Genomic DNA, 44683 nt, shown 5'->3' with positions numbered 1-44683 from the left:
ATAGGCGGGGTTGGGCCAGGGGTCATGCCATTGGGCAAAGCTCTTCCCGGTGCTGGTTGGGGCGCTGTTGGTTGGGTTGCCATTGGACAGCAGGACCTCTTCTTCGCCCTCGATGCGCACGGTGAAGGTGCTCATGACATCGGGGCGGTCGGGATAGTAGGTGATCTTGCGAAAACCCTCGGCCTCACATTGGGTGCAATACATGCCGTTCGACATATAAAGCCCCTCAAGGGCGGTATTGCCGGCGGGATCAATCTCGACCTCGCATTCCCAGACAAAGGGCGTCTGAGGCACGGCGCAGCTCAACCCCTCGGGGCTCAGATCGGGCGTCACGTCAGCGCCGTCAATGCTGGCCGAGATCAGCTTGAGCTTTTCACCCTGCAAAAAGAACCGCGGGTCTGCGGTGCCGGGTTTTGGCGTAAAGCAGATCCGGCTCAGAACACGTGTGGCGCTGGGCGCAAGACGGAAGGTCAGCTCCACACTCTCCACCTCAAAACCAAAGGGGGTGTAGTCCTTCAGATAAAAGGTCTCGGGGGTCTCTTGTTGGGATGGTGTTGCCGCTGCCGTCATCGTGCTCTCCTCGTCTGTCCGCGACCTGTGAGACAGCCGGTATGGCCGCCTCGGTCCTGTGGTTGTCCTAGTGGTAGGCAATGGCTGTGCTGCGGGCAAGCGCATGTCGTGGAAAATGCGCGCTATGCACGCTGTGCACGGGCGGATGTGCGGATGTGCGGCGCTGTTTTGATTTGCCTGCCCTGTTTGCAAGCTGGTTTGCAGGTGGCCTTTTTGAAGACAGCAAGGATTAGCAAACTGGATTTGAAAGATCGTCGTCAAAATTGGTAAAGTATCTTTACCGCATATGTTGCCGATAGGAAACTTTTCCTGTATTCGGGAAATAAATCGGCAACCGGCAAGGAGAAGACCAATGGGTGGCATGCGCAATATCGACGGGATGCAGGTGGCATCTGAACTGGCGGACTTTATTGAAAACAAGGCTTTGCCGGGAACCGATGTGACTGCAGCGGATTTTTGGGCCGGGCTTTCTGGTCTGGTCAATGGCATGGGTGATGAGAACCGGGCGCTGTTGGCACGGCGCGCCGACATCCAGAGCCAGATTGATGCCTGGCACATTGCACAGCGCGGAGCACCACAGGATGCCGCCGCCTATCAGGCGTTTTTGCGCGACATTGGCTATCTTGTCCCCGAAGGCGATGATTTTGAGATCGACACCCAGAACGTCGATGCTGAGATCGCCGCAACGCCGGGGCCGCAACTGGTGGTGCCGATCACCAATGCGCGCTTTGCGCTCAACGCGGCCAATGCCCGCTGGGGCTCGTTGTATGATGCGCTTTATGGCACAGACGCCATGGGGGATCTGCCCTCTGGGGGCGGCTATGATGCGGCGCGTGGCGCGCGGGTCATTGCCTGGGGCCGGAATTTCCTGAACGAGACCTTCCCGCTGGCCAGTGGCTCCTGGGAAGACATCACCGGGCTCTCTGTCACCGATGGCGCATTGGTTCCCGCGCTGCAGAACGCGGATCAGCTTGCGGGCTTTGTGGGCAATGCCGAGGCCCCTGGCCGGGTGCTGTTGAAAAACAACGGGTTGCATGCGGTGATCGAGATCGACGCTGCCGGCAATATTGGCGCCTCAGACGCGGCCGGGATCAATGACATCACTCTTGAGTCCGCCCTCTCCACCATCATGGATTGCGAAGATTCGGTGGCCTGCGTTGATGCCGAGGACAAAGTTGTCGCCTATACCAACTGGCTGGGCCTGATGAAGCGCGATCTTGCTGAAGAGGTTACCAAGGGCGGCAAGAGCTTTACCCGAGTGCTGAACCCGGATCTGGACTACGTGACCCCGGCGGGCGCGGCTGCCAGTCTCAAGGGACGTTCGCTCTTGTTGATCCGCAACGTTGGGCACCTGATGACCAACCCGGCGGTGCTGGACAGCGCAGGCCGTGAGGCGGGCGAGGGATTTCTGGACGCGATGATCACCGTGATGATCGCCATGCATGATTTGAAATCTGAAGGCGGCAACTCGCTGAAAGGTTCGGTCTATGTGGTAAAGCCCAAGATGCACGGCCCCGAAGAGGTCCCCTTTGCCTGCCGTATCTTTGATCATGTCGAGGCCACGTTGGGCCTGCCTGCCAATACCGTCAAGATTGGCATCATGGATGAAGAGCGCCGCACCAGTGTGAATCTCAAGGAATGCATCCGGGCCGCCAAATCCCGCGTCGCCTTTATCAACACGGGCTTTCTGGACCGCACCGGCGACGAGATCCATACCTCGATGGAAGCCGGGCCAATGCTGCCCAAAGGTGAGATGAAGGGCACCGCCTGGATCGCCTCTTACGAGGACCGCAATGTCGATATCGGTCTGGCCTGTGGCCTGAAAGGCCGCGCGCAAATCGGTAAGGGCATGTGGGCGATGCCCGACCTTATGGGCGAGATGCTGGCGGCAAAGATTGGCCATCCCAAATCTGGCGCCACCTGCGCCTGGGTGCCCTCGCCAACTGCCGCGACGCTGCATGCCACCCATTATCACCAGTTCGATGTGCTGGCACAGCAGGATGCGCTGCGCGCGGCGGGGCCACGGGGTACGCTGGATGATCTGCTCAGCATTCCTGTGATGCAGGGGCAAAACCTGTCGGAGGATGCGATCAGCCACGAGATCGAGAACAATGCCCAGGGTATCCTTGGCTATGTTGTGCGCTGGGTGGATCAGGGCGTTGGCTGCTCGAAAGTGCCGGATCTGACCAACGTTGGTCTGATGGAAGACCGCGCCACCTGCCGGATTTCCTCGCAGGCGCTGGCCAACTGGCTGCACCATGGCGTTGTGGACGAGGACCGTGTGATGTCGGCGATGCAGAAAATGGCCGCAGTGGTGGATGGGCAAAACGCCTCTGATGCCAGCTATACCCCGATGGCGCCCGGATTTGACGGCATTGCCTTTCAGGCGGCCTGCGATTTGGTGTTCAAAGGGCGCATCCAGCCCTCTGGCTACACAGAGCCGGTGCTGCATGCCCGCCGTCTTGAGCTGAAGGCGGCAAGCTAAACCGCACGACAGATAAAGGGTCAGGCCAACTGCCTGGCCTTTTTTATGTGACACAGACAAACAGACAGAAGGATAAAATCATGACGATTCCCCTGACAACCGCCCGCACCATCATCCTCAAGGCTTTGGAAAAAGGTCGCGAACTGCAGTTGAAGCCGCTCTCGGTCGTGGTGCTGGATGCCGGTGGACATGTGCAGGCGTTTGAACGTGAAGACGGCGCGGCTCCGGGGCGCTTTGCAATTGCCCACGCCAAAGCCTACGGCTCCGTTATGCTGGGCATGGCGGGGACCGCGCAAATGGCCCGCGCTGACGCACAGGCCTATTTCATGACAGCTGTGAATGGTCTCTTTGGCGGCCAGGTGGTCCCGGTTCCCGGCGGCGTGCTGCTGCGCGACACTGATGGTACTGTGATTGGCGCGGTTGGCGTGACTGGCGACTCCTCTGACAATGATGCCATCGCGGCGATGGCGGGCATTGACGCGGCAGGGATCATTGGCGAAATCTGATCGCGCATAGATTTATTGCCAGAAATTGGCGGGCGCCTTTGCAAGGGTGCCCGCTTTTTTTTGCACGACCTTCTGCCTGTTTCTCCGGTGGATAAAGAGCACCCATCTGTCGCAGGCGCAGCCTCAGGTGGGGAGTGACGTGACAATCTGCATTTACGCAGCCTGTTCTGTGCGGCCTTCCGTCGCTGCAGTGGTTGCGGGCCGGGCTTTGAGGGCTTAGCCTTGTGTGGTTCTTTATCCAACCGGAGTCCCCATGGCGCGTCCCAAAGTCGGCATTATCGGCAATACCTATCTGCTCAACGATCAATACCCGGCCCATGCCGGTGGCACCATGAATTCTGAGGCCGTGGCCGAGGTGGCGGGCTGCATGCCGCTGCTGATCCCGTCTGATCCGCGCTTTTTGTCGGTCGATGAGCTGTTGGAAAGCTTTGATGGCTTTTTGCTCACTGGCGGACGTCCCAATGTGCACCCCAGCGAATATGGCGAGGCTGAGACCGCAGCCCATGGTGCCTTTGACCGGGCACGTGATGCGATTGTGCTGCCGCTGGTGCGGGCCTGCGTTCAGCGCGGCCAGCCCTTTTTTGGCATCTGTCGTGGCTTTCAGGAAGTCACCGTTGCCATGGGCGGCACGCTGTATCCCGAGATCCGCGATCTGCCGGGGCGGATGAACCACCGCATGCCTCCGGACGGAACGCTGGAAGAGAAATTTGCGCTGCGCCACCCGGTGAAGATGACACCCGGGGGGGTGTTTAGCAAAGTCTTTGGCGCCGATGAGGTGATGACCAACAGCCTGCACGGCCAGGGGCTTAAGACGCCTGGGGCAAACATCGTTATTGACGGCGTGGCGCCCGATGGCACCCCAGAGGCGATCTACGTCAAAGATGCGCCCGGATTTACCCTGTCGGTACAGTGGCACCCGGAATGGGATGCCGCCAATGACCCGGTCTCACGACCTTTGTTCACCGCCTTTGGGCAGGCGGTGCATGACTGGCAAGCCAGGGGCTAATTCCCGAGATGACTGGGAGGGGGAGGCGATAGCCACCCCCTCATTTGATTAAAGTGCCCCTCACCAACTGGAAACTGCGAGTGAGGGGAAGGTCAGCTACAAAAAGCTGAAGTGCTTGTTCAGCGGCAGCTCGCGGGCGCGGGTGCCGGTCAGATCGAACAGAGCATTGGCCAGCGCCGGAGCCGCAGGCGGCGTGCCCGGTTCACCAGCGCCGCCCATGTGTTTCTGGTTTTGCAGCACAGCGACCTCGACCCGCGGCATATTTGGCATCCGCATGGCGTCATAATCCGGGAAATTTTCCTGCTCAACAGCGCCCCCGTCAAAGGTGATCTCACCAAAACAGGCTGCCGAAAGCCCATAGGTGAGGCCGCTGAACAGCTGTGCTTCGATGTTTTGCGGATCAATCGCCAGACCCAGATCGGCTGCAATCCAGGCCCTGGTGATGGCGATGTCACCGTCCCGGTCCTCGACCTCGATCACCTGCGCCACGGGGGTGCCGAAACTATAGGCAAAGGCCACGCCACGACCAACGCCATCAGGCGTCTTGGCCTCCCAGCCGGACATCTCGCGCACCGCTTCCAGCACTTGTGCCGCAGGCTCCCATTCGGCACGGGCGAGTTCAAGCCGGAACTCCAGCGGATCACGCCCCGCCTTATGCGCCATCTCGTCGATGATACTGTCCGAGAAGAACCCGTTGAACGAGGCCGCCACCGAACGCCAAAACCCGACCGGGATCATTGGCTTGGCGATATAGCCTTCGACGCGGAAATTGGGGATCGCCAGCGGCTGGTTAAAGGCGGCATCGACGTGTCCCTTGTCTGGACCGGACATCGGCAGGCCCAGCATGCGCGCAGCGCCTTCCTGCGTGGTGGACTGGGCGGCGATCTTGCCATGCACCATCAGGGCCTTGCCATCCTTGACGGCGGCGCGGTAGCGGCCGATGGCACCGGGGCGGTAATAGTCGTGCCGCATGTCTTCTTCTCGCGACCAGGTCAGCTGCACCGGGGTGCCCTTTAGCTGCTTCGCGATCTGCACCGCACGGTTTGCGTAGTCCACCTCAATACGCCTGCCAAAACCTGCCCCCCAGAAAGGTGGTGTTTACGCTCACCGCCGCAGGGTCCAGCCCGGTGAGGTCGGCTGCGGATTTTTGCACCACGGTAGGGCCCTGATTTGGGGCCCAGATCTGCAGCGCATCGCCGGTGTACAGGGCGGTGGCATTCATCGGCTCCATGGTGGCATGGGCGAGATAGGGCAGGCGGTATTCGGCCTCAATGAGCTCAGCCCCCGCAGGCAGGCTGTCAACGTCGCCGTCGTCACGCAGGGTAGAGTTCGGCGCGGCGTCAAAGGCGGCGGCAATCTCAGCAAAGATGGCTTCTGTGGTTTCTGGATAGTCGGGAGCTTCCCACTCCACGTAGATTGCATCAACCGCCTGTTGTGCCAGCCAGGTATTGGTGCCAACCACGGCGACAGCATCGCCAAGATCAAGGACATGTTCGACACCGGCCATGGCCTTTGCAGCCTTGGCATCAAAGCTGCGCATACCGGCGCCAAAATGCGGGTTTTGTTTGATGGCAGCAAAGCGCATGCCCTCAATGCGGGTGTCGACGCCAAACCCGGCGGTGCCGGTGACCTTACCCACCATATCCACACGTGGCACGGCTTTGCCGATGTATTTCCACTGTGCCGCAGGTCGCAGCTCGGTCTCTTGTGGTGCGATTGCGGCGGCCTCAGCGGCTAGTTCGCTATAGGCCAGCTTTACGCCGCCAGGGGCCAGAACATGGCCATCTTTGGTTTCCAGCAATGCGCGTGAGACGCCCAGTCTCTGTGCTGCCGCCTCTTTCAGGGTTTCGCGCGGTGGCCCCGGCCATGCGCATGCGGGTAAATCCGTCTCGCATCGAGGATGATCCCCCGGTGACCTGCAGGTCGAGGAATTTTGAGAAATTCCCCACGATCTGCCCCAGAGAGTGCTGCAACTCGCTGGCGTTATAGCCGCGCCCTGGCAGCGCTTCGGACAGCATGGCGCTGTTGTAATAGGCCTTGGCGGCGGGGCCGTGAATGACATTGACCGCATTGGGGTCTACGTCCAGTTCCTCGGCGATCAAAGCGGCCCAGGAGGTGTGCACGCCCTGGCCCATCTCGGCCCGTGGCGCGATCAGGGTGACCCCGGACTGGTCGACAAAGACAAAGGGGTTCAGGATGGCCTTGCCCTTGGCTGGCTGCAGCGGATTGGGCGCGTCCTGGTGGTATTTGTAGGTGCCAAAGGCGACACCGCCCAGAATGGCAGCAGAGCCGACAAGGAAACTGCGGCGGGCGATTTTTTTCAAGCTGGCCATGGGGTCAGGCCTCCTGCATCATTTTGGCGGCAGAGTGGATGGCGGCGCGGATACGCGGATAGGTGCCACAGCGGCACAGGTTGCCCTGCATGGCCTCGTCGATATCCGCGTCGGTAGGGCTGGGGTTTTCGGCCAGCAGGCTGGCGGCCTGCATGATCTGGCCGGACTGGCAATAGCCGCATTGCGCCACCTGATGGTCGACCCAGGCGGTCTGGATCTTGGCCATATTGTCTGGCGTGCCAAGGCCTTCGATGGTGGTAATGTCTCCTTCGATATCGCCAAGCTGCATCTGGCAGGATCGCATGGCCTCGCCATCGACCTGCACTGTACAGGCACCACAGGCCGCGACACCACAGCCGAACTTGGTGCCGGTGAGGCCGATCTCATCGCGCAGCACCCACAAAAGCGGCACATCATCAGGGAGGTCCACCTCATGAGTCTTGCCATTGATACGCAGGGTTTTTGACATGGGACTGGCCTTTTTGCTGGGTCCGAAGGGGCTTTGACAAAATGCACGAAAACTGTCAGTCTGTCAATTGACATTATTTAGGTGAACTGTCAGAACCGGATCATGAAGATTTCTGCACCTGATCACAAAACACAGATCATCCTGGACGCGGCCTGGGCGAGCTTTTCTGCCTATGGGTTTCGCAAGGCATCTATGGACGACATAGCGCGCGGCGCGGGCATGTCACGTCCGGCGCTCTATCTGCACTTCAAAAACAAAGAGGCGATCTTTTGCGCGCTTGTTGAGATCTACTATGACACGGCGCGCAATGACATCGCCGCAGCACTGGCACAGGGGGCTACGCTGTTGGAAAAGCTGGATCGCGCCTTTGCGGTGCACGGCGGTGAGACGATGGAGGCGATGATGTCTTCGGCGCATGGCATGGAGCTGCTTGAAGCCAGTATGAGCGTCGCCGGGGATATGATCAAACGGGGCGAGGCGCAGTTGCAGGCGCTTTACGCGGCCTGGCTGGTGGCCGAGGCGGGGCAGGGGCGTGTCGTTCTGATCTGTGATGCCGACACCCTTGGAGGCTTGTTTTGTGCCTGTCTCAAAGGCGTGAAGCACACCTCAGAAACCTATGCGGAGTATCAGGCCGGAGTGGCAGCCTACGCAGCCCTGTGCGCCCGGGGCCTGTCGCGGCGTTGACGCTGGGCTGACGATTGGGCTCCCTGTGCGCATTGGCCCCCCGGTGCGCATTGGGCCCCGTTGCATTGGGGCTATGGGGTTTTATGGCGTAAACGGGGGGCTGGACGCAGCCCGCGCCGCGTGAAACGCGGCGCGGGGCCCAACGGGAAGAGTGCGTCGTAAGACGCGCGATGACGGGCGGGAGCCCCCCCTCACTTTGTTCAGCGTCTCACCGTCCCGTGTTGTGTGTCCCCGTGTTGTACGTTCCTGTATTGTGCGTCTTGCTCCCAGTTGCGTCTTGCTCAAAGTGTGGTGCGCAGGTGCCAAAGCTCGGGGAACAGTTCCACGTCCAGCATCCGTTTGAGGTAGTTCACCCCACCGGTGCCACCAGTGCCGCGTTTAAAGCCGATGATCCGTTCCACTGTGGTGACATGGTTGAGCGCCAGCGGCGAAAGTAGTCCTCAAAATCCACCAGCTTTTCCGCCAGCTCATAAAGCTCCCAATGGTCTTCAGGGGCGCGGTACACCGCGCTCCAGGCGGCCTCAACCGCGTCACTGACCTGATAGGCCTCCGACAGATCCCGATTGATCACCGCGTCCGGCAGGGCAAAACTCTGGTGCAGGGCGCGCAGCGCCACGTCATAGAGCGAGGGCTGCGCCAGTTCGGCGTCCAGCAGGGCCAGCAGATCGGGGCGGTGGGCATGTGGTTTCAGCATCGCTTTGTTGCGATTGCCCAGCATGAATTCGATCAACCGGTACTGGTGCGACTGAAAACCAGAGCTTTGGCCCAAAGCGTCGCAAAAGGCGGTATAATCCGAGGGCGTCATGGTGCGCAGCACATCCCAGGCAGAGTTGAGCTGCTCAAAGATCCGTGCCACCCGCGCCAGCATCTTGAACGCTTGCCGGGTCTCCCCCTGCAGCAATCTGTCCCGCGCCGCCTGCAACTCGTGAATGGCCAGCCGCATCCATAGCTCAGAGGTCTGGTGCTGGATGATAAATAACATTTCGTCATGGGTGTCGCTGTGGGGGTGCTGCGCGTGCAATATGCTCTCAAGCGACAGGTAGTCCCCATAGGACATATGGCCGTCAAAATCCATCTGGGCGCCGTCCTCGGCGGGATTGAACGGGCAGGTTTTTGCGGCGGTATCTGGGGCACTCATTGGATCGTTCCCTTTCCTAGAAATACTATAGCTCAGGGAAAGGCGACGATCCTCTTATTTAACGTGCCGCATTGGGCCAGACGACGCCACAGCGCCACCCAGCCAACCGGCCGACACAGCGGCAGGGTCTTTGGGCCGGGGCATTGCATCAGGTGACAGCCGCGCGGATTTTGTATTCCGGCTGGTCCCACAGCCGGTTGTTCATCACATCGGCAACAATTGCCACAGCACCGTCCACGTCCGCCGCGTCGATATAGAGCGGCGTAAAGCCAAAGCGCATGATATCGGGGGCGCGAAAATCGCCAATCACCCCACGGGCAATCAGCGCCTGCATCGCCGCATAGCCGTGCTTAAAGGCAAACGACACCTGACTGCCGCGCGTTGTTCCGTCGCGGGGCGAGGCCAGCGTCAGCTCGGGGCAGCTGGCCTCAATACCTGCAATGAAACGGTCGCAAAGCGCGATGGAGGTGGCGCGCAGCGCCTGCATATCAACCTGATCCCAGATATCCATCGAGGCCGCCAGAGCTGCCAGCTGGATCACCGGCGGGGTGCCAACGCGCATCCGTTCAATGCCGGTGCCTGGGCGATAGTCGAGATCAAAGGCAAAAGGAGCCTCATGACCCAGCCAGCCCGACAGTGCCGGGCGCGCCGCATCAACGTGGCGGGGCGCAACATAGATAAAGGCCGGACCACCAGGGCCAGAGTTGAGGTATTTATACGAGCAGCCCACGGCAAAAGCCGCCTTGCAGCCCGCCAGATCCACCGGCAAGGCACCTGCAGAATGGGCCAGATCCCAAACCGTCACCACGCCTTTGGCATGGGCCAGCCCGGTCAGGGCTTTCATATCGTGTTTGCGTCCGGTGCGGTAATCCACCTCGGTCAGCATTAAAACGGCAAGATCATCGGTGATATTGTCGGCGACATCCTCGGGGTTCACCACCCGCAGCTCATAGTCTGCGCCAAGCGATTTGAGCAGCCCCTGCACGATATAGAGATCCGACGGGAAGTTGCCATTATCTGACAGCACCACCCTGCGGGTTGGGTTCAGCTCCAGCGCTGAGGCAACTGCCTGATAGACCTTGATCGACAGGGTGTCGCCCATTACCACATGGCCAGCCTCAGCCCCGATCAGGCGAGCAATGCGATCGCCAATGGCGGTGGGTTGCTGCATCCAGCCAGCCTTGTTCCAGCCGGTGATCAGCATCTTGCCCCACTCATCGCTGATCATCGACGCGACACGGTCCTTGGCCGCCTTAGGCAGTGGGCCAAGCGAGTTGCCGTCAAGGTAGATCATGCCCTCGGGCAGCTCGAACATCGCCTTGGTGGCGGCAAAATCGGTCATTTGGACTCTCCCGAGTGGGGTTGGATACTTCAAGCTTAAAGCTTTTTGAATTCCGTATCCGATCTCAGCGGTGCTGTCCAGTGTCTGGCAGATTGCTTTTTCCCTGGGCCTGTTGCGTAGCCGGGTCAGGAATGCCCAGCTCGGCCCGTTTTCGTTTTGAGATCCCGGCGGTGACCAGTTGATAGGACAGGGTAATACAGTCCTGTAGCTCGGCATCTGTCAGGCCGGGCTCAGCAAAGTGCTGCAACCACTTCATGCCGCGCGAGGCCAGATAGGGAGCCGGACGAACACCGGGACGGTCTTGCAAGACTTCAAAGGCAATTTTTCCGGCCTTAAAGGTGAAAGCATCCTTGCCACCGGCCCAGCCGCAGACGGCAAAGAGTTTGCCGCCTGCTTTCCACACATCGGAATTCCCCCATTGCACCACATGTTCCGCTGCCGGAAAGGTCGCACAAAAGAGGTTGAATTCCGCTCGCTTCATCAGGTCTGACCGCCGGAAATCTCGATGGTCTGGCCGTTGATGGACTGCGAGCCGGGGCCGCAAAGCCACAGCGCGGCCGCCGAGACCTCTTCGGGTTCAATCAGGCGCTGGTGGCGGTTTGAATTGACCATGACCTTCAGCGCGTCTTCTTCGCTGATCCCGGCACGGCTGGCGATTGAAGTGATATTGCGGTCGACGATGGGCGTGTCAACGTAGCCGGGGCAGATCGCGTTGGCGGTGAACCCTGTGCCCATGTATTCTTCGCTAATGGCGCGGGTCAGACCGATCATGCCGTGTTTGCTGGCCGTATAGCAGGCGCCGCCTTTCAGGCCCCGCAGCCCGGCAATAGAGGCGATGGTGATGATCCGGCCCCAATCGGTGCCGCGCATGGATTTCAGGGATTCACGGATGGTCAGAAAGGCGCCGTCGAGATTGGTCGACATCATGTTGCGCCAGAACTCCATGCTGGTCTTGTGCAGGGCGTGGCCCTCGGCGACACCCGCATTGGCGACGCAGATCTGAATGGGGCCACGGGCCTCAACTGCGGCGGCGATCTTGGCGATGATATCATCCTCGTCGCGCACATCCATCGCCATCGGGAAAAGCCCCTTGGTGGCCACCTCTTCCAGAACCTCCTGACGCCGCCCGGTGATGGTCACCTGCGCGCCCTGTTCTGCCAGGGCCTTGGCGATTGCCAGGCCGATCCCTGTGCCTCCACCGGTGACAAGCGCGTGTTTTCCGCTCAAATCCATATCTCTACTCCTCCAGTTTTTTTCCAAAGTATCGGCGGGAGGGCAGGGCGCAAGCGCGCCGTTCCGTCACAGGCAGGGGCGCAAGCGGAATGAGGGATTTACAATCATATTCGCAAGTGTGAATAATTTGCGGACGCAGACTGCTGGATTCCACCTGGGAGATATAGAATGAAGATCTTGTCCATTGCCACGCTCGCGGGCCTAGGCCTGTCCGGTTTAAGCATTGCTACCTCTGTGGCGGCCAGTGAAGACATTGCAGACCAATACCCCCAATCAGAGCTCTACGCAAAGCCGGTCGAGGTTATCCCACATGTGTTTTCCGCAATTGGCGCCACAGCGCCTCCGACCTATGAAAATGCCGGCCATAACAACAACCTGTCTTTTATCGTGACCGATGCCGGGGTGGTGGTGGTGAATGGTGGTGCGTCAAATGCGCTGGCGGCGGCGCTGCATGCCGAGATCAGGGCAGTAACGGATCAGCCGGTGGTGCTGGTGATTAACGAGAACGGTCAGGGCCATGCGGTTTTGGGCAATGGCTATTGGCGCGATCTTGGCGTCGATGTGCTGGCCCATGCCGACGCCATTGCCGAGACACAAAAGAATGGCGATTTCATCCTGCAGCGGATGCAGAGCTACAACAAGGATCGCGCAGGCGACACCCGCATGGAGCATGCCAACCTGAGCTTTGACGCGCGCTATGATCTCACACTGGGGGGCGTCGCGATTGAGGTGCTGCATCTGGGCCCGGCGCATGATCCGGGCGATGTACAGGTCTGGATCCCCGAGTGGAAAATCATGATTGCCGGCGACATTGCCTTTCACGAGCGCATGCTGCCCATCTTTCCCCATACCTGCACCAGTTGCTGGATCGAAACCTGGGTCGACAAGCTGGAGCCGATGGCGCCGACCTACCTGATCCCCGGACATGGCCATCCGACCAATCTGGCGCAGGTGCGGCGCTACACCCTGGACTACCTCACCGATTTGCGGGCCAAGATAGGCGCGCATATCGACGAGGCCGGCGATCTGGCCGGGGCCTATTACGTCGACCAGACGCAGTGGCGGGGGCTTGATACCTTTGAAGAGCTGGCCACCAAGAACGCAGGCCGCGTCTTTGAAGAGATGGAGTGGGAATAACAGCCGATCAATGCTGCAATAGCGGGCGCGTTTTGTCGCAGAGGCGCAGGTTCATATTGCCTCTGGGGACGCCGTCGTGGTTTGGCTGCCCTAAAGAGGCATCCTGTTCTTTTCTGCCAGCAGGGGCTGGCGAAACTCTGGACCTTGCGCCCGGATGCGGGAAGGGTGCCGCCGACCGGCCGGAAACCTGCGGTTTTTGGCTTTGATGAAAGTAACTTTTGATGAAATGGATCGACACTCCTCCGGCCTGGCTGATGGTCTGTCTGGCTCTGGCCTGGTGTCAGGCGCGCTATCTGCCGATGGGGCTGGGGTTTGGCGCGGTCTGGGCCGACCTTCTGGGGGGGCTGTTGGTTGGCGGCGGGCTGGTGCTGATTGGCCTGGCGATCACTGAGATGCGCCGCCAGAAAACCACCATTCTGCCGCATGAGACGCCCAGCCATCTGGTGCAGTCGGGTATTTTCAAGCGCAGCCGCAATCCGATCTACCTGGCAGATGTGATGATCCTGACCGGTTTGATCCTCTATTTTGACGCGGTGCTGGCCCTGCCGTTGATCCCGGCGCTGACCTGGATTTTGGAAAAACGATTCATCACTGGCGAAGAAGACAGGATGCGGCGCAGTTTTCGGGCGGATTGGGCCCGCTATGAGCAAAAGACACGCCGGTGGCTGTGAGCGGGGCGATGCTTTGGTATCGGCTGTGCAGAGGGCCGGTTGCAGAATCCACGTCAGTTTTGTTGACTGGTGCAGAAATGCGGCAACGCGGCAGCTCTATGCGGCGACGCAGCGAAACCATTGCGCAAATATATTGCGCAAGATAGTCATAATGTTTGCGATCCGTACCCGGCAGATGCCGGGGCGGGCAGGACGAGGGGGACCGACAAGGTGAAAATTGGAACACCCAAAGAGGTGATCAACGGCGAAGCGCGTGTGGCTATGACGCCGGATTCTGCGCGTCAGCTGCAGAAACTGGGCTACGAGTGCGCCATCGAAAGCGGAGCAGGCCTCGCGGCCGGCTTTAGCGATGCGACCTATGAAGAGGCCGGTGTAGAGGTGATCAAGACCGCCGCTGCCCTGTGGAAGGCTTCGGATATTATCGCCAAGGTGCGTCAGCCGAATGAGGCTGAGCTGAAGCGGCTGAACTCGAAAAAGACGCTGATCTCCTTTTTCAACCCGGGCGGCAACGCCGAAGGGTTGGAGCTGGCCAAATCCAAAGGCGCCAGCGTTGTTGCCATGGAAATGGTGCCGCGGATCAGTCGGGCGCAAAAGATGGACGCGCTGTCCTCGATGGCTAATATCGCGGGTTACCGCGCGGACATTGAAGCGGGCAATAACTTTGGTCGTTTCTTACCGGTCAGATCACGGCGGCGGGGAAGGTTCCCCCGGCCAAGGTTCTGGTGGTGGGTGCCGGTGTTGCCGGTCTGGCCGCAATTGGCACCTCGACCTCGCTTGGCGCGATCACCCTGGCCTTTGACGTGCGGCCCGAAGTGGCTGAACAGGTTGAGAGCATGGGCGCCGAGTTTGTCTATCTCGACTTTGAAGAAGAGCAGGCCGATGGCGCCGCCTCTGGTGGCTATGCCTCGGTCTCCAGCCCGGAGTTCCGTGACGCGCAGCTGGCGAAGTTCCTGGAACTGGCCCCCGAAGTGGACATCGTGATCACCCCCGCGCTGATCCCCAACCGCGAAGCGCCAGAGCTCTGGACCGCTGAGATGGTTGCGGCGATGAAGCCCGGCTCTGTCATTGTTGACCTCGCGGCGGAAAAGGGCGGCAACTGCAAGCTCACCGTGATGGACGAGAAAATCGTCACCGATAATGGCGTGACCATCATCGGCTACACGGATTTCCCCAGCCGGATGGCGGCGCAAAGCTCGATGCTTTATGCCACCAACATCCGCCACATGATGACGGATCTGACGCCCGAAAAGGACGGTCAGGTCAATCACAACATGGAAGACGACGTCATTCGTGGCGCCACCGTCACCCATGGTGGTGAGATCACCTTCCCGCCACCGCCGCCCAAGGTTCAGGCGATTGCCGCCAAACCCAAAGAGGTGGTGCCAGAGCTGACGGCTGAAGAAAAACGCGCCGCAGAAGTGGCGGCGTTCAAGGCGCAGACCAAGAATCAGGTGACTCTGTTGGCCGTGGGTGGTGCGCTGCTGCTGGCGGTGGGTCTGGTGGCCCCTGCCAGCTTTATGCAGCACTTTATCGTGTTTGTGCTGTCGGTCTTTATTGGCTTCCAGGTGATCTGGGGCGTGGCACACAGTCTGCACACACCTTTGATGGCGGTCACCAATGCGATTTCCTCGATCATTATTCTGGGGGCTCTGATGCAGATCGGATCCGGCTCTTTCCTTGTGATCGTGCTGGCGGCGCTCTCGGTCTTTATGGCCGGTATCAACATCTTTGGTGGCTTCCTCGTCACCCGGCGCATGCTTGCCATGTTCCAGAAATCTTAAGGAGGACACAGAGATGGAATATGGTTTCACAACTGCCGCCTACGTTGTTTCGGCGGTTCTCTTCATCCTCAGCCTTTGTGGGCTTTCGGGACAGGAAAGCGCAAAACGCGCGGTTTGGTATGGCATTGCCGGCATGGCGCTGGCGGTTTTTGCCACCCTTGTCGGCCCCGGCTCGGGCCTGTGGTTGCTGTCGATCCTGCTGATCGCGGGGGGCGGTGTCATCGGCTATCAGTTGGCGACACGGGTGCAAATGACCCAGATGCCAGAGCTGGTCGCCGCGATGCACTCTCTGGTTGGTCTGGCGGCGGTCTTTGTGGGTCTTATCGCTCATATCGAGCTGGGCCGTGTCATGGCCATGGACGCAGAGCAGAAACAGGCGCTGGAAGGCTTTGCCAAGCTTTTGGCCAAGAAAGATGGCGTTGAGGTCTCGATCCTGCGGGTTGAGCTGTTCCTCGGTATCTTTATCGGTGCTGTCACCTTTACCGGCTCGGTCGTGGCCTATGGTAAGCTGGCGGGCAAACTGACCTCTTCGGCGACCAAATTGCCCGGTGGTCATATGCTGAACGCGGGCGCTGCCGCACTGTCGCTGATCACGCTGATCTGGTATTTCAACACCGGTGGTGTGCTGCCGCTTTTCCTGATGGTTCTGGCGGCGCTGTTCATCGGCTACCACCTGATCATGGGCATTGGCGGTGCCGATATGCCGGTGGTTGTCTCGATGCTCAACAGCTACTCTGGCTGGGCGGCTGCGGCGATTGGTTTCTCCCTTGGCAATGACCTGTTGATCGTTGTGGGCGCCCTTGTTGGCTCCTCTGGTGCGATCCTCAGCTACATCATGTGCAAGGCGATGAACCGGAGCGTTATCAGCGTTATCCTTGGCGGATTTGGCGGCACGACGGGGCCACAGATGGAGGTCGAAGGCGAGCAGATTGCAAGTGATGCCGATGGTGTTGCAACCGCGCTGGAAGAAGCCGACAGCGTCATCATCATTCCAGGCTACGGCATGGCGGTGGCTCACGCGCAGCAGAACGTGGCGGAACTGACCCGTCGTCTGCGTGCCAAAGGCAAGAATTGGCGCTTTGCCATCCACCCTGTTGCGGGTCGTCTGCCCGGTCACATGAACGTGCTGCTGGCCGAGGCCAAGGTGCCCTATGACATCGGTCTGGAAATGGACGAGATCAACGAGGACTTCCCGGATACGGATGTCGCGATCGTGATTGGCTCCAATGACATCGTCAATCCGGCAGCACAGGAAGATCCCAACTCGTCCATTGCCGGCATGCCGGTTCTGGAGTGCTGGAAGGCCAAGCAGGTATTTGTCTCCAAACGGGGGCAGGGCACCGGCTATTCGGGTATCGAGAACCCATTGTTCTTTAAAGAGAAGACCCGGATGTTCTATGGCGATGCCAAGGCTTCATTGGATCAGCTGCTGAAGATGATCCAGTAACGGCTCATCACATTTTTGCCGATCAGGCGCGCCGGGGAAACTCGGCGCGCCATTTTTGTACCCTGTATCCGGCACCCTGTACCCTGTGCCCTGCGGTCTGCTCAAACACTGTGCAGCCCATGCGAGGGTCGGCACTGGCGGGCAATGCGCGAAGAAAGCCTGTTGTATACCTCGGTATCCTTTTAAGTCATTGAAATAAATCAATTCTGTACAGGCGTCCTGAGGCTCGCTATGGTCTAGGCTACTTTGTTGGAGACCCTGCGCCATGCCCCCGATCCACGACCACCCCCTGCGCTATGAGCTGGCAAACGAGCTGCATGCGCGGCCCTTTCCGGCGATGCAAAGCCCCAGCACAGTCATCTATCTGGCTGTGAAGCAACCAAAGGAAGCGGTCCACCGGGAGCGCAGCCTGGATCTGGCGCATCTGAAGGCGCTGCTGGACCGCCATGGGGCGGCGCATCCACAGCCCGGTGCCACGCATCACTCAGCGAAGCTGGGGCGGCATACGCTGAAGTGGGAGCAGCACACAGAATTTGTCAGCTATACTTTCTATGGCGACGGCGCGAGCGCGCGCGCCTTTGATCCGGCGGATTTTGACATCTTTCCCTCTGACTGGCTGGAGGAGGCACCTGGGCAGCGGGTCACGTCGCTGATGCTGCGGATCCTGCCGCGGCCGCAGCAGAGCCAGAAAAAAGCCGCCCTGCAGGAGTGGTTTGTCCCCGAGAGCCTGGCCGTGGCCGAGGTGCTGGATGGCAGCGCTGTGGTTGCGGGGGATTTTCGCATTGATCCGGCAGGCCACATGCGGTTTGCGCTCTTTGCCAATGAGACCTCGGGCTCACAGCGCATCGGGCGCATTGTTCAGCGGCTCTGCGAGATTGAGACCTATCGCGCCATGTCGATGCTGGGCTTCTCGCGGGCCCGTGGCCTCAGTCCGGATATTGGCGCACTGGACACGCATCTGAGCGAAATGATGGCCCAGATGACCTCTGACACGGTTCCGGCAGAGCAAACCTTACGACAGCTGCTCTCGGTCTCGGCCGAGCTGGAGGCGATGGCGGCACGCTCTGCCTTTCGCTTTGGCGCAACGGGCGCCTATGAGGCGCTGGTCAATCAGCGCATCAGCCTGCTGCGTGAGGCGCGCTACGAAGGTTTTCAGATGTTTTCTGAATTCATGCTGCGGCGCTATGAGCCGGCCATGCGCACGGTAAAATCGACCGAGAAACGCATCGGCACATTGGCAGACCGGGCCCGGCGCGGCGGTGAGCTGCTCAGGGCACGGGTGGATGTGGACCGAAGCGCGCAGAACCAGGCGCTGTTGGCCAGTATGGACCGGCGCGCCGATCAGGCGCTGCGGTTGCAGCACACGGTTGAGGGGCTGTCAGTGGTGGCGATCAGCTACTACGCCGTTTCGCTGGCCGCCTACCTGATGTATCCCCTGTCTTCGATGCTGGACATGAGCAAGGGTATGCTCACAGCCCTGATCACTCTGCCGGTTGTGGCGCTTGTTTGGCTTGCGGTGCGGCGGCTGAGGAAGACGCTGCGCTAGCAGGGCGGTGCAGCAGCGGTGCGTCACAACCCCGCCAAGGGCAATGGCGGCCAGCGCAAGCGGTGCGGCCAGCCCGAGGGGGGAAATCCCGGCCCGTCCTGCCCCAAGGGTGCAGCCACCTGCCAGAACGCCACCAAATCCCATCAGGATTGCTCCCAGCGCATAGCGCCCGGTCTGACGTGGGCTCTCAAAGCTCTGCCACTGGAACTGGCCGCGCAGCAGCGCCGTGATCAGCGCGCCAATCAGAACGCCTGCGATCAGACCAGGGCCAAAGCCCGCAGGCACAGCACTGGCGGCAATCACGTAGAACAGACCTTCGGACATTGGCGCCGTAAACGACAGGCTCTCCATCGCGATGGGGTCGAATTCGTCAAACAGAACACAACCGGGTTTGACCCAGGCCAGCGGCACCAAAGCGCCCATCAGCGCGCCGCCCAGCAGTGCCAGTGTTGAGTTTTGCGCCCGCAGCGCAATCCACAGGGCAGGCAGGGCCACCAAAACGCTCCACACCGGCGCACCACCGGGCAGGGCTGCCAGCGTGGCGTAGTCTCCCAGCGCAACAGCCGTGCTGCCAAGCGCTGTGCGCAGCGGCGCCAGCACGCCTTTGAGCGTGGCATGGGCGGTGATGGCAAAGAGCATGACACAGACCAGAGCCCGCAGTTTGCCAGTGCCAGACAGCACGGTCAGCCGCGAGATGCAGCCGCGCGTCAGGATCATGCCAGCGCCAAACATCACGCCGCCCAGTACAATTGCCAAAAGCGGCAGCTCGGAGGCCAGCAGGCGGTGGCCGTCAAAGCTGATCCAGCCCTGCAGTACGGCCGTCTGCGTGCCCAGCACAGAGACAGCAAGGGCGAGCGCCCAGATGCCTGCAGCCTGACGGCGGTCCTCGCCTATCAGGGCGCGGCGAAAGCAGAACCGGGTGATCTGGGCCAGCACGCCAAAGCCCAGCCCCAGTGCGAGGGCAAAATAGAGGAAAACTGCGCGGGGGCCGATCTCTTCAAAGCCAAGTGTCTCGAACATCGCTCTCTCCTGTCTTTTGGAGCGGATTGGAATTATTTCCCGAAATGGGGCGAAATCTGTCTCTGAGCAAGCGAAAACTACCGGGATCTGGCGCGACTGCGCGGGGAAATGTTCTGGTCTGCAGTATCTGCGCAGAAACCTGTTCTGGTCACAGTGGCATGGGCGAAACCAAACCGGCCGCCCCAAAGGGACGGCCGAAAGTTGTGTTCTTATTTGAATATGTCTCAGTGATCCGGGCCATGCCTAGGGTGGCTGGGCCCTGGATCGCAGAACATCGCGGACCAGGGCCTAGCGTGCGCGAATCCGTGGATCCAGCGCATCGCGCAAGCCGTCGCCCAGGTAGTTCACGCTCAACACCGTCAGCGAGATCGCCATACCGGGCCAGAATACCCGTTCCGGGTGCTGCTGCAGATAGTCCGTGGCATCAAACAGCAGCCGTCCCCAGGTTGGGAAATCCGGCGGAAAGCCAAGGCCGAGGAACGACAATGAGCTTTCGGTGATGATCGCGGTGGCAATACCCAGCGTGGCAGAGACCATGATCGGCGACAGCACGTTGGGCAGAATATGCCGGGTGATCAGCTTGCTGTTGGAGGTGCCGATGGAGCGGGCCGCCATGACGAACTCACGTTCCTTAATTGCCAGAACATCGCCCCGCACAATGCGCGCTGTGGGCATCCACGAGGTGATGCCAATGGCGCAAACGATGAGGATAAAGATCCCCTGCTCTGGTCCAAAGGCCGCGTTGAGCGGCTCGCGGAACAGCAGCATCATCACCAGCAGCAGTGGCAGCAGCGGCAGGGCCAGGAACAGGTCGGTCAGTCGCATAAGCGGCCCGTCCAGCCGCCTGAAAAACCCGGCTACAACCCCAATAAAGGACCCAAGCACCAGCGCCAGCGCCATCGCCGTGAGGCCAACGGAGACCGAGGTCGAGCCACCCGCCATCATACGTGCCAGCATGTCGCGACCCAACTGATCGGTGCCAAAGGGATGCGCCCAGGAGGGGCTTTGGTTGCGCGCGCGGATGTCGATATGGGTGGCCTCGATGTCCCAGAACAGAGGTCCCAGATAAACCGAGGCGATGATCAGCATAAACAGAATGCCTCCCATCAATGCGCCACGGAGGGATTTGAACTGGTCCCAGACATCAAGGCACTGGCTGCGCGGCGGATTGCTGGGAATGGGATTGCTAAGATCAGTCATAGCGGATCCTCGGGTCTAGAATGCCGTAAAGAACATCGGCGATCAGGTTGAACAGCACGATGAGGATGGCAAAGATAAAGGTGAGCGTCTGTACCATGGGCAGATCATTCGCCTGGATGGCGCCAATCAGCAGCTGGCCAATACCATTTACCTTGAAGACCTGCTCGGTGATGATGGCGCCGCCAAAGATCGCAGGAATACCAAGCGCGATCACGGTGACCACAGGGATCATCGAGTTGCGCAGCACATGCACCATGACCACGACATATTCGCTGAGGCCCTTGGCACGGGCTGTGCGCACATAATCCTGGTTCAGGTTGTCCAGCATGGAGGCGCGCATAAAGCGGCTGAGCTGGGCGGTGATCTGCAGCGCCAGAACCATGACGGGCATGATCATCTGTCGCAACTGGTGCACGAAACTGTCCCAGCTGTCGACCACATGGGTGGTGTCATAGATCGACGGGAACCAGCCGAGCTGCACCGAGAAGATCACGATGACCAGCACGCCCGAGAAAAACGGCGGCACGGAAAGGCCGACCATGGAGACAAATGTGCCCAGCTGGTCAAACCAGCTGTACTGCCGGTAGGCCGAATAGATGCCGATAGGCAGGGCGATAAAGATGGCCACAACATAGGCGGTGCCCACAACCCAGAGCGTCTGCGGCATCCGCTGGATGACGATATCCATCGCGGGTGAGCGGGTCTGCCAGGAGATTACGCGCAGGTCACCCTGCGAGAAGGTTGTGCCAAAATAATGGTCAATCATCAACTGGGGTTCAATCCAGAAGAACTGCACCAGCCACTTCCAGAACCGGATGGGGGCAGGTTGGCCAAGGCCAAGAGCCTCGCGCATTTTTTCTTTGACTTCGGGGGGCACTGTGAGGGGAACCTGTGCCATCGGATCGCCCGGAGCGAGTTCGAGCAGCAGGAAAATCACGAGACTGATGAACAGCAATGTCGGAACCGACAGGACCAGTCGCCTGATTGTAAAGGTCAGCATGGAGCGTGCGCCTTTTGCAATGTGTTATTGTTGAGCTGGGCAGGCGGAAGAGCCGCTGGGGGATTCCGCTTGGCCAATGTGTCCGGCGATAGACCGGAACGCGGCGCGAATGGCAAGAGGCCCCGGTGATTTCACCGGGGCCTCATTTTGGCTAGGGCCGCTTATTTGATGCGGTGCCAGTCGGCAACGTTCCAAAGTTCGCTGTCCCAGACGTTCAGCACAACGCCACCCAGGGAGTTGGCGTGCGCCGACAGACGACCACGGTGAACCAGTGGGATCATGCCACCGTTATCAACGATGATGTCATTGAGACGCTTGGAGATTTCGGCACGTGCTGCGGCACCGGCTGTGGTTGTCAGCTCAGCATGCAGCTTGTCGAACTCTTCGTTGCAGAAGCGCGAGATGTTCTCACCCTGCCACTGCGATGCAGGGCTTGGCGCTTTGTCGCACAGACCGTTGGCCAGGTAGGACTGCGGGTCGGTGCCGTTGAAGGTGTTGGCATACATTTCAACGTCAGCATAGAACTTCTGGAAGGTGTCGGGGGATCCGGGATCACCACCAAAGAATACGGAACCGCTGAGGTTGCGCAGCTCTGATTCGATACCGATTTCGCTCCACCACTGTTTGATCAGAGCCTGGAAATCCTGACGCACGGCGTTGGTCGAGGTCTGGTACAGGATCTTCATCGGAACGCCAGCGGGGGTTTCGCGTACGCCGTCACCATTGGTGTCTTTGTAGCCCGCTTCGTCCAGCATCGCATTGGCGGCCGCGATGTCCTGCTTGTCGCAGGTAAAGGTGTCGGAGTTCACGGCAGCAGGGGCCGGGATCCAGTTACAGGTGACTTTACCCGCTTTGCCGTAGCCGATTTCGACCAGCAAAGGACGGTCGATCGCCAGCGACATGGCTTTGTAGACGGCAGGATCACCCAAGAAAGGATGCGGACGGATCACCGAACGCTCATCAGGGCCAAGCGCCGGATCAGGGTTGGTGTTGTTCAGCATGATGCGCTCAACCAGCGGACCAAAGCCTGCGACGGGTGTGCCTTTACCAGCCGATTCCATCTGCGCGATGACTTCGGGTGCCAGCTGCAGGTTCCAGGCGTAGTCAAACTCGCCGGTTTCCATCACGGCACGACCCGCTGCGGTTGCGTCGCCGCCGCCTTTGAACAGGACCTTGGCAAAGGCAGGCTTGGCCGGGTCACGGTAGTTTGGGTTCGCCGAAAGCGTGATCACGTCGTTTGGCTTGAACTCGTCCACAACAAAGGGACCGGTGCCGAGAGGGGCAAAGTTGGCCTCGGTGCACTCAGGCGCCTTGGCGCCCATGCAGTCAGCAAACTGTGTCGCCTGAATGATGGGGCTTTCGCCGCCAACAAAGGGACCATAGGGGAAGGGGGTCGGCTTGTCGAAAGTGACCTTGACGGTCAAATCGTCGATGGCTTCAACCGAGGTGACGCCTTCATATTTTGTGACCTGGGCACAGCCGCCTTCGGGGTCCATGCAATAGTCTGCGGTGAACTTCACATCATTTGCAGTGAAGGCCGACCCATCGGACCATTTCATGCCGGGCGCGATTTTCCAGGTGATCGTGGTCAGATCTTCGCTGACGCCACCGTTTTCAACTGTTGGAATCTCAGCGGCCAGGAAGGGCACCATTTCGCCAACCTGATTGTAGCGGGCCAGAGGCTCGATCACCAGCGAGGCCGCTTCAACGTCCTTGGTCCCGCCAGACAGGAAGGGGTTCATGATCGATGGCGCTTGCCAATAGATGATGTTGACCTGACCGTCAGCGCCGCGCTCGGCAAAGGCTGCCGGAGCGATGGCAGCCGAAGCGATGGCACCCATCAAAAGGGTTTTGAGTTTCATTACACTCTCCTAGTCGAACACATTACGTGTCTTTTTTTGCCGGACAGTCTTACGCCCGGCTTGTTGCCGCATCGCTGCGGATATGAAGTCGCTCTACCCAAGGTGTCTTGGAACTGGTTGAAAACTAGGCATTCTCAGAACGAAGCCGACTAATTTACAACCGCATGCCCCCAAGCAGATACTGGCTGTATCGAAACAGAGTTTGAGGAAAATGCAAGCCTTACCCCCGGGATTTTTTCCAGATAGATTTGACGGGACTTCCGGGATGGTCTTACATCCCGGTCGATATTCTATAGACGAGCGTTACATCAGAGACATGTAACGACGAATAAATAAGGGGATAACCGGGGTGCTGGATCAACCAATTGCACAAATTAAGGGCTTGCGAGTCGAGTTTCAGACCAAAGATGGCCCGGTTGTCGGCGTCGAGGATGTTTCTTTTGATATTCACCCCGGTGAAACCGTCTGTGTTGTTGGCGAATCTGGCTCTGGAAAATCGGTTTCTTCGCTGTCGCTGATGCGTTTGGTTGAATTCGGTGGTGGCGCTATCGCTGCGGGCGAGTTGGTGTTTGATCGCCGCGAGGGCGGCAGTCTGGATCTGGCCCAGGCGCCGGGCGATGTGATGAAAGAGATTCGCGGCAACGAGATCGGCATGATCTTTCAGGAGCCGATGACCGCTCTTAATCCGGTCTTTACGGTGGGGCGTCAGCTGACCGAAGGTCTGCGGGTCCACAAAGGGATGAACAAGGCCGAGGCCGAGGCCCGCGCGCTGGAGCTGCTGCGCCAGGTTCGCATGCCGGAACCCGAGCGCCGTCTGAAGCAATACCCACATGAGCTGTCTGGTGGCATGCGTCAGCGGGTGGTGATCGCCATGGCGATGGCTTGCGAGCCGCGCCTGCTGATCGCGGATGAGCCGACAACCGCGCTAGATGTGACCATTCAGGCCGAGATCCTGGCGCTGATGGACCGCTTGAAGCGCGAGACAGGCACGGCAGTGATGTTCATCACCCACGACATGGCTGTTGTGGCGCAGATGGCAGACCGGGTCGTCGTCATGTTCAGGGGCAACAAGGTCGAAGAGGGCACCGTCCAGGAGATCTTTGAAAACCCCCAACACGACTACACCAAGGCGCTGCTGGCAGCAGTGCCCAAGCTGGGCGAGATGCGGGGAAGGGACTTCCCTGAGCCGATGAAGCTGATGGGGGTCGACGACCAGAAGATTGAACCGATCAAGGGCAGTGACCAGGTGCTTCTCAATGTCGAAAACCTGACCACGCGCTTCCCGGTGAAGGGCGGCATTTTACGGCGCACGGTGGCCAATGTGCATGCGGTCGAAGACGTCTCCTTTAAGGTTTTCAAAGGTCAGACCCTGTCTCTGGTTGGCGAATCCGGCTGTGGCAAATCCACGGCCGGCCGCTCGATCCTGCGTCTGGTCGAGCCACAGTCTGGCAAGGTTGAATTTGAGGGCCGCGATGTGCTTGGCCTTAATCAGCGCGAGTTGCACAAGGCGCGGCTGGACATGCAGATGATCTTTCAGGATCCCTTTGCCTCGCTGAACCCACAGATGCAGCTGCTGGATCAGGTGGCAGAACCCCTGCGCAACTATGGTCTGGCCACAGGCTCTGAGCTGCAGGACCGCGTGGCCAATCTGTTTGATCGGGTGCAATTGCCGCGCAGCTTTATGCGCCGCTACCCGCATGAGATGTCCGGCGGGCAGCGCCAAAGGATCGCCATTGCGCGCGCCCTTGCCCTGAACCCGAAACTGATTGTCGCCGATGAGGCGGTCTCGGCGCTGGATGTGTCGGTGCAGGCGCAGGTGTTGAACCTGATGATGGAATTGCAGGCAGATCTCGGCCTGTCTTTCCTGTTCATCAGTCACGACATGGCGGTGGTCGAACGCGTCAGCCATCAGGTTGGCGTGATGTATCTGGGGCGGATTGTAGAACTGGGGCCGCGCGCCCGGGTGTTTGAAAACCCGCAGCATGCCTATACGCAGGCCTTGATGAAGGCGGTTCCAATTGCCGACCCCCATCGCCGCAAAAGCGAAAAGGATCTGAATTTCAAACCGATCCCATCGCCAATTCATGACCTGAACTATCACCCCGAGCCTTCGGAGTATCTTGAGGTGGAGCCAGGCCATTTTGTCCTGACCACTGACAGCGGATACTGAATTCCATGACGACAGTTTTGACGCCGCTTCAGATTATGGAGCATTTGGTGGGCTTTCCGACGGTCAGCCGCGAGACCAATTTGCCGCTGGTGGATTGGGTGCAGGACTACCTCAGCGCGCAGGGCATTGCCTCGCATCGCTGGGTTGACCCGGATCAGCCGCATAAGGCGGCCGTCTTTGCCCATGTGGGCCCCGATGTTGAGGGCGCGGTTGTGCTGTCGGGCCACACGGATGTGGTGCCGGTGGATGGCCAGCCCTGGGATAGTGATCCGTTCACCGTGGTTGAACGCGACGGTAAATATTTCGGCCGCGGCACCTGTGATATGAAAGGGTTTGACGCTCTGGCGATCTGGGCTCTGGTGGCGGCGCATCATCGGGGTGTGACGCGGCCTTTGCAGCTGGCGCTCAGCTTTGATGAAGAAATCGGCTGTACCGGTGCGCCGCCTATGATCGAGGCGATGCAGCAGCACCTGCCGAAAGGCTCGGCGGTGATTGTGGGTGAGCCCTCGATGATGCAGGCGGTCACCGGTCACAATGGCGGCTATGGCTTTGCCACGCATATCGTGGGCTTTGAGGTGCACAGCTCGCTGTTGCACACCGGCGTCAACGCCATCATGGAGGGCGCCAAGCTGATCGACTGGGCCAACCAGCGCAACGTCGAGAACCAGGCAAAAGAGCCGGGGGAGTTGCAGGCGCTGTTCAACCCGCCCTTTACCACCTGTCATGTTGGCACGATCGAGGGCGGCACCGCCCATAACATCACCGCCAAAGACTGTCGGTTCATGATGGGGTTTCGGGTGGTGCCCGGCGAAAGCGCGGCCCAGTGGGAGCAGGCCTATCTGGCCAGGGTGAAAGAGGTCGAGGCCGGTATGCAGGCCATTCACCCCGATGCCCGTATTGATGTCACACGCGCCTTTGACGTGCCTGCTCTTGCTCCGGAAGAGGCGGGCGATGCCGAAACTCTGGTGCGGAGCCTGACGGGGGACAATGGCACCCATGTTGTCACCTACGGCGCCGAAGCGGGGCAGTTTCAGGCGGCGGGCTATTCGGCTGTGATCTGTGGCCCCGGAGATATTGCACAGGCGCATCAACCCAATGAATATGTCACTGTGGCTCAGTTCAACGCCGGGCATGCGTTCATGGCGCAGCTGGTCGATCGCCTTGCGTAATAGTGTGCTGTTTGTCCTTTGTCGCGCCAGCGCTATGCTATCCCTGTGTTGCCTGTGTTCCGTAGCCCTGTGTTCCGTTGCCCTGTTGAAAGATCAGTATGTCAAAGAGTGAGAGTGACCTTCCCAAGGGGATCTATGAGGAAATCGATTTTGCGGTTTTGCTGCAGATTGCTGGCCGCATGATTGCGCAACACGTTGAGGCCATTGGCAAAGAGGTTGGGCTTTCGGCAGGTCACCTCAGCGTTTTGGGGATGGTGCATCGCAAACCGGGCCTGGTGCAAAATGTATATGGCTCGATATTGGCTATAAATGATGCAACTTTGGGGCGCTATGTCGACAAATTGGTCGATCATGGTCTGCTGCAGCGCACCCGCAGTGATGAAGACCGGCGTACGGTGCGTCTGACCCTGACCGATGCCGGTCTGGACTATATCCTGACGGCAAAATCCCGCCTCGCGGCGATCCGCCATGACATAAAACGCGGGCTGCAAGACACTGATATCTCTCAGTTAGAGAAAAACCTCATCACGTTTTTGTCGGCGGAGGGACCGGACCTGTAAGAGGCGTAGACAAAGCTTTTTAAGTTTTGTACCAATCATCTCAAATGATAGGAGTTGTGACCGTGCCGATCAAAAACCGATTTGCCGAAATGCAGCAAGAGATCACCGCCTGGCGGCGCCACCTGCATGAAAACCCCGAACTCATGTATGAGGTGCACAAGACGGCCGCCTTTGTCCAGGAGCAGCTCAAAGGCTTTGGCGTGACGGATGTGACGCCCGGAATTGGCAAAACCGGCGTGGTCGCGGTCATTGAGGGCAAAACCAACACTTCGGGGCGCGTCATTGGGCTGCGCGCCGATATGGATGCGCTGCCGATCCACGAAGCCTCTGGTGTGGACTATGCCTCGAAAACACCGGGTGTGATGCATGCCTGTGGTCATGATGGTCACACCGCAATCCTGTTGGGGGCTGCAAAATATCTCTCCGAGACCCGCAATTTTGACGGCAAAGTCGTGCTGATTTTTCAGCCCGCCGAAGAGGGCGGCGCGGGGGCGCTGGCCATGTGTCAGGACGGCTTGATGGAGCGCTGGGGCATTCAGGAAGTCTACGGCTTGCACAATATGCCGGGGCAGCCCTGTCGGCGAATTTGCAATCCGTCCCGGCGCTCTGTTGGCCTCATCGGATGAGTTCGAGATTGTGGTGACCGGCAAGGGCGGCCATGCGGCAGCCCCGCATGAAACCATCGACACCACTTTGGTGGCCTCGCAGATCGTGGTGTCGCTGCACTCTATTGTGTCGCGCAATGTGGATCCGATCAAACGCGTGGTGCTGACTGTGGGGACCTTTGCCACCGACAGTACAGCCTCGAATGTGATTGCCCACACGGCCAAACTGGAGGGGACGGTGCGCACGCTGGATACAGAATACCGCGCCTCTGCCGAAGACTGGGTGCGTCGGGTTGCCACCAGCACAGCAGAGGCCTTTGGCGCCAACGCCGAGGTGATCTGGACGCCGGGCTATCCGGTGACGATCAACACCGAGACCGAGACCGGCTACGCCATTGAGGCCGCCCGGGCGGTGGGAACTGCAGTGGATGAGAACACGCCGCCCATCATGCCCTCCGAGGATTTCTCCTATATGCTCGAAGAGCGCCCCGGCGCCTATATTTTCCTCGGCAATGGCGACACGCCCATGTGCCACCACCCGGCCTATGTCTTTGACGACGAGGCAATACCGCTGGGATGCAGCTGGTTTGCTGAGCTTGTTGAGCGACGCATGCCTGCTGCCTGAAGGAGACGCGCGATGCCAGTCAAGAACCGAATTGCAGATCTGCACGCAGAGGTGACGGCCTGGCGCCGCGACATCCACGAAAACCCGGAAATCCTCTATGACACGCACCGGACCAGCGCTTTGGTGGCTGAAAAGCTGCAAAGCTTTGGCTGCGATGAGGTGGTGACGGGCATTGGCCGCACTGGCGTTGTTGCGGTGATCCGGGGGCGCAGCGACACAAAGGGGCGCGCCATTGGATTGCGCGCCGATATGGACGCGCTGCCGATGCAGGAGCAGACCCGTCTGCCGCATGCCTCCAAAACTGACGGGGCCATGCATGCCTGTGGCCACGACGGTCACACAGCAATGCTGCTGGGGGCGGCAAAATACCTCAGTGAGACGCGCAATTTTGACGGCACGGCCGTGGTGATCTTTCAGCCGGCCGAAGAAGGCGGCAATGGCGCCGAGGCCATGTGCAAAGATGGCCTGATGGATCGTTTTGACATTGATGAAGTCTACGCCATTCACAACGCGCCGGGGGTGGATCTGGGGAAATTCACCATTCGCGCCGGGCCTGTCCTGGCTTCGGTCGATGAATTCACGCTGACCCTGCAGCGGCGTGGTGGCCATGCCGCCAAGCCGCAGGAAACCGTTGATACCACTGTGATGATGGCGCATGTGATCACCGCGTTGCAAACGGTGATGTCGCGCAATGTGGATCCTGTGTTACAGGGTGTGCTGTCCATCACCTCTGCCGAGACCTCCTCAAAGGCCTTTAATGTCATCCCGGACCGGGCTGAGGTGCGCGGCACCATCCGCACCCACTCGGCTGAAGTGCGCGCCTTGATCCCCGTGCGGCTGCAAGAGATTGTCGACGGTATCACCCAGACATTTGGTGGCTCAGCTGAGCTGTGCTTTCATCTGGGGGTGCCGGTCACGGTCAATGACGCCGCAGCCGCTGATTTTGCCCGCGCTGCCGCCGAGACGGTTTCTGGTGCGGGCGCATGTGGCGCCGGGCCGCTGGCGATGGGAGGCGAGGATTTCTCCTTTATGCTGCAAGAGCGCCCAGGTGCCATGATCCGCCTTGGTAATGGCCCCTCTGCGGGGCTGCACCACCCCGAATATGACTTTAACGATGAGGCCATCCCAACTGGTATCAGCTGGTTTGCCGAAATGATTGAACAACGTATGCCTGCCGCCTGAGACCTGAGACCTGAGGCCTTAAACCTGTCGCCTGAGATCTTGAGTCCTGAGACCTTGAGACCTGAGGCGACCACGACCACATTCAGGACAATCCCACAGGCGCGCTTTGACGTGTCAGGGGATGTCAAATACCAAGGAGAGCTTCCATGCCGGTCAAAAACCGCTTTGCCGAATTGCAAAAAGAAATCACTGCCTGGCGCCGTGATATCCACGAGAACCCGGAAATCCTGTTCGAGACCCATCGCACCAGCGCCCTGGTGGCCGAAAAGCTCAAGGAGTTTGGCTGCGATGAAATCACCACAGGCATCGGCCGCACCGGCGTTGTTGGGGTGATCAAGGGCAAGACGGACACAGCTGGCAAGGTGATCGGCCTGCGTGCCGATATGGACGCGCTGCCCATTCACGAGGCCACCGGGCTGGACTATGCCTCCAAAACCCCCAACGCCATGCATGCCTGCGGCCACGATGGCCACACGGCTATGCTGCTGGGCGCCGCCAAATACCTCTCCGAGACGCGCAATTTTGACGGCACCGTCGTGCTGATCTTCCAGCCCGCCGAAGAGGGCGGCGGTGGCGGTCGCGAAATGTGCGAAGATGGCATGATGGACCGCTGGGGTATCCAGGAAGTCTACGGCATGCACAACTGGCCTGGTGAGCCCACAGGTGCCTTTGCCATCCGTTCGGGTGCGTTCTTTGCCGCCACCGATCAATTCGACATTACCTTTGAGGGGCGCGGCGGTCATGCGGCAAAACCGCACGAGACCATCGACGCCACAGTGATGGCCGCCCAGGCGGTTCTGGCGTTGCAGACCATCGCTGCGCGCAACGCGGACCCGGTTGAGCAGATCGTGGTCTCGGTGACGTCGTTTGAGACCTCATCCAAAGCCTTCAATGTGATCCCGCAGCGGGTACAGATGAAAGGCACCGTGCGCACCATGTCGAATGACATCCGTGATTTGGCAGAAAAGCGCATCAAGGAGATTTGCGCGGGCGTTGCGGCCACCTTGGGGGGCACCGCTGAGGTCACCTATCATCGGGGCTATCCGGTGATGGCCAACCACGAGGAGCAGACCGAGTTCGCCGCCAAGGTGGCGACGGATATCGCGGGCGGCTGTGAAGAAGCACCGCTGGTGATGGGCGGCGAAGACTTTGCCTTTATGCTGGAAGAGCGCCCCGGCGCCTATATTCTGGTGGGCAATGGCGACAGCGCTTCGGTGCATCACCCGGAATACAATTTCAACGACGAAGCCATTCCTGCCGGGTGCAGCTGGTGGGCAGGGATCGTTGAGCAGCGTATGCCCGCAGCCTGATTAGGCTCAGGCTCGGTACACGCAACAAAAAGAAGGGGGCTTGGCGGATGCCAGGCCCTCTTTTCGTGCTGCGGCTTTTTGTTTTGAGGCAACGGATCGTTTCGAGGTAGCGGATCTATGGGGGCTTGCGTTATACGCCCCGTTACCCTTTGCGCCAAAGCTCTTGATAGACGGCTTCGATGCCCTGCGCTTCGCGCGCTGCGCTGAAACTGGCGATGGCCACGTCGCGGGCCTTATGGCACATGGCCTGATGCCGCGCGGGATCTTGCAGCAGCGCCAGTGCGGCGGCTGCGGCCTGCGAGGCGCCTCCTGCGGCACGGTCAGCCCGGTGTTGCCCTGTGTGGCAAAGGCCCGGTAGTAGCCCGCCTCGGAGCCAACAAAAGGCACAGCGCTGGCCATGCCCTCAAGCGGCACCATGCCATAGCCCTCATAGCGGGGCAGTTGCATCACCAGCGATAGCGCCCGCATCAGCCGGGGCAGCTCTGCTGCGGGGATTTCCCCCGGAAACAGGATGCGGTCGCCCAGGCCTGCAGCGCTGACGCGGTCGCGCAGGCCTTTAAGGAATACCTGATGCTCCGGCGCGGCGCGGCCCAGCACCAGCGCTTTTGCACCAGGCAGTTGCGGCAACAGCTGCAGCATGGCCTCGACAAAGAGATCGGTGCCTTTTTCCGGCCGGATCCGGCCAATGCTGGCAATCCCCAGGGTGCCACCATAGCCAAGAGCCTCCCAGGCGTTGGCGCGGTTTTCGGCCGGGCAAAAACTCGCGGTGTCGACGCCATGGGGCACAACGGCACGCACATGCGGCACATAGGCGGCGGCCTCTTCGGTGGTGGCCACAACCGCATCCATACGGGAGATCAGCCAGCGTGGCAGCGCCGAGTGGCGACGCTGCGCGGCCGAGGTAAAGACAACGCGAATGGGCAGCCGCAGCACGTCCCGTGTCCAGATCGCGGCCCGCATCTCGGTATTGCGGCGCACATGCCAGATGGCAAACGGGTAACTGTCGGGCCGGCTGCGTGAGAGTGTGCGCGCCATTTTCAGACTGATGGGATCAGGGCAGTGCGGCAGCGCACGGCCAACCAGCCTCACGTCGTGCAGACGTACCTGCTGGCGCAACACATTGGCAGCGGTGGCAGAAACCCCGGTGAAGTTCTTGTTGAAATTGGTGACAAAAAGCTCAGTCACAGGGTGCTCCCAGGCAAAGATCGGTGATCAGGCGGTTGACGACAGCGTCGAGCTGGCCGGATTGCTTTTCCACAAAGTCGCGCGCCGCAATCCGGGCGGATGCCAGCTGCTGCGCATCATCCAGCCAGAGCGCCACCGCCTTTGCCAGGGTCGCTGCATCCGTCACCTCAAAGGCACCGCCGGCTGCAATCATGGGCGGAAAGGTCTCGGTGAAATTGCTATAGCCGGGACCGGTCAGAACCGTGGCGTCGGCCTGGGCCACCACAAAGGGATTGTGACCGCCGATGGGCAACAGAGAGCCTCCGAGAAAAACGATAGGGGACAGCGCGTACCAGCTGCCCAGCTCGCCCAGCGTGTCGGCCAGATAGACCTGCGTGTCAGGCCGACAGGCGGCGCCGGTACTGCGCTGCGCAGAACTGAGGCCCGCCTTGGCGATCATTTCGCAGATCTCGGCGGCGCGTTCGGGGTGACGCGGGGCCAGCAACAGGCACAGATCGGGGTGTTTCTGCAAGAGCTGCTTATGGGCCGCCAGCACGACCTCTTCTTCGCCTGCATGGGTTGAGCTGGCGACCCATAGGGGGCGCCCGGAGAGCGCCGTTTGCATCTCGCGCACCAGAGCAGGGTCCTGGGGCAGGGCAGCCGCCCCGGCCTTGAGGTTGCCGCTGGGAAAAACCCGCTCGGCGGGCGCGCCAAGCGACAAAAGATCCTGCGCCACCTGTTCGTTCTGCGTCAGCAAAAGGTCGAACAACCCCAAGGATATAGCGGGCTGTCGGCAGTTTTTTGCGCCAGGATTTGACCGAGTGTTCTGACAGGCGGCCATTGACCAGCGCCAGGCGGGTGCCGGAGGCCTTGGCGGCTGCAAGGGTGATGGGCCAGAGTTCGCTCTCGACAAAGATGCCGGCATCCGGGCGCCAATGGGTCAGAAAACGGCCGACAGAACGGCTGGTGTCAAGCGGCGCAAACTGGTGCTGGCAGCCCTGCGGCAGCCGTTTCAACGCCATGCTGGCTGAGGTGGCGGTGCCAGAGGTGAGCAGAAACCGCGCCTCGGGCAGTAGGGGTTTCAATTTGTTGATCAGGGTGATTGCCGCGAGGCTTTCGCCGACAGAGGCGCCGTGAAACCAAATCAAAGGCGCATTGTCAGCCAGTACAGGACGGGGCAGGCTGGCATGCCCCAGTCTTTCCCGCTGACGGGATTTGCTGACGCCCTGCGCCGCCAGTTTGGCCGCGACCTTGCGATAGGCAAGCGGCGCGATCAGCCCGGTCAGGAGACGGTAGCAGTGAAACAACAGCGTCGGTGATGCCGTGCGCGCGCTCTGGGGCATCTCGTAGCGCTCAGCCGCCGGTGTGGCTCATGTGGCGGGTCATTGTGCCGCCAACTTTTTCCCGGGAATAGTCGAAATCGTGGCCTTTGGGTTTGTCGCCAATGGCTGCGCGGATCGCGTTCTCCAGAACGTCCGAGCCCTCCTGACTGGCGCGCAGGGGGCTGCGCAGATCAGCAGAGCCCTCTTGTCCCAGACAGGTGTAGATTTCGCCGGTACAGGTGACGCGCACCCGGTTGCAGCTTTCGCAGAAATTATGGCTGAGCGGCGTGATAAACCCGATCTTCTGGCCTGTTTCTTCCAGCCGCACATAGCGCGCCGGGCCACCGGAGCGTTCCGCCAGATCACTGACGCTATAGTGGTTTTCATATTCAGCCCGCACCTCTTTCAGCGACCAGAACTGACCGATGCGGTTTTCGTCGCCGATGTCTTCACCCATGGGCATGACCTCGATCCAGGCGAGATCAATATCGCGGGCGCCGCACCAGCGGGTGATAGCGGGCAGTTCCGCCTCGTTAAAGCCTTTGAGGGCAACAGCGTTTATCTTGACGCGCAGACCGGCCTTTTGCGCCGCATCTATGCCACGCAGCACCTGAGGCAGACGTCCCCAGCGGGTGACTTTGGCAAATTTTTCCTCGTCCAGTGTATCAAGCGAGACGTTGACCCGGCGCACGCCGGCCGCATACAGCGCCTCGGCGTATTTCTCCAGTTGCGATCCATTGGTGGTCAGCGTCAGCTCTTTCAGCGCGCCTGTCTCCAGATGCCGGGACATGCTTTGCAAGAAGGTCATGATATCGCGGCGCACCAGAGGTTCGCCGCCGGTAATGCGCAGCTTTTGCACCCCGAGATTGACAAAGCTGGTGCAAAGCCGGTCCAGCTCTTCCAGCGTCAACAGCTCTTTTTTGGGCAAAAAGGTCATGTTTTCCGACATGCAGTAGACACAGCGGAAGTCACAACGGTCGGTAACCGAAACGCGCAGATAGGTGATGGCGCGTGCGAAGGGATCAATCAGAGGTGCGTTCATATAGCCTTGCTAAGGCTCTGTTTGGCCTAGGGCAAGGAAAGACTGTGTTTTGGGGCCAGTTTCAGGGCCGGTTTCGGGGCCAGTCTCGGGGCCAGTTTCGCGGACTGTGTTTTGGTACTGGTCATGGACCTGTGCCAAAGCTAGTCTCACCTGATGAAACAGATGATATTTGCTCTTAGTCCCGTTGTGTTGCTCTGTGCATGCAATACGCTGCAGTGGAATTCAGATATTCTCGGTGGCGCACCAGCCGGTGTTGAACAAACATCCCAAGGGGATCCCGGCGCGCCGCTATCAGCCCTTACAACAGAAGAATTGCAGCCCAGTGCCGCGTTCGAAGGCAGTGCCGTAACAGAGCAGGCTGAAGGGGCCACAGCCCTAAATACTGCATCTGATACCGGATCTGATACTGGGACAGCCAGTGTTGCTGCGGTTTCAGCACCTGGGTTTCAGGGGCGGGCCAGCACCGTGGCCTCCCTCGGGGATCCTGCCCTGCCGGGGATGTGGATGGAGACATCTTTGGTCAGCACCGAGCAGGTCGCCCTGCTGCGCAGTTCCAACGGTAAAGAAGTCCGCGTGACGCTGAAGCCCGCAAGCGGCTCCAGCTCCAGCAGTGGACGGCTGTCGATCAGCGCCATGCGCGCCCTGGGCGCACCTTTGAGCGAACTGGTTGCGCTAGAGGTGCTGCCCGCAAGCTGACGCAGGCTGAGCCTGTGTTGCTTGCAGCTTACAGATCCTGCTGTGCCTCTGCAGGCGTGGATGCAGCCTCATCTGGTGTTTCAGCCTCAGGGGCTGCGGTGGCAACCAGGCCAGGATAGACCACGGGATCCTTGAGGTATTTGGCGGCTTCCTTGCGGGCAAAGGGCTTCATACCGACCCCATGCGCGACCAAAAAGGCGCGGCTGGCCTCGGCGTCATGTTTGCTGAGATCACGCACCCACCAGGCGATGGATTTCTGCAGGAACCAGTTGCGGTCGGGTACAAAGGAGGCGGCCCAGCCCAGAATACGGGCGCGCCGCGCCTGATCGTCAGCTTTCAGGTTGTTCAGCTTGGCCCAGGGCAGGCAGGCCACAAGGGCCGCGCGCCGGGTCCACATGTTTTCCGCTGTGGTCCAGGCCTCGACCTCGTCCAGCCGGGACGGATCTGCGACCAGACGTTTTTGCATCGCCATGCAGGCGTGATCCGCAATCGCCCAGCTGTCAAAGTCGGGCAGCCAGCTTTGCAACAGATCCCAAACCGGGCCGTCATCCTTGATCCGGGCCTGCGTCAGCAGTTTTGCCGCCGCGATCCGGGCTTCAAAAATGTCGCTTTTCCACAGCTCATCCGCCAGCGTGACACGCGCCTCAAGGTCCAGATCCTGACGCCAGGCCTTGGTGATGTCATTCAGGGCAGTGTTTGGAACGCCCAGAACAACGCGTTTTTGTTTGTGGTAGCTCACCATCTGGTCGGCGCGACCGGGCTCAATCGCGGCACTCAGCTCGGCCAGGGCATCATCAATAATCATAGGTCACTCCACCGTCACGGATTTGGCAAGATTGCGCGGCTGGTCCACATCGGTGCCCTTGGCAACCGCGGTGTGATAGGCCAGCATCTGGGCTGGCAGCGCATAAAGGATTGGCGTCAGGCTATCGTGCACCTGCGGCATCTATGGTTTCCCAGGTGCCTTCGCCGCCCTCCTTAAGGCCGGGCGCATCCGAGATCAACACAACCTTGCCCTTGCGCGCCATGACCTCCTGCATATTGGAGACGGATTTGTCAAAGAGCCGGTCTTTTGGTGCGAAAACCACCACTGGCATTTGTTTGTCAATCAGGGCGATGGGGCCGTGTTTCAGCTCACCCGAGGCATAGGCTTCAGCGTGGATATAGCTGATTTCTTTCAGCTTTAGCGCACCCTCAAGGGCGAGGGGGAACATCAGCCCACGCCCGAGAAACAACACATCGCGCGCTTCGCTGAGCTTTTGCGCCGTCTGGCGGATATTGTCGTTCTGCTCAAGAGCCGCTGCCAGCACATTAGGTAATCCGCGCAGGGCAGAGATATGTGCCTGCAGATCTTCGGCTGTGATCTCGCTGCGGTCGGTGGCGGCCTTGAGCGCCAGCATCAGCAGAACGCTCAACTGGCAGGTAAAGGCCTTGGTTGAGGCGACGCCAATTTCAACACCGGCATGGATCGGCAGCGCCAAATCGCTTTCGCGCGCGATCGAGCTTTCGGCGACATTCGCCACCGAGAGGATCTTGTCGGCCTTGCCTTCGCAGTAGCGCAGCGCTGCCAGCGTGTCGGCGGTTTCGCCGGATTGCGACACAAACAGCGCGGCCGTTTTGCCCGGAATGGGCGGCTCGCGGTAGCGGAACTCAGAGGCGACATCGACCTCGACGGGGATGCGGGCGATCTGCTCGAACCAGTATTTGGCAGTGAGGCAGGCGTAATAGGCGGTGCCGCAGGCGACCATGGTGAGACGGTCGATCTGTGAGAAATCAATGCCAGCGCCAGGCAGATGCACCGCGTCTTCACCCACGGGGAGATAGTGGCGGATGGCCTCGGCGATCACCGTTGGCTGCTCGGCAATCTCTTTGGCCATAAAGTGCTTGTGGCCGGCCTTGTCGACCTGCGTGACGTCAATCTGGATGGTCTTCATGGCGCGGTTGGCCAGCGCCCCCTGGGCGTCGCGGATCTCAAAGCTGGTCCGGCTCAGCACCACCCGGTCGCCCTCTTCCAGGTAGGTGATGCGATCCGTGAGCGGCGCCAGAGCGATGGCATCGCTGCCGACAAACATCTCACCATCCCCATGGCCAATCGCCAAGGGCGAACCACGGCGGGCGGCAATCATCAGGTCTTCTTCACCGTCAAACAGAAAGGCGAGGGCAAAAGCGCCCTGGAGCCGGTCCAGCGTCTGGTTGGCAGCAGCGACAGGCGACAGGCCCTGTTCCAGATAATGTTGCGTCAGCAAAGCGACAGTTTCGGTATCTGTCTCGGTCTGAAATTCGAGGCCTATGCCGGCCAGCTCAGCACGCAGCTCACGGTAATTTTCAATAATGCCATTGTGCACCACGGCCACGGATCCGGCCCGGTGTGGGTGGGCGTTGCTCACCGAGGGCACGCCATGGGTGGCCCAGCGGGTGTGGCCGATGCCGGATTTTCCGGGCAGCGGATCATGTACCAGCAGATCGCTGAGGTTCACCAGTTTGCCCAAAGCGCGCCGCCGCGCCAGCGTACCCTTGTTTACAGTGGCGATGCCTGCGCTGTCATAGCCGCGATATTCCAGCCGTTTGAGGGCCTCTACCAGAATGGGGGCGGCCTCATGATTGCCAAGGACTCCTACGATGCCACACATTATTCAGGCTCCTTTGTCAGGCGGGCCTTTTTGGCGCGCAGCATGTCCATCAGTTTGTAGGCGTAGCCGGATTTGTTTTCCTGCTGGGTGCGCGAGAGCGCCAATGCGCCGTCTTCGACATCCCTGGTCACCACCGTACCTGATCCCGTCATGGTCTCATTGCCCAGTGTCACCGGCGCCACCAGCAGGGTGTTGGAACCAATAAAGCTACGGGCGCCGATCTTTGTGTGGTGTTTCATCACCCCGTCGTAGTTACAGGTGATGGTGCCGGCGCCAATGTTGGTTTCTTTGCCCACCGTGGCGTCGCCGATATAGCTCAGATGGTTGACCTTGGCGCCCTCGGCGATCTCGGCGTTTTTGATCTCGACAAAATTGCCGATATGGGTGTTTTCAGCCAGTTCCGCACCGGGACGCAGGCGGGCATAGGGGCCGACCTTGGCACCGCGGCTGACGTGACAGCCCTCAAGATGCGAAAAGGGGCGGATCAGCGCGCCGCTTTCAACGGTGACGCCTGGGCCAAAGACCACATTGGGCTCGATCACCGTGTCGCGGCCAATCACCGTATCAAAGGCCAGATAAACCGTCTCGGGGGCCATCAGGGTGACGCCCAGCTCCAGCAGCTTTGCCCGGGCGCGGCTCTGGAAGACCGCATCAGCGCGTGCCAGATCGGCGCGGGATTTGACGCCAAGCGTTCGGCCTCATCGCAGGCCACCGCCGTGACCGCGCGCCCCTCGGCGCGGGCCAGTTCCACCAGATCGGTGAGGTAGTATTCACCCGAGGCATTGTCGTTGCCAATCTTGGCCCGCAGATCAAACATAAGATCCGCGTCACAGGCCATCAGGCCGGAATTGCAAAAGCTGAGCGCGCGTTCCGCCTCTGAGGCCTCTTTGTATTCGACGATACGTTCCAGACTGTCGCCCTGCATCACCAGACGGCCATAGCGGGCGGGATCAGCTGCATGAAAGCCCAGGACCACCAGATCGGCACTGGCGCGGGCGGCGACCATGCGCTCAAGCGTTTCGCTGCTGACAAAGGGCGTGTCGCCATACAGCACAACCACATCCCCGCGAAACCCCTGCAGGGCTGCGCGGGCCTGAACCACCGCATGGGGGGTGCCAAGCTGTTCTTCTTGCAGCACAACCTCGGCGCTTTCGTCGATGTCAGCCACCGCTGCGCGCACAGCCTCGGCCTCGTGGCCCGCCACGACAATCACCCGCGCAGGCCCTAGGGCGCGCCCGGCCATCAGAGCATGTTCCAGCATCGAGGCCTGGGCGATAGGGTGAAGAACCTTGGGAAGGTCCGAGTTCATCCGGGTGCCTTTGCCTGCGGCGAGGATAACGAGGGCTGTGCTCATAATTGCTTTTCTCTTTGTCTTTTATGCGCCCCCGTTCTATCCGCTAACAGGAAGGGTGCAAGCCAATCCGCCATCAAAGATGGTTGCGGCTTGCAATAAAGGGCAGCGAAAAGACGCCGAATGGGGGCAATATGCGCACAGTTATCTTTGATCTGGACGGAACACTGGCGGACACATCCGGCGATTTGCTGGCGGCGGCCAATGCCTGTTTTCGCCACATGGGCCTTGGCGATCTGCTGAACCAGCCCGAGGACGCGGCCACTGCCCTGCGCGGCGGCAAGATGATGCTGACGGCCGGGTTGAAACGGGCCGGACAATATGAGGCGCATAAGGTCGATGATTACTACCCGATGCTGCTGGAGGCCTACCAAGGTGCCATTCACCACCACAGCTACCTTTATCCCGGTGCCATGGAGGCGGTCGAGGCGCTAAAAACTGCGGGCTACGGTGTTGGCATCTGCACCAACAAGCCCGAGGCCCTGGCAGAGCAGCTGATGCAGTCCTTTGGGGTGCGTGATGCCTTTGCCTCGCTGATAGGGGCTGACACATTGCCAGTGCGCAAGCCTGATCCCGCGCCCCTGTTTGAGGCGGCCCGGCGCGCCGGGGGCGACCCTGCAAAGACCACTTTGATTGGCGACAGCGATACCGATCGCAACACCTCAGCCAATGCCGGGGTGCCCTCGGTGCTGGTGACCTTTGGTCCTGCAGGCGATGATGTGGCGGCGCTGAAGCCCGAGGCCCTGCTGCACCGCTATGAGGATCTGCCAGATCTGGTGGCGCGCCTGATTGGGTGATCCCAAAGCAGAGTTTTGGGTTTTCCCACGCCGATTGTTCCCCCTTGACCCTGTGCAAAACGCGGCTCACAAAAGCCTATGAGCGAGAAATTTACCGGTAGCTTCACCCAGCAAGAAGCCCTTCCTGACGCGGCCATCGAGGCCGCCTTGCAAGTTTTGCGCCATGGCCGCTTGCACCGTTACAACGTCACCGAGGGAGAGCTGGGGGAGACGGCGCTGCTGGAGCAGGAATTTGCCGCCCAGGTTGGGGCGAAATACTGCCTGGCGGTGGCCTCGGGCGGCTATGCCCTGGCCACAGCGCTGCGGGCGGTTGGTGTGAAACACGGCGACAAGGTGCTGACCAATGCCTTTACCCTGGCGCCAGTGCCGGGGGCGATTGCCTCGGTTGGGGCATCGCCGGTCTTTGTCGGTGTGACCGAGGATCTGACAATTGATCTGGAGGATCTGGCAGCCAAGGCAGATCAGGCTGATTTTCTGATGCTCAGCCATATGCGCGGCCATCTCTGTGACATGGACCGTCTGATGCAGATCTGCGACGCGGCCGGGATAGTCGTGATCGAGGACTGCGCCCATACCATGGGGGCGGCCTGGAACGGTGTGGCCTCGGGGCGGCAGGGGGCCGTGGGCTGTTACTCCTGCCAAACCTACAAACATGTGAATTCCGGCGAAGGCGGGCTGTTTGTCACCGATGACGCCGAGGTGGCTGCGCGCGCCATCATGCTCTCTGGCTCCTATATGCTGTATGAACGCCATCTGGCGGCTCCGGCCCCTGAGGTGTTCGAGACGGTGAAATACGAGACCCCGAATATTTCTGGCCGCATGGACAATCTGCGCGCCGCGATTCTGCGGCCGCAACTGCGCGACCTCAAATCCCAGGTGGCGCGCTGGAATGAGCGCTACCAGGTGATTGAGGCCGGGCTGCGAGACCTGCCTGGTCTTACCCTGGTGGAGCGCCCTGAGGCCGAAAGCTATGTTGGCTCTTCCATCCAGTTTCTGCTGCTCGACTGGTCGGCGCAGACCTGCAGGCGGTGATTGCCCGCTGTGGTGCGCGCGGGGTTGAGCTGAAATGGTTTGGCACGCCAGAGCCCGTGGCCTTTACCTCACGCTATGACAGCTGGCGCTACGCCGCGCCTCAAAGCCTGCCCAAAAGTGATCGCATTCTGGCGGGGATTGTCGATATGCGGGTGCCGCTGACCTTTAGTGTTGCGGATTGCGCCCAGATCGCCCGCATCATCCGCGCCGAGGTGGCGGCGGTGTATCAGGCTCCCTAGCAGATGCGCGCAGATTTATACTGATATTCAGAGGCTTCCTGACCGGAGGCCTCTTTTTGTTTGCCGCCCTTTCCTGTGCGAGGGGGCTGAGAGTACGTGTCGATGTCAGGGCGTTTTTGCCGGGCCACGCGGGAATGCTGCCGCAAGATTTTGCGCGGGGGATTGACCCGAATCGGCGTTGCGCCGTATGAAATGAACAAGTGTTCAGATAATTTTGCAGATAACTCGGAAAAAAGGAGCGCGCAATGTTCAACGCAAGCATGCAATTCGATCTTGGTGATGAAGTGAATGCGCTTCGCGACATGGTGCACCGCTGGGCGCAGGACCGCGTCAGGCCGATGGCGCAGGAAATCGACCAAAAGAACGCGTTTCCGCCAGAGCTGTGGAAGGAAATGGGCGATCTTGGCATGCTCGGGATAACCGTCTCCGAAGAGTTCGGCGGCGCGGGCATGTCCTATCTGGCCCATACGGTTGCAGTCGAGGAAGTGGCGCGGGCCAGTGCCTCGGTCTCGCTGTCTTATGGCGCGCATTCCAACCTCTGCGTCAATCAGATCAAACTGAACGGCAATGATGAGCAAAAAGCCAAATACCTGCCGGGTCTGGTCTCAGGCGACCATGTCGGCGCGCTTGCAATGTCAGAAGCCGGGGCGGGCTCGGACGTGGTTTCGATGTCCTTGCGGGCTGAAAAGCGCAACGATCACTACCGGCTGAACGGCAACAAATACTGGATCACCAATGGCCCCGATGCCGACACGCTGGTGGTCTATGCCAAAACGGATCCCGATGCCGGCTCCAAAGGCATCACCGCCTTTATCATTGAAAAGTCTTTCAAGGGCTTCTCAACATCGCCGCATTTCGACAAGCTGGGCATGCGCGGCTCTAACACTGCTGAGCTGATCTTTGACGACTGCGAAGTGCCGTTTGAAAACGTGCTGGGCGAAGAAGGTAAGGGCGTCCGGGTTCTGATGTCAGGGCTGGACTATGAACGTGTGGTGCTTGCGGGCATCGGCACAGGGATCATGGCCGCCTGCATGGATGAGATGATGCCCTATCTGAAAGAGCGCAAACAGTTTGGCCAGCCCATTGGCAACTTCCAGCTGATGCAGGGAAAGATCGCCGATATGTATACCGCGATGAACTCGGCGCGGGCCTATATCTACGAGGTGGCAAAGGCCTGCGACAAAGGCACTGTCACCCGTCAGGATGCGGCAGCCTGCTGTCTCTATGCCTCAGAGCAGGCCATGGTGCAGGCACATCAGGCCGTGCAGGCGCTGGGCGGGGCCGGCTACTTGTCCGACAATCCGGTAGGCCGGATCTTCCGCGATGCCAAACTGATGGAAATTGGTGCCGGCACCTCTGAAATCCGCCGCATGCTGATCGGTCGTGAGCTGATGGGCACCATGTAAGCACCAAAAAGGCCCCCTGTTCACAGCTGAACAAGGGGCTTTGATTAGCACGGCAAGCCCGGGGGGCTTGCCATAAGATATCAGATCAAAGGATTAGAAACTGTGGACGTAGCTGACGCCAATGGTGACCGGGTCGATTTCGGCTTTGCCGATCGAGGCGCCGTTCAGGTAGGCGTCGGATTCGATATCCATGTAGCGCACATTCAGACGCAGCGCGCCATTGTCAGAGACCTGCCAGTCGGCACCGGCCTGAATGGCAAAGCCCCAGCTATCATCAAGCCTGAGGGTGCCCAGACCAGAGGCTTCCTCAAAGAAGGTGGTATAGTTGATACCAGCGCCCAAGAACGGCTTGATTTTGCCCTTGGTGGGGAAGTGATAGTTCACCGAAAGGGTGGGGGGCAGCTGCTTGGCAGTCCCGGCAAAAGCGCCGCCGATGTTGATGTCATGCTCAAAGGGCGTGGCGGCCAGCAGCTCAATCCCGATGTTGTCGCGGATGAAATACTCGACGGTCAAAGAGATCTGGGTGTCGTCAGAGATGGTGGCGGGGGCGCCCGCCAACGTGCCGTTGTCGGACTTGGGGGTGACGGTGATGGTACCGGCACCAAGGGTCCAGTCGCCCTGCGACTGTGCGAGGGCTGGAGCGGCGAGCGTGACACAGCCGGTGAACGTGACACAGGCGGTGAGCAAGGCCAAAGCGGAAACGGTGCGTTTCATGCGGGGTATCCCTTTTCTTGTATTTGCCCCGACAGTCTGCGCTCAACTCCGATTCATTTCTCTGATTTGGATCAATACAGCCGCTGCTTTCGCATTGGAAATGCAGGAAAAAATGGCATGGCAGCTATGCGTTTTGGGAATATCTGAAGAATGACAATGCCTTTGAATACACCGGGTTTGGCATCGGATGGATCGTGGCAGCTGCCCGCGCGTCTGAACATGGCGGCCCAGGCGATGGATCATGCCGCAGACAAGCTGGCGATCATTGATCTGACCGGGCCCCAACGGCACGATATCAGCCATGGCGATTTGGCTGAGATGGTCGATGGATTGGCGCGCTATCTCACGACGCGGATCATAGCAGGAGACCGGGTTGGGGTGTTGCTCAGCCAGTCGCCCTGGTGTGCGGCTGCGCATCTGGCGATCTGGAAGCTGGGCGCGATCTCGGTGCCCCTGTTCAAGCTGTTCAAACGCGACGCGCTGGCCTCACGGGCAGGGGATGCCGGGGTGGTCTTTGTGCTGACAGACCCGGAAGGCGCTGATCTGCTGGGAGATCTGGCCGAGGCTGTGATGGTGGATCAGGTGTCCTTGCCCGGCGGCGAGGCGGTGCCCTTTGCTGAGACCACGCCGGACACGCCTGCTATTCTGATCTATACCTCCGGCACCACTGGCAGCCCCAAGGGCGCGTTGCATGCGCACCGGGTGCTGACGGGCCATCTGCCGGGGGTGGCGATCAGCCATGATCATCTGGGGCAGCCGGGAGATTGCCTCTGGACGCCGGCTGACTGGGCCTGGATTGGCGGGCTGGTTGATGTGCTTATGCCGGGCCTTGCGCTGGGCGTACCTGTTGTGGCGGCACGGCTGGATAAATTCACCCCTGAGGCCTGCGCCGATCTGGTGCGGCGCGGCGGCGTGCGCAATGTGTTCTTTCCCCCGACAGCCCTGCGCATGTTGAAAGCGGCGGGGCAGGGGCTCGACGGTCTGCGCTCGGTTGCCTCTGGGGGAGAGCCCCTGGGCGCAGAGATGCTCGCTTGGGGCCGGGCGAGCTTTGGCGTGACCATCAACGAATTTTACGGCCAGACCGAATGCAACATGGTGGCCTCATCCTGTGGTGTGGACTATGCGCCGCGCCCTGGCTGCATTGGCAAGGCGGTGCCGGGACATGACGTGGCGGTGATTGATGATGCGGGTAATCCCACTGATGCGGAGGGCGATGTCGCCGTACGGCGTGGCTCAGCC

Annotated in this window: 28 protein-coding genes and 11 pseudogenes (1 of these 39 running past the window's edge); 20 read left to right on the top strand and 19 right to left on the bottom strand. The window is 60.1% G+C overall.

The genetic code is table 11. From position 1 onward, the window contains the following. Window positions 1-570: pseudogene (locus B4968_RS11345) on the bottom strand (aminopeptidase N); the annotation flags it as partial. A gap of 352 nt (window positions 571-922) precedes the next feature. Between B4968_RS11345 and B4968_RS11340 the strand changes: the two are divergent. The 3 genes from B4968_RS11340 (at window position 923) to B4968_RS11330 (ending at window position 4567) form a co-directional block, all read left to right on the top strand. Next, window positions 923-3055: a malate synthase G gene (locus B4968_RS11340; RefSeq protein WP_083099143.1), complete on the top strand. Its 2133-nt coding sequence runs from the start codon at window positions 923-925 to the stop codon at window positions 3053-3055. A gap of 80 nt (window positions 3056-3135) precedes the next feature. Continuing rightward, window positions 3136-3561, top strand: a complete 426-nt coding sequence (locus B4968_RS11335) for a GlcG/HbpS family heme-binding protein (RefSeq protein ID WP_083099157.1) — start codon at window positions 3136-3138, stop codon at window positions 3559-3561. A gap of 253 nt (window positions 3562-3814) precedes the next feature. Then, the gene (locus B4968_RS11330; protein ID WP_083099141.1) at window positions 3815-4567 is read left to right on the top strand and encodes a gamma-glutamyl-gamma-aminobutyrate hydrolase family protein; all 753 of its coding nucleotides are present in this window, start codon (window positions 3815-3817) and stop codon (window positions 4565-4567) included. A gap of 96 nt (window positions 4568-4663) precedes the next feature. On the opposite strand, the pseudogene B4968_RS11325 reads toward B4968_RS11330, so the two are convergent. Beyond that, window positions 4664-6900, bottom strand: a pseudogene (locus B4968_RS11325) (xanthine dehydrogenase family protein molybdopterin-binding subunit). Between the two features lie 4 nt (window positions 6901-6904). Beyond that, window positions 6905-7369, bottom strand: a complete 465-nt coding sequence (locus B4968_RS11320; protein ID WP_083099139.1) for a (2Fe-2S)-binding protein — start codon at window positions 7367-7369, stop codon at window positions 6905-6907. A gap of 102 nt (window positions 7370-7471) precedes the next feature. Between B4968_RS11320 and B4968_RS11315 the strand changes: the two genes are divergently transcribed. After that, window positions 7472-8053: a TetR/AcrR family transcriptional regulator gene (locus B4968_RS11315; RefSeq protein ID WP_083099137.1), complete on the top strand. Its 582-nt coding sequence runs from the start codon at window positions 7472-7474 to the stop codon at window positions 8051-8053. Window positions 8054-8334: 281 nt separating this feature from the next. Here the strand turns inward: B4968_RS11315 and kynA are convergent. The 4 genes and pseudogenes from kynA to B4968_RS11295 all read right to left on the bottom strand — a co-directional run bounded on the left by kynA (window position 8335) and on the right by B4968_RS11295 (window position 11766). Beyond that, window positions 8335-9191: pseudogene (kynA, locus tag B4968_RS11310) on the bottom strand (tryptophan 2,3-dioxygenase). Between the two features lie 148 nt (window positions 9192-9339). Beyond that, window positions 9340-10533 carry a kynureninase gene (kynU, locus tag B4968_RS11305; protein ID WP_083099135.1) on the bottom strand — a complete coding sequence of 398 codons (1194 nt, stop codon included), beginning with the start codon at window positions 10531-10533 and terminating at the stop codon, window positions 9340-9342. 64 nt (window positions 10534-10597) lie between these two features. Next, entirely contained in the window at window positions 10598-11014 is a 417-nt protein-coding gene (locus B4968_RS11300; RefSeq protein ID WP_083099133.1) for an MmcQ/YjbR family DNA-binding protein, read from the bottom strand. Continuing rightward, complete coding sequence (locus tag B4968_RS11295) at window positions 11014-11766, bottom strand: SDR family NAD(P)-dependent oxidoreductase (protein WP_083099131.1); 753 nt, start codon at window positions 11764-11766, stop codon at window positions 11014-11016. The genes B4968_RS11300 and B4968_RS11295 overlap by 1 nt, the downstream gene beginning before the upstream one ends. Before the next feature lie 168 nt (window positions 11767-11934). Here B4968_RS11295 and B4968_RS11290 point away from each other — a divergent pair, with 168 nt between their 5' ends. The 5 genes and pseudogenes from B4968_RS11290 (at window position 11935) to B4968_RS11270 (ending at window position 18348) form a co-directional block, all read left to right on the top strand. Further along, the gene (locus B4968_RS11290) at window positions 11935-12903 is read left to right on the top strand and encodes an MBL fold metallo-hydrolase (protein ID WP_083099129.1); all 969 of its coding nucleotides are present in this window, start codon (window positions 11935-11937) and stop codon (window positions 12901-12903) included. A 221-nt stretch (window positions 12904-13124) separates the two neighbouring features. Next, on the top strand, window positions 13125-13574 hold the full coding sequence (locus B4968_RS11285) for a methyltransferase family protein (protein ID WP_083099127.1): 450 nt from the start codon (window positions 13125-13127) through the stop codon (window positions 13572-13574). 210 nt (window positions 13575-13784) lie between these two features. Next, window positions 13785-15355, top strand: a pseudogene (locus B4968_RS11280) (Re/Si-specific NAD(P)(+) transhydrogenase subunit alpha). Between the two features lie 13 nt (window positions 15356-15368). Continuing rightward, window positions 15369-16802 (top strand): NAD(P)(+) transhydrogenase (Re/Si-specific) subunit beta, encoded by a 1434-nt coding sequence (locus tag B4968_RS11275; RefSeq protein ID WP_083099125.1) that lies wholly within the window; start codon window positions 15369-15371, stop codon window positions 16800-16802. A gap of 265 nt (window positions 16803-17067) precedes the next feature. Continuing rightward, window positions 17068-18348, top strand: a complete 1281-nt coding sequence (locus tag B4968_RS11270; protein WP_083099123.1) for a DUF3422 family protein — start codon at window positions 17068-17070, stop codon at window positions 18346-18348. A gap of 87 nt (window positions 18349-18435) precedes the next feature. Here B4968_RS11270 and B4968_RS11265 read toward each other — a convergent pair. From B4968_RS11265 to B4968_RS11250, 4 genes and pseudogenes are all read right to left on the bottom strand, one after another. Next, window positions 18436-19368 (bottom strand): annotated as a pseudogene (locus tag B4968_RS11265) (YeeE/YedE family protein); the annotation flags it as partial. Window positions 19369-19656: 288 nt separating this feature from the next. Beyond that, a complete protein-coding gene (locus B4968_RS11260) occupies window positions 19657-20568 on the bottom strand; it encodes an ABC transporter permease (protein WP_083099121.1) in 912 nt (303 codons plus the stop codon). Next, window positions 20561-21568 carry an ABC transporter permease gene (locus tag B4968_RS11255; protein WP_083099119.1) on the bottom strand — a complete coding sequence of 336 codons (1008 nt, stop codon included), beginning with the start codon at window positions 21566-21568 and terminating at the stop codon, window positions 20561-20563. The genes B4968_RS11260 and B4968_RS11255 overlap by 8 nt, the downstream gene beginning before the upstream one ends. A 161-nt stretch (window positions 21569-21729) precedes the next feature. Further along, entirely contained in the window at window positions 21730-23430 is a 1701-nt protein-coding gene (locus B4968_RS11250) for a peptide ABC transporter substrate-binding protein (protein ID WP_083099117.1), read from the bottom strand. 349 nt (window positions 23431-23779) lie between these two features. Between B4968_RS11250 and B4968_RS11245 the strand changes: the two genes are divergently transcribed. The 6 genes and pseudogenes from B4968_RS11245 (at window position 23780) to B4968_RS11220 (ending at window position 31051) form a co-directional block, all read left to right on the top strand. Then, entirely contained in the window at window positions 23780-25600 is a 1821-nt protein-coding gene (locus B4968_RS11245; protein WP_083099115.1) for an ABC transporter ATP-binding protein, read from the top strand. A gap of 5 nt (window positions 25601-25605) precedes the next feature. Then, window positions 25606-26769: an acetylornithine deacetylase gene (argE, locus tag B4968_RS11240; RefSeq protein ID WP_083099113.1), complete on the top strand. Its 1164-nt coding sequence runs from the start codon at window positions 25606-25608 to the stop codon at window positions 26767-26769. Window positions 26770-26867: 98 nt separating this feature from the next. Continuing rightward, window positions 26868-27329: a MarR family winged helix-turn-helix transcriptional regulator gene (locus B4968_RS11235; protein ID WP_083099111.1), complete on the top strand. Its 462-nt coding sequence runs from the start codon at window positions 26868-26870 to the stop codon at window positions 27327-27329. A 62-nt stretch (window positions 27330-27391) separates the two neighbouring features. Then, window positions 27392-28559, top strand: a pseudogene (locus B4968_RS11230) (M20 aminoacylase family protein). 12 nt (window positions 28560-28571) lie between these two features. Continuing rightward, window positions 28572-29741 carry a M20 aminoacylase family protein gene (locus tag B4968_RS11225; protein WP_083099109.1) on the top strand — a complete coding sequence of 390 codons (1170 nt, stop codon included), beginning with the start codon at window positions 28572-28574 and terminating at the stop codon, window positions 29739-29741. Window positions 29742-29887: 146 nt separating this feature from the next. Continuing rightward, window positions 29888-31051, top strand: a complete 1164-nt coding sequence (locus B4968_RS11220; RefSeq protein ID WP_083099108.1) for a M20 aminoacylase family protein — start codon at window positions 29888-29890, stop codon at window positions 31049-31051. A 142-nt stretch (window positions 31052-31193) separates the two neighbouring features. Here B4968_RS11220 and B4968_RS11215 read toward each other — a convergent pair. The 4 genes and pseudogenes from B4968_RS11215 to moaA all read right to left on the bottom strand — a co-directional run bounded on the left by B4968_RS11215 (window position 31194) and on the right by moaA (window position 34579). Further along, a pseudogene (locus B4968_RS11215) lies at window positions 31194-32236 on the bottom strand (glycosyltransferase family 4 protein). Then, window positions 32229-32771, bottom strand: coding sequence for a 3-deoxy-D-manno-octulosonic acid transferase (locus tag B4968_RS25700; protein ID WP_338153246.1), 543 nt, complete (start codon window positions 32769-32771; stop codon window positions 32229-32231). Before B4968_RS25700 ends, B4968_RS11215 begins: the two are co-directional and overlap by 8 nt. Next, window positions 32755-33558, bottom strand: a complete 804-nt coding sequence (locus B4968_RS25695) for a 3-deoxy-D-manno-octulosonic acid transferase (RefSeq protein ID WP_338153245.1) — start codon at window positions 33556-33558, stop codon at window positions 32755-32757. Before B4968_RS25695 ends, B4968_RS25700 begins: the two co-directional genes overlap by 17 nt. A gap of 10 nt (window positions 33559-33568) precedes the next feature. Beyond that, window positions 33569-34579 carry a GTP 3',8-cyclase MoaA gene (gene moaA, locus B4968_RS11205; RefSeq protein WP_083099106.1) on the bottom strand — a complete coding sequence of 337 codons (1011 nt, stop codon included), beginning with the start codon at window positions 34577-34579 and terminating at the stop codon, window positions 33569-33571. 153 nt (window positions 34580-34732) lie between these two features. Here moaA and B4968_RS11200 point away from each other — a divergent pair, with 153 nt between their 5' ends. Continuing rightward, window positions 34733-35275 carry a hypothetical protein gene (locus B4968_RS11200; protein WP_083099104.1) on the top strand — a complete coding sequence of 181 codons (543 nt, stop codon included), beginning with the start codon at window positions 34733-34735 and terminating at the stop codon, window positions 35273-35275. Window positions 35276-35303: 28 nt separating this feature from the next. Here the strand turns inward: B4968_RS11200 and B4968_RS11195 are convergent, their stop codons facing one another. From B4968_RS11195 to glmU, 3 genes and pseudogenes are all read right to left on the bottom strand, one after another. Continuing rightward, window positions 35304-36080: a DNA alkylation repair protein gene (locus B4968_RS11195; RefSeq protein ID WP_083099102.1), complete on the bottom strand. Its 777-nt coding sequence runs from the start codon at window positions 36078-36080 to the stop codon at window positions 35304-35306. Between the two features lie 3 nt (window positions 36081-36083). Further along, window positions 36084-37905: pseudogene (gene glmS / locus B4968_RS11190) on the bottom strand (glutamine--fructose-6-phosphate transaminase (isomerizing)). Continuing rightward, window positions 37905-39259: pseudogene (gene glmU, locus B4968_RS11185) on the bottom strand (bifunctional UDP-N-acetylglucosamine diphosphorylase/glucosamine-1-phosphate N-acetyltransferase GlmU). Before glmU ends, glmS begins: the two co-directional pseudogenes overlap by 1 nt. Window positions 39260-39390: 131 nt before the next feature. On the opposite strand from glmU, the gene B4968_RS11180 reads away from it, so the two are divergent. The 3 genes and pseudogenes from B4968_RS11180 (at window position 39391) to B4968_RS11165 (ending at window position 42730) form a co-directional block, all read left to right on the top strand. Beyond that, entirely contained in the window at window positions 39391-40053 is a 663-nt protein-coding gene (locus tag B4968_RS11180; protein WP_083099155.1) for an HAD-IA family hydrolase, read from the top strand. A gap of 78 nt (window positions 40054-40131) precedes the next feature. Next, a pseudogene (locus B4968_RS11175) lies at window positions 40132-41324 on the top strand (DegT/DnrJ/EryC1/StrS family aminotransferase). A 245-nt stretch (window positions 41325-41569) separates the two neighbouring features. After that, window positions 41570-42730 carry an isovaleryl-CoA dehydrogenase gene (locus tag B4968_RS11165; RefSeq protein WP_083099098.1) on the top strand — a complete coding sequence of 387 codons (1161 nt, stop codon included), beginning with the start codon at window positions 41570-41572 and terminating at the stop codon, window positions 42728-42730. Between the two features lie 93 nt (window positions 42731-42823). Here B4968_RS11165 and B4968_RS11160 read toward each other — a convergent pair whose 3' ends face one another. Further along, entirely contained in the window at window positions 42824-43444 is a 621-nt protein-coding gene (locus tag B4968_RS11160) for an OmpW/AlkL family protein (protein WP_083099096.1), read from the bottom strand. Window positions 43445-43594: 150 nt separating this feature from the next. Here B4968_RS11160 and B4968_RS11155 point away from each other — a divergent pair. Next, window positions 43595-44683: pseudogene (locus B4968_RS11155) on the top strand (AMP-binding protein) (it continues 439 nt past the right edge of the window).

This window comes from Pseudophaeobacter leonis (assembly GCF_002087335.1).
Classification (GTDB): domain Bacteria; phylum Pseudomonadota; class Alphaproteobacteria; order Rhodobacterales; family Rhodobacteraceae; genus Pseudophaeobacter; species Pseudophaeobacter leonis.
This window is presented reverse-complemented; position numbering and strand designations above follow the sequence as displayed.

What these genes read in the sequence shown, in the direction of transcription:
- B4968_RS11340 (WP_083099143.1), top strand. Translation starts at nt 923, where the DNA reads ATGGGTGGCATGCGCAATATCGACGGGATGCAGGTGGCATCTGAACTG.
- B4968_RS11335 (WP_083099157.1), top strand. Translation starts at nt 3,136, where the DNA reads ATGACGATTCCCCTGACAACCGCCCGCACCATCATCCTCAAGGCTTTG.
- B4968_RS11330 (WP_083099141.1), top strand. Translation starts at nt 3,815, where the DNA reads ATGGCGCGTCCCAAAGTCGGCATTATCGGCAATACCTATCTGCTCAAC.
- B4968_RS11320 (WP_083099139.1), bottom strand. Translation starts at nt 7,369, where the DNA reads ATGTCAAAAACCCTGCGTATCAATGGCAAGACTCATGAGGTGGACCTC.
- B4968_RS11315 (WP_083099137.1), top strand. Translation starts at nt 7,472, where the DNA reads ATGAAGATTTCTGCACCTGATCACAAAACACAGATCATCCTGGACGCG.
- kynU (WP_083099135.1), bottom strand. Translation starts at nt 10,533, where the DNA reads ATGACCGATTTTGCCGCCACCAAGGCGATGTTCGAGCTGCCCGAGGGC.
- B4968_RS11300 (WP_083099133.1), bottom strand. Translation starts at nt 11,014, where the DNA reads ATGAAGCGAGCGGAATTCAACCTCTTTTGTGCGACCTTTCCGGCAGCG.
- B4968_RS11295 (WP_083099131.1), bottom strand. Translation starts at nt 11,766, where the DNA reads ATGGATTTGAGCGGAAAACACGCGCTTGTCACCGGTGGAGGCACAGGG.
- B4968_RS11290 (WP_083099129.1), top strand. Translation starts at nt 11,935, where the DNA reads ATGAAGATCTTGTCCATTGCCACGCTCGCGGGCCTAGGCCTGTCCGGT.
- B4968_RS11285 (WP_083099127.1), top strand. Translation starts at nt 13,125, where the DNA reads ATGAAATGGATCGACACTCCTCCGGCCTGGCTGATGGTCTGTCTGGCT.
- B4968_RS11275 (WP_083099125.1), top strand. Translation starts at nt 15,369, where the DNA reads ATGGAATATGGTTTCACAACTGCCGCCTACGTTGTTTCGGCGGTTCTC.
- B4968_RS11270 (WP_083099123.1), top strand. Translation starts at nt 17,068, where the DNA reads ATGCCCCCGATCCACGACCACCCCCTGCGCTATGAGCTGGCAAACGAG.
- B4968_RS11260 (WP_083099121.1), bottom strand. Translation starts at nt 20,568, where the DNA reads ATGACTGATCTTAGCAATCCCATTCCCAGCAATCCGCCGCGCAGCCAG.
- B4968_RS11255 (WP_083099119.1), bottom strand. Translation starts at nt 21,568, where the DNA reads ATGCTGACCTTTACAATCAGGCGACTGGTCCTGTCGGTTCCGACATTG.
- B4968_RS11250 (WP_083099117.1), bottom strand. Translation starts at nt 23,430, where the DNA reads ATGAAACTCAAAACCCTTTTGATGGGTGCCATCGCTTCGGCTGCCATC.
- argE (WP_083099113.1), top strand. Translation starts at nt 25,606, where the DNA reads ATGACGACAGTTTTGACGCCGCTTCAGATTATGGAGCATTTGGTGGGC.
- B4968_RS11235 (WP_083099111.1), top strand. Translation starts at nt 26,868, where the DNA reads ATGTCAAAGAGTGAGAGTGACCTTCCCAAGGGGATCTATGAGGAAATC.
- B4968_RS11225 (WP_083099109.1), top strand. Translation starts at nt 28,572, where the DNA reads ATGCCAGTCAAGAACCGAATTGCAGATCTGCACGCAGAGGTGACGGCC.
- B4968_RS11220 (WP_083099108.1), top strand. Translation starts at nt 29,888, where the DNA reads ATGCCGGTCAAAAACCGCTTTGCCGAATTGCAAAAAGAAATCACTGCC.
- B4968_RS25695 (WP_338153245.1), bottom strand. Translation starts at nt 33,558, where the DNA reads ATGCCCCAGAGCGCGCGCACGGCATCACCGACGCTGTTGTTTCACTGC.
- moaA (WP_083099106.1), bottom strand. Translation starts at nt 34,579, where the DNA reads ATGAACGCACCTCTGATTGATCCCTTCGCACGCGCCATCACCTATCTG.
- B4968_RS11200 (WP_083099104.1), top strand. Translation starts at nt 34,733, where the DNA reads ATGAAACAGATGATATTTGCTCTTAGTCCCGTTGTGTTGCTCTGTGCA.
- B4968_RS11195 (WP_083099102.1), bottom strand. Translation starts at nt 36,080, where the DNA reads ATGATTATTGATGATGCCCTGGCCGAGCTGAGTGCCGCGATTGAGCCC.
- B4968_RS11180 (WP_083099155.1), top strand. Translation starts at nt 39,391, where the DNA reads ATGCGCACAGTTATCTTTGATCTGGACGGAACACTGGCGGACACATCC.
- B4968_RS11165 (WP_083099098.1), top strand. Translation starts at nt 41,570, where the DNA reads ATGTTCAACGCAAGCATGCAATTCGATCTTGGTGATGAAGTGAATGCG.
- B4968_RS11160 (WP_083099096.1), bottom strand. Translation starts at nt 43,444, where the DNA reads ATGAAACGCACCGTTTCCGCTTTGGCCTTGCTCACCGCCTGTGTCACG.